At 65.6% G+C, this 57,671-nt stretch carries 47 protein-coding genes and 1 tRNA gene (2 of these 48 only partly in view); 29 read left to right on the forward strand and 19 right to left on the reverse strand.

Annotated features, from left to right (window positions below):
- The 6 genes from ccmC to O6X71_RS01935 all read left to right on the forward strand — a co-directional run.
- A protein-coding gene (gene ccmC, locus O6X71_RS01910) for a heme ABC transporter permease CcmC (RefSeq protein WP_133031903.1) crosses the window boundary here: on the forward strand, positions 1 to 681 show its 3' portion. 45 nt of this gene lie to the left of the window's left edge; only the last 681 of its 726 coding nucleotides appear in the window; its start codon lies off the left edge, out of view; its stop codon occupies positions 679 to 681.
- 97 nt (positions 682 to 778) lie between these two features.
- A complete protein-coding gene (gene ccmE / locus O6X71_RS01915; protein WP_353464208.1) occupies positions 779 to 1,225 on the forward strand; it encodes a cytochrome c maturation protein CcmE in 447 nt (148 codons plus the stop codon).
- Positions 1,222 to 3,135 carry a heme lyase CcmF/NrfE family subunit gene (locus tag O6X71_RS01920; RefSeq protein WP_353464209.1) on the forward strand — a complete coding sequence of 638 codons (1,914 nt, stop codon included), beginning with the start codon at positions 1,222 to 1,224 and terminating at the stop codon, positions 3,133 to 3,135. Before ccmE ends, O6X71_RS01920 begins: the two co-directional genes overlap by 4 nt.
- Entirely contained in the window at positions 3,132 to 3,659 is a 528-nt protein-coding gene (locus O6X71_RS01925) for a DsbE family thiol:disulfide interchange protein (protein WP_353464210.1), read from the forward strand. Before O6X71_RS01920 ends, O6X71_RS01925 begins: the two co-directional genes overlap by 4 nt.
- A 137-nt stretch (positions 3,660 to 3,796) precedes the next feature.
- Entirely contained in the window at positions 3,797 to 4,177 is a 381-nt protein-coding gene (locus O6X71_RS01930; RefSeq protein ID WP_435368433.1) for a cytochrome c-type biogenesis protein, read from the forward strand.
- Complete coding sequence (locus tag O6X71_RS01935) at positions 4,093 to 4,815, forward strand: tetratricopeptide repeat protein (protein ID WP_353464211.1); 723 nt, start codon at positions 4,093 to 4,095, stop codon at positions 4,813 to 4,815. Before O6X71_RS01930 ends, O6X71_RS01935 begins: the two co-directional genes overlap by 85 nt.
- Before the next feature lie 48 nt (positions 4,816 to 4,863).
- Here the strand turns inward: O6X71_RS01935 and O6X71_RS01940 are convergent, their stop codons facing one another.
- Together O6X71_RS01940 and ald are read right to left on the reverse strand one after the other, a co-directional pair.
- Positions 4,864 to 5,082: a DUF3072 domain-containing protein gene (locus O6X71_RS01940; protein ID WP_056058060.1), complete on the reverse strand. Its 219-nt coding sequence runs from the start codon at positions 5,080 to 5,082 to the stop codon at positions 4,864 to 4,866.
- 51 nt (positions 5,083 to 5,133) lie between these two features.
- Entirely contained in the window at positions 5,134 to 6,240 is a 1,107-nt protein-coding gene (gene ald / locus O6X71_RS01945; RefSeq protein ID WP_056048250.1) for an alanine dehydrogenase, read from the reverse strand.
- A 127-nt stretch (positions 6,241 to 6,367) separates the two neighbouring features.
- Here ald and O6X71_RS01950 point away from each other — a divergent pair, with 127 nt between their 5' ends.
- The 6 genes from O6X71_RS01950 (at position 6,368) to O6X71_RS01975 (ending at position 13,142) form a co-directional block, all read left to right on the forward strand.
- A complete protein-coding gene (locus tag O6X71_RS01950; RefSeq protein WP_056048254.1) occupies positions 6,368 to 6,808 on the forward strand; it encodes an Lrp/AsnC family transcriptional regulator in 441 nt (146 codons plus the stop codon).
- 281 nt (positions 6,809 to 7,089) lie between these two features.
- The gene (locus tag O6X71_RS01955) at positions 7,090 to 8,988 is read left to right on the forward strand and encodes a potassium transporter Kup (protein WP_435368449.1); all 1,899 of its coding nucleotides are present in this window, start codon (positions 7,090 to 7,092) and stop codon (positions 8,986 to 8,988) included.
- Positions 8,989 to 9,151: 163 nt separating this feature from the next.
- Entirely contained in the window at positions 9,152 to 9,661 is a 510-nt protein-coding gene (locus O6X71_RS01960) for a 2'-5' RNA ligase family protein (protein WP_353464212.1), read from the forward strand.
- Positions 9,662 to 9,727: 66 nt separating this feature from the next.
- A tRNA-Met gene (locus O6X71_RS01965) sits at positions 9,728 to 9,804 on the forward strand.
- A 180-nt stretch (positions 9,805 to 9,984) separates the two neighbouring features.
- Positions 9,985 to 12,357, forward strand: coding sequence for an FdhF/YdeP family oxidoreductase (locus O6X71_RS01970; protein WP_353464213.1), 2,373 nt, complete (start codon positions 9,985 to 9,987; stop codon positions 12,355 to 12,357).
- The gene (locus tag O6X71_RS01975) at positions 12,354 to 13,142 is read left to right on the forward strand and encodes a formate/nitrite transporter family protein (RefSeq protein ID WP_353464214.1); all 789 of its coding nucleotides are present in this window, start codon (positions 12,354 to 12,356) and stop codon (positions 13,140 to 13,142) included. The genes O6X71_RS01970 and O6X71_RS01975 overlap by 4 nt, the downstream gene beginning before the upstream one ends.
- Positions 13,143 to 13,175: 33 nt before the next feature.
- On the opposite strand, the gene fdhD is transcribed toward O6X71_RS01975, so the two are convergent.
- The 3 genes from fdhD to O6X71_RS01990 are packed head-to-tail and all read right to left on the reverse strand — an operon-like array spanning position 13,176 to position 16,764.
- The gene (gene fdhD, locus O6X71_RS01980) at positions 13,176 to 13,967 is read right to left on the reverse strand and encodes a formate dehydrogenase accessory sulfurtransferase FdhD (protein ID WP_353464215.1); all 792 of its coding nucleotides are present in this window, start codon (positions 13,965 to 13,967) and stop codon (positions 13,176 to 13,178) included.
- Complete coding sequence (mobA, locus tag O6X71_RS01985) at positions 13,964 to 14,509, reverse strand: molybdenum cofactor guanylyltransferase (RefSeq protein ID WP_353465039.1); 546 nt, start codon at positions 14,507 to 14,509, stop codon at positions 13,964 to 13,966. Before mobA ends, fdhD begins: the two co-directional genes overlap by 4 nt.
- The gene (locus O6X71_RS01990; protein ID WP_353464216.1) at positions 14,476 to 16,764 is read right to left on the reverse strand and encodes an FdhF/YdeP family oxidoreductase; all 2,289 of its coding nucleotides are present in this window, start codon (positions 16,762 to 16,764) and stop codon (positions 14,476 to 14,478) included. Before O6X71_RS01990 ends, mobA begins: the two co-directional genes overlap by 34 nt.
- 126 nt (positions 16,765 to 16,890) lie before the next feature.
- Between O6X71_RS01990 and trxB the strand changes: the two genes are divergently transcribed.
- On the forward strand, positions 16,891 to 17,859 hold the full coding sequence (gene trxB / locus O6X71_RS01995) for a thioredoxin-disulfide reductase (protein WP_056058078.1): 969 nt from the start codon (positions 16,891 to 16,893) through the stop codon (positions 17,857 to 17,859).
- Between the two features lie 109 nt (positions 17,860 to 17,968).
- Here trxB and O6X71_RS02000 read toward each other — a convergent pair whose 3' ends face one another.
- Genes O6X71_RS02000 through O6X71_RS02010 form a run of 3 tightly spaced genes read right to left on the reverse strand, consistent with a single transcriptional unit; the run spans position 17,969 to position 19,718 of the window.
- Entirely contained in the window at positions 17,969 to 18,745 is a 777-nt protein-coding gene (locus O6X71_RS02000) for a hydrolase 1, exosortase A system-associated (protein ID WP_353464217.1), read from the reverse strand.
- The gene (locus O6X71_RS02005; protein ID WP_353464218.1) at positions 18,733 to 19,410 is read right to left on the reverse strand and encodes a hypothetical protein; all 678 of its coding nucleotides are present in this window, start codon (positions 19,408 to 19,410) and stop codon (positions 18,733 to 18,735) included. The genes O6X71_RS02000 and O6X71_RS02005 overlap by 13 nt, the downstream gene beginning before the upstream one ends.
- A 29-nt stretch (positions 19,411 to 19,439) precedes the next feature.
- Complete coding sequence (locus tag O6X71_RS02010; RefSeq protein WP_183128688.1) at positions 19,440 to 19,718, reverse strand: acyl carrier protein; 279 nt, start codon at positions 19,716 to 19,718, stop codon at positions 19,440 to 19,442.
- A 93-nt stretch (positions 19,719 to 19,811) separates the two neighbouring features.
- Here O6X71_RS02010 and O6X71_RS02015 point away from each other — a divergent pair, with 93 nt between their 5' ends.
- From O6X71_RS02015 to O6X71_RS02070, 12 genes are all read left to right on the forward strand, one after another.
- Positions 19,812 to 21,449 carry an acyl-CoA ligase (AMP-forming), exosortase A system-associated gene (locus O6X71_RS02015; protein WP_353464219.1) on the forward strand — a complete coding sequence of 546 codons (1,638 nt, stop codon included), beginning with the start codon at positions 19,812 to 19,814 and terminating at the stop codon, positions 21,447 to 21,449.
- A complete protein-coding gene (locus O6X71_RS02020) occupies positions 21,446 to 22,720 on the forward strand; it encodes a pyridoxal-dependent decarboxylase, exosortase A system-associated (protein ID WP_353464220.1) in 1,275 nt (424 codons plus the stop codon). Before O6X71_RS02015 ends, O6X71_RS02020 begins: the two co-directional genes overlap by 4 nt.
- A 140-nt stretch (positions 22,721 to 22,860) precedes the next feature.
- Positions 22,861 to 23,505 (forward strand): XrtA/PEP-CTERM system exopolysaccharide export protein, encoded by a 645-nt coding sequence (locus tag O6X71_RS02025; protein ID WP_056058093.1) that lies wholly within the window; start codon positions 22,861 to 22,863, stop codon positions 23,503 to 23,505.
- 10 nt (positions 23,506 to 23,515) lie between these two features.
- Positions 23,516 to 25,039 (forward strand): XrtA system polysaccharide chain length determinant, encoded by a 1,524-nt coding sequence (locus O6X71_RS02030; RefSeq protein ID WP_353464221.1) that lies wholly within the window; start codon positions 23,516 to 23,518, stop codon positions 25,037 to 25,039.
- Between the two features lie 4 nt (positions 25,040 to 25,043).
- Positions 25,044 to 26,138: an AAA family ATPase gene (locus tag O6X71_RS02035; RefSeq protein WP_353464222.1), complete on the forward strand. Its 1,095-nt coding sequence runs from the start codon at positions 25,044 to 25,046 to the stop codon at positions 26,136 to 26,138.
- Positions 26,138 to 27,808 (forward strand): hypothetical protein, encoded by a 1,671-nt coding sequence (locus tag O6X71_RS02040; RefSeq protein ID WP_353464223.1) that lies wholly within the window; start codon positions 26,138 to 26,140, stop codon positions 27,806 to 27,808. The genes O6X71_RS02035 and O6X71_RS02040 overlap by 1 nt, the downstream gene beginning before the upstream one ends.
- Positions 27,809 to 27,821: 13 nt before the next feature.
- Positions 27,822 to 28,895, forward strand: a complete 1,074-nt coding sequence (locus O6X71_RS02045; protein ID WP_353464224.1) for an ExeA family protein — start codon at positions 27,822 to 27,824, stop codon at positions 28,893 to 28,895.
- Positions 28,896 to 28,914: 19 nt separating this feature from the next.
- The gene (locus tag O6X71_RS02050) at positions 28,915 to 29,742 is read left to right on the forward strand and encodes an XrtA system polysaccharide deacetylase (protein ID WP_353464225.1); all 828 of its coding nucleotides are present in this window, start codon (positions 28,915 to 28,917) and stop codon (positions 29,740 to 29,742) included.
- Positions 29,739 to 30,776 (forward strand): FemAB family XrtA/PEP-CTERM system-associated protein, encoded by a 1,038-nt coding sequence (locus O6X71_RS02055; RefSeq protein WP_353464226.1) that lies wholly within the window; start codon positions 29,739 to 29,741, stop codon positions 30,774 to 30,776. Before O6X71_RS02050 ends, O6X71_RS02055 begins: the two co-directional genes overlap by 4 nt.
- A complete protein-coding gene (locus tag O6X71_RS02060) occupies positions 30,773 to 32,059 on the forward strand; it encodes a glycosyltransferase (RefSeq protein WP_353464227.1) in 1,287 nt (428 codons plus the stop codon). The genes O6X71_RS02055 and O6X71_RS02060 overlap by 4 nt, the downstream gene beginning before the upstream one ends.
- On the forward strand, positions 32,056 to 33,531 hold the full coding sequence (gene xrtA / locus O6X71_RS02065) for an exosortase A (protein WP_353464228.1): 1,476 nt from the start codon (positions 32,056 to 32,058) through the stop codon (positions 33,529 to 33,531). The genes O6X71_RS02060 and xrtA overlap by 4 nt, the downstream gene beginning before the upstream one ends.
- Positions 33,532 to 35,418 (forward strand): XrtA/PEP-CTERM system amidotransferase, encoded by a 1,887-nt coding sequence (locus O6X71_RS02070; RefSeq protein ID WP_353464229.1) that lies wholly within the window; start codon positions 33,532 to 33,534, stop codon positions 35,416 to 35,418.
- A 140-nt stretch (positions 35,419 to 35,558) separates the two neighbouring features.
- Here O6X71_RS02070 and O6X71_RS02075 read toward each other — a convergent pair whose 3' ends face one another.
- The 5 genes from O6X71_RS02075 to O6X71_RS02095 all read right to left on the reverse strand — a co-directional run bounded on the left by O6X71_RS02075 (position 35,559) and on the right by O6X71_RS02095 (position 40,456).
- Positions 35,559 to 37,229 carry a formate--tetrahydrofolate ligase gene (locus tag O6X71_RS02075; RefSeq protein WP_353464230.1) on the reverse strand — a complete coding sequence of 557 codons (1,671 nt, stop codon included), beginning with the start codon at positions 37,227 to 37,229 and terminating at the stop codon, positions 35,559 to 35,561.
- A 122-nt stretch (positions 37,230 to 37,351) separates the two neighbouring features.
- A complete protein-coding gene (locus tag O6X71_RS02080; protein WP_353464231.1) occupies positions 37,352 to 37,837 on the reverse strand; it encodes a DUF4142 domain-containing protein in 486 nt (161 codons plus the stop codon).
- A gap of 29 nt (positions 37,838 to 37,866) precedes the next feature.
- On the reverse strand, positions 37,867 to 38,652 hold the full coding sequence (locus O6X71_RS02085) for an SDR family NAD(P)-dependent oxidoreductase (RefSeq protein WP_353464232.1): 786 nt from the start codon (positions 38,650 to 38,652) through the stop codon (positions 37,867 to 37,869).
- Between the two features lie 12 nt (positions 38,653 to 38,664).
- Complete coding sequence (locus O6X71_RS02090) at positions 38,665 to 39,843, reverse strand: zinc-dependent alcohol dehydrogenase (protein ID WP_353464233.1); 1,179 nt, start codon at positions 39,841 to 39,843, stop codon at positions 38,665 to 38,667.
- A gap of 31 nt (positions 39,844 to 39,874) precedes the next feature.
- The gene (locus tag O6X71_RS02095) at positions 39,875 to 40,456 is read right to left on the reverse strand and encodes an SRPBCC family protein (RefSeq protein WP_353464234.1); all 582 of its coding nucleotides are present in this window, start codon (positions 40,454 to 40,456) and stop codon (positions 39,875 to 39,877) included.
- A gap of 257 nt (positions 40,457 to 40,713) precedes the next feature.
- Between O6X71_RS02095 and O6X71_RS02100 the strand changes: the two genes are divergently transcribed.
- Positions 40,714 to 42,309, forward strand: a complete 1,596-nt coding sequence (locus O6X71_RS02100) for an isocitrate lyase (RefSeq protein WP_353464235.1) — start codon at positions 40,714 to 40,716, stop codon at positions 42,307 to 42,309.
- A gap of 304 nt (positions 42,310 to 42,613) precedes the next feature.
- Here O6X71_RS02100 and O6X71_RS02105 read toward each other — a convergent pair whose 3' ends face one another.
- Both O6X71_RS02105 and O6X71_RS02110 read right to left on the reverse strand, forming a co-directional pair.
- Entirely contained in the window at positions 42,614 to 45,733 is a 3,120-nt protein-coding gene (locus tag O6X71_RS02105) for a PAS domain-containing protein (protein ID WP_353464236.1), read from the reverse strand.
- Between the two features lie 355 nt (positions 45,734 to 46,088).
- Entirely contained in the window at positions 46,089 to 47,642 is a 1,554-nt protein-coding gene (locus O6X71_RS02110; protein WP_353464237.1) for an aldehyde dehydrogenase (NADP(+)), read from the reverse strand.
- A 415-nt stretch (positions 47,643 to 48,057) separates the two neighbouring features.
- On the opposite strand from O6X71_RS02110, the gene O6X71_RS02115 reads away from it, so the two are divergent.
- Both O6X71_RS02115 and O6X71_RS02120 read left to right on the forward strand, forming a co-directional pair.
- Positions 48,058 to 49,149, forward strand: coding sequence for a LacI family DNA-binding transcriptional regulator (locus O6X71_RS02115; RefSeq protein ID WP_056058141.1), 1,092 nt, complete (start codon positions 48,058 to 48,060; stop codon positions 49,147 to 49,149).
- Positions 49,150 to 49,230: 81 nt separating this feature from the next.
- The gene (locus O6X71_RS02120; RefSeq protein ID WP_353464238.1) at positions 49,231 to 51,009 is read left to right on the forward strand and encodes an IlvD/Edd family dehydratase; all 1,779 of its coding nucleotides are present in this window, start codon (positions 49,231 to 49,233) and stop codon (positions 51,007 to 51,009) included.
- Positions 51,010 to 51,430: 421 nt separating this feature from the next.
- Here the strand turns inward: O6X71_RS02120 and O6X71_RS02125 are convergent, their stop codons facing one another.
- From O6X71_RS02125 to O6X71_RS02140, 4 genes are read right to left on the reverse strand one after another with little or no spacing between them, the layout of a single operon-like run.
- On the reverse strand, positions 51,431 to 52,846 hold the full coding sequence (locus O6X71_RS02125; protein WP_056058146.1) for a sugar porter family MFS transporter: 1,416 nt from the start codon (positions 52,844 to 52,846) through the stop codon (positions 51,431 to 51,433).
- Positions 52,847 to 52,905: 59 nt separating this feature from the next.
- The gene (locus O6X71_RS02130) at positions 52,906 to 53,814 is read right to left on the reverse strand and encodes an SMP-30/gluconolactonase/LRE family protein (RefSeq protein WP_353464239.1); all 909 of its coding nucleotides are present in this window, start codon (positions 53,812 to 53,814) and stop codon (positions 52,906 to 52,908) included.
- Positions 53,798 to 54,565, reverse strand: a complete 768-nt coding sequence (locus O6X71_RS02135) for an SDR family NAD(P)-dependent oxidoreductase (protein WP_353465040.1) — start codon at positions 54,563 to 54,565, stop codon at positions 53,798 to 53,800. The genes O6X71_RS02130 and O6X71_RS02135 overlap by 17 nt, the downstream gene beginning before the upstream one ends.
- A gap of 22 nt (positions 54,566 to 54,587) precedes the next feature.
- Entirely contained in the window at positions 54,588 to 55,757 is a 1,170-nt protein-coding gene (locus O6X71_RS02140) for a fumarylacetoacetate hydrolase family protein (protein WP_435368450.1), read from the reverse strand.
- Positions 55,758 to 56,571: 814 nt separating this feature from the next.
- Here O6X71_RS02140 and O6X71_RS02145 point away from each other — a divergent pair.
- A protein-coding gene (locus tag O6X71_RS02145; protein WP_353464241.1) for an outer membrane beta-barrel protein crosses the window boundary here: on the forward strand, positions 56,572 to 57,671 show its 5' portion. The gene runs 994 nt beyond the window's last position; only the first 1,100 of its 2,094 coding nucleotides appear in the window; its start codon is at positions 56,572 to 56,574; its stop codon lies beyond the right edge, outside the window.

The following is a 57,671-nucleotide window of genomic DNA, read 5'->3' on the forward strand; positions in this document are numbered from 1 at the left end:
ATCGCCAAGCCGTTGACGCCTGCGCTTTTTTGGCTTGGCGTTGCATTCATCGTGCTCGGCTGCTGGGCCGGCCTGACCCAAACCCCGCCGGATTATCTCCAGGGCGAGACCGTCCGTATCCTCTACATCCACGTCCCCGCCGCCTGGCTCGGCATGGGCGGATGGAGCGGGATCGCGATCTCCAGCATTATGTTCCTGGTCTGGCGCCACCCGCTCGCCAGCGTCGCGGCGCGCGCGATCGCGTTGCCCGGCGCCGTGTTCGCCGCATTGTGCCTGATGACCGGCTCGATCTGGGGACGGCCGACCTGGGGGACGTGGTGGCAATGGGACGGCCGGCTGACCTCGATGCTGCTGCTGTTCTTCGTCTATCTCGGCTACATGGCGCTTGCGAAAGCGGATGCGGATCGTGGCGGCGACGGCCGCGTGCCGGCGCTCTACGGGATCGCCGGATCGGTGCTGCTGCCGATCATCCGCTATTCGGTGGTATGGTGGAACACGCTGCACCAAGGGCCAAGCATCGGCCTCACGCAATCGACGATCGACGGTTCGATCCTCTGGCCGCTGCCGATCATGCTGGCCGGGTTCACGTTCGTGTTCGCCGGGATCGTGTTGATGCGAATGCGGACGATGCTGGCTGTTGCGAAATCCGAAGCTCGGATGCGCAGAATGGCGAGAGCATGAACCCCTGGCCGTTCGTGACTGCCGCGTATGTCGTCACGCTGGGTGGCGGCGCGATCATCGCGTTGCTGAGCTATCTAGCGATGCGCAGGGCCGAGAAATGAAGGCCAAGCATCAACGCCTGACGCTCGCGTTGCTGGCGCTCGGCGCGGTTGTCATCGCGGGACTGCTCGCGCTGTCCGCGCTCAAGGACCAGGCCGCGTTCTTCTACGCACCCTCCGACGTGCGTCGCGACGGCTTGCCTCTCGGCCGCGCGGTCCGGCTCGGCGGGATGGTCGAGGGCGGCTCGGTCAAGCGCGCCGCCGACGGCATCACCGTGCATTTCACCGTCACCGACGGCCAGGCAACCACCCCCGTCGTCTTCGCCGGCATCGTCCCCAACCTGTTCCGCGAGAAATCGGGCGTCGTCGCCGAGGGTCAGTTCCAGCCCAACGGCAGCTTCGTCGCGTCGAACCTGCTCGCCAAGCATGACGAGAAATACATGCCGCCGCAGATGGCCGGCAAGATGCACGAGACCAAGACGCTCGAACCGGACGCCAAGCAGTGATCGCCGAAGCAGGCCTAGCCGCGCTCTGGTTCGCAGGCGCGCTCGCGGCGTTGCAGCTCGTGATGGCAGCGATCGGCATCGCACGCGGTCGTGAAGACGTCGCAGCGGCGGTCCGGCCGGTGGCGATTGTCCAGGGGCTGCTCGCATTACTGGCGATGGCGCTGCTGATCGAGTTGTTCCTCGACTCCGACATGTCCGTGAAGCTGGTCATGGAGAACAGCCATTCTGCCAAGCCGTGGCTCTACAAGTTCGCCGGCGCGTGGGGAAATCACGAAGGCTCGATGCTGCTCTGGGTAACGATCCTCGGGCTGGCCGGCGGCGCGGTGGCGATCTTCGAACGCTCGCTGCCCGAACGCACGCTCACCGCGACGCTCGGCGCACAGGCCACGATCGCACTTGGTTTCTATGCGTTCCTGCTATTCTCCTCGAACCCGTTTGCGCGGCTTAATCCCGCAGCCGCCGACGGTCTCGGGCTCAACCCGCTGTTGCAGGATCCCGGCTTGGCATTCCATCCGCCGACGCTTTACACCGGCTATGTCGGCCTCTCGGTCGCGTTCTCGTTCGCGGTCGGTGCGCTCGTCACGCGCGACGTCGGCCCGTCGTTCGCGAAAGCGATGCGCCCCTGGGTGCTGATCGCCTGGATTTTCCTGACGCTCGGCATCACCGCGGGCTCGTATTGGGCGTATTACGAGCTCGGCTGGGGCGGCTGGTGGTTCTGGGACCCGGTGGAGAACGCCTCGCTGATGCCGTGGCTCGCCGCCACCGCATTGCTCCATTCGGTGACCGTGCTCGCGACGCGCGACGGCCTGCGAGCCTGGACGATCATGCTCGCGGTGGTCGCGTTCTCGATGTCGATGATCGGTACGTTCTTGGTGCGCTCGGGCATCCTGACGAGCGTGCACGCGTTCGCGGTCGATCCGGAGCGCGGCGCGTTCATCCTCGCGTTGCTCGCGATCTACATCGGCGGGGCGCTCGCGTTGTTCGCCGCGCGCATCGGCACCGTCCGCGCGGGCACGACGTTCGATCCGGTCAGCCGCGAGGGCGGGCTGGTCGCGAACAACCTGCTGTTGTCGGTGATCCTCGGCATCGTCCTGATCGGCACGCTCTATCCGATCGTCGCGGCGAGCTTCGGCGTGCAGCTGTCGGTCGGTCCGCCGTTCTTCAACAAGGCGGCGGGGCCAATTGCGTTGCTTCTCGTCGCAGTGATGGCGGTCGGGCCGCTGCTGCGCTGGCGACGGGACGATGCGAAAGCGGTGCTGCGCCGCGTGATGCTGCCGATCGGCGCGACGCTGGGGGCGGCAATCGCGTTGCTGTTCGTCTGGCCGGGCTTGCTCCCCTGGGCCGGGCTGTCGCTGGCCGCTGGTCTTGCCGTCGCCAGCGTCGCGCCTCTGTGGAAGCGCAACCTGAAGCGTACGCCGCTGTTCACCTACGGCATGGTCATCGCGCATTTCGGTATCGCCGTCAGCCTCGCCGGGATGGCGTCGGACAGCGCGTTCACGAAGGAAACATTGGTCGCGGTGCGCGCAGGCGAGCCGGCACGGGTTGGGCCGTACACCGTGACGCTTGATGGCATCTCACCGGTGATCGGCGAAAACTGGTCGGCCCTCGAAGCGCGCCTTACCGCGACGCGCGGCGGCAGCGAGAGCATCCTGCGCCCGCAACTCCGCTTCTTCGCCAACCCGCCGACAAGCACGAACGAATCCGCGATCCTGACGGTGCTCGACGGCCAGCTCTATACCGTGCTCGGCCAGCCGGACGGGCAGGGGCGGTGGCAGCTCCGCCTCTGGTGGAAGCCGTTCGTGACGCTGATCTGGTTCGGCGGCGTGCTGATCGCGCTGGGCGGCATGCTGTCGCTGCTCGGTCGGGTGCTCCGCGAGCGACGGGCGGCAACACGGGCTGAATGGACATGAAGCGGTTCGCACTCTGGGCGCCGCTGGCGATCTTCGCGCTGCTGTTCGCGGTGGTGGCGAGCGGGCTGTTCCGGCCGGCGGAGAAGGTGGTGCGATCGGCGATGGTCGGCAAGCCGCTCCCCGATTTCGCGCTGCCGGCGATGGTCCCAGGCAAGCCGGGTCTGACCAGCGCGTCGTTCCGGCAGGGCAGGCCGCGGTTGCTCAACGTGTTCGCGAGCTGGTGCATCCCGTGCATCGCCGAGGCGCCGCAACTGATGCGGCTGAAAGCGATGGGCGTGCCGATCGACGCGATCGCAATCCGCGACACTACACCCGCAATCGTCGGCTTCCTGCGACGCAATGGCGACCCGTACGAGCGGATCGGCAGCGATCGGGCCAGCCAGGTGCAACTGGCGCTTGGCTCGTCAGGCGTGCCGGAGACGTTCGTGATCGACGGCCGCGGGATCGTCGTGAAGCAGATCATCGGCGATATCCGGCCGGAGAATGTCGCCGAGATCGTCCAAGCTGTGAAGGATGCGCGGTGAGGGGCTCGCACTTCATTCCCCTTCCGCTTGCGGCAGGGGCTAGGGGAGGGGCTTCTCGTGTTTCACCAACTGCTCGCGCGCGTTATGCCCTCCCTCGACCCCTCCCGCGAGCGGGAGGGGAGATTCTTGCCGCGCTGTTGCTCTGCATCTCGCCGGCCTTCGCCCAGCCGGTCACCCCGCCAGCACATTACGCCAACGTACAACTCGCCGACCCCGCCAAAGAAGCCTCCGCCCGAGCGCTCATGGAAACGCTGCGCTGCCTCGTCTGCCAAGGCCAGTCGATCGCCGACAGCGATGCGGACATGGCGGCTGACATGCGCGCGCTCGTCCGCGAGCGGATCGAGCGTGGCGAAAAGCCTGCCTCGATCCGCGACTGGCTGGTCGCGCGCTACGGCGACTACGTGACCTATGATCCACCCCTATCCGGCCTGACATGGCCGTTGTGGCTAGCGCCGATCCTGCTGCTCGGCATCGGCGGCTTGATCGCGCGGTCGAGCTTCCGGCGGAGGACACGCTGATGGGTTACGTCTGGCTGGCGGCGATCGGAGCCGGTGCGTTTGCGCTGCTCGCGGTATTGAAGGTGAACCGCGTCCTGTGGACGATGGTCGCGGCGGCGCTGATGCTCGGTGCGGCGGGATACGCGTGGCAGGGGCAGCCAGGGCTTGCCGGCCACGAAGTGTCGCCCGGGCTTGCTGCAACGGCGGACGACAGCGCGATGCTCGAACTGCGCGACCAGATGCTCGAGCGGTATACGGGCGCGGCGGCGTATTTGGTTGCGGCGGACGCGATGACGCGGATCGGCGACCGGCGCGCGGCTGTGCAGGTGTTGCTCGGAGGGCTCAGGATCGCCCCGAAGAGCGTGGTGATGTGGACCGGGCTCGCCAACGCGCTGGCGGCGCATGATGCGAATCAGGTTTCGCCGCCCGCGCTGTTCGCCTTCCAGCAAGCGATGCGGTTGGCGCCGAAGCATCCTGCTCCGCCGTTCTTTTTGGGGCTGGCGTATGTACGTGCGGGAGAGTTCGCGACGGCCCGGCCATATTGGGCAAAGGCGCTGTCGTTGACGCCGGCCAACATCTCATATCGGGGTGAAATCGCTACTCGGCTGGCATTGCTGGATCGGTTTCTAGCTATGCAGGATACGCCGAACGCGGGCTAAAACTAATCCCGCCATCCTGGGGCAACCCAGAATGACGGGATGAAGGATTTACTGCCCGCGACCGGTCTTCGACTGCAATTCGTCGATCTTCTTCGACGCATCCGCCTTGGTCAGCGTCTCGTCGAATTCCTCATGCGCTTCCTCGGACAGCGTCTTGAGGTAGCTCGCCTGCGCACCGGTCATCTTCTCGTCGCCGGTAGTCCAGTCGTCCGGGTCCTTCTCGGCGTTCGAGAACGGTTCGGACTTGGGGTTCGGGGTGTCGGACATTGGAAATTCCTTTCCCCTGTCCAACACCCATGTTCCGTATCCGTTCCCGCGTCAGCCAGCCCAAGCTTCGTAAGGTAAACCTAGATCATCCGCGACCGCCTTGTAGGCGATCTTGCCTTTGTAGACGTTCAGCCCGTTGGCGAGGTGCGGGTCGGCCTTCATTGCCGCCTCGGCGCCGAGGTTTGCCAGCTTAAGCGCGAACGGCAACGTCGCATTGTTGAGTGCGAACGCCGAGGTGCGTGCGACCGCGCCCGGCATGTTGGCGACGCAGTAATGGATCACGCCGTCGACCTCGAACACCGGATCCTCGTGCGTCGTGGCGTGCGACGTCTCGAAGCACCCGCCCTGGTCGATCGCGATATCGACCAGCACCGAACCGCGCTTCATCGTCTTCAGCATTTCGCGCGTGACGAGCTTGGGTGCAGCCGCCCCAGGCACCAGCACCGCGCCAATGACCAGATGCGCGTTCTTCACCGCAGCCGCGATCGCGGCCTTCGAAGCATACGCCGTCTTGATCTGGCTCGAGAAGAACATGTCGAGTTCGGCAAGGCGATCGTTCGAGATGTCGTAGATCGTCACGTCGGCGCGCATGCCGACCGCCATCTGCGCCGCGTTGACGCCCGAGACGCCGCCACCAAGGATCGCGACCTTGGCCGGCGCAACACCGGGCACGCCGCCGAGCAGAACGCCACGTCCGCCCTGCTCCTTCTCCAGATAATGCGCACCGACCTGCACCGACATGCGGCCCGCGACTTCCGACATCGGCTTGAGCAACGGCAGCCCGCGGCGGTTGTCGGTGACGGTCTCGTACGCGATACAGGTCGCGCCGGACTTCATCAGCCCCTCGGCCTGCGGCTTGTCGGCGGCGAGGTGGAGATAGGTGAACAGCAGGTGGCGCGGCTCGAGCATCGCGATCTCGCTCGGCTGCGGCTCCTTGACCTTCACGATCATGTCGGCGCCCGCGAATACTGCGGCGGCGGTCGGCAGGATCGTCGCGCCCGCGTCGACATAGTCCTGGTCCTCGAAATCGATGCCCGATCCGGCCTGCGTCTCGACGACGACCTCGTGGCCCGCGGCGACCAGTTCGGCGACCGACGGCGGGGTCAGGCCGACGCGATATTCGTGGTTCTTGATTTCCTTGGGGACACCGACGCGCATTGATTCCACTCCATTATCGTTTGCGCCATACTAGCGCGCCTTGGACGGGAAGGGTTCGCAAACTGGTCGCGGTGCGATACCGTATCTGCAAGATGATTGCATCCATCGCCCTTGAAACGGGATAATCTTGAGCATCACGATCGAACGCAGGATACTGGACCTGCTCGCCGCCAATTCCGACCTCACCAGCGCGGAGCTCGGCGACGCCGTCGGCCTGTCGGCAAGCGCTGCGCATCGCCGGGTAGCCCAATTGCGCGAAAGCGGTGCGATCGTCGGTTACCGTGCGGTGCTGTCGCAAGCCGCGCGCGGCGATCCCAGTATCGTGCTCGTCAACGTCACGCTCCGCGATCAGCGCAAGGAGACGATGGCCGCGTTCGAGGCCGAGATCGTCGAGTGCCCGCAGGTCGTGCAATGCTTCCTGATGAGCGGAGAGGCAGACTACATGCTCCACGTCGAGATCCGCCACGGCGAGACGTTCGAACGCATTCACCGCGAGACCTTGTCGCAACTGCCCGGGGTAACGCGGCTGGCGTCGCACTTCGTCATCCGTGAAGTGATCCGGCGCTAGTGTTTTCCTGCGAACGCAGGAACCCAGGATCAAGAACACCAGCGCCTGTTACCCTGGGCTCCTGCATCCGCAGGAGAACCGGAGTGTTCTCACCTCAAGCGCCGGTCCGATCAGCCCCAGTTAATCCACGCTAACCGCCTCGCCGTTGCCGCCCTCTACCCCGCATGCTAAATGCGCGCGCTTGGGGCACAGGGTGAAATCGGAAATTCGATGAAGATTGCTGCACTTCCGGGCCGATTCACCGTCCAGTGAGCGTCGACCAGACCGCCGCGGCCTCGACCGTGCCACCCGCCAATCTCGATCTCGAGACGGGGCATCACAACTCCGACGGCATGCTGAAGCTCGCCTTCGGTGCGATCGGCATCGTCTTCGGCGATATCGGCACCAGCCCGCTCTACGCCTTCCGCGAGACCTTCGCCGGCCACCACAAGCTCGCGCTCGACGCGGCGCACATCATGGGCGTCATCAGCCTGATGTTCTGGTCGATGATGATCGTCGTGACGGTCAAGTACGTCATCATCATCATGCGCGCCGACAACAAGGGCGAAGGCGGCAGTCTCGCGCTGCTCGCATTGGTCTCGGGCAAGACCAAGACGAAGCGCTGGAGCAAGGGCATCATCCTGCTCGGCGTGTTCGCGACGGCGCTGTTCTACGGCGACAGCATGATCACGCCTGCGGTATCGGTGCTGTCCGCGGTCGAGGGTCTCGCCGTTGCCGCGCCGGCGTTCGCTGGCCTTGTGCTGCCGATCGTGATCGTCATCCTGATCGCGCTGTTCTGGGTGCAGAAGAGCGGCACCGCACGGATCGGCCTCGTGTTCGGGCCGATCATGCTGGTATATTTCAGCGTCATCGCGGTGCTCGGCATCCTCAGCATCGTCCAGACGCCCGAGGTGCTCTGGGCGCTGTCGCCGCACTACGCGGTCGAGTTCTTCATCATCGATCCCGAGCGGGCGTTCCTGGCACTGGGCTCGGTCGTCCTCGCGGTCACCGGCGCGGAAGCGCTGTACGCAGACATGGGGCATTTCGGTCGCAAGCCGATCGGGCTGTCGTGGCTGTTCTTCGTGCTCCCCGCGCTGATCCTCAACTATATGGGGCAGGGCGCACTGCTGTTTCGCGATGGTCGCGAGGCGCTGGTCAGCCCCTTCTACAACCTTGCCCCCGAAAGCCTGCAGCTCCCGCTCGTCATCCTCGCGACGATGGCCGCAGTGATCGCGTCGCAGGCGGTGATCTCCGGCGCGTTCTCGGTAACGCAGCAGGCGATCCAGCTCGGCTTCATCCCGCGTTTGCGGATCGAGCACACCAGCGCCTCGACCGCCGGCCAGATCTACATCCCGCTCGTCAATGGCGCGCTGATGGTGATGGTGATCCTGCTCGTGCTGTTCTTCCGCACCTCGTCGAACCTGACGAGCGCGTACGGGATCGCGGTGACCGGCGCGATGTTCATCGACACGTGTCTGCTCGGCGTGGTGCTGTTCCGCCTCTGGAACTGGCCGAAGATCGCGGCGATCCCGCTGCTGGCGATCTTCTTCACCGTCGACGGCGCCTATTTCGCGGCCAACCTGACCAAGGTGCCCGCAGGCGGCTGGTTCCCGCTGCTGGTCGGCTTCATCATCTTCACCTTCCTGACCACCTGGTCGAAGGGGCGGCAGCTGATGATCGACCGGATGCACGAGGCGGCGATGCCGATTAAAGTGTTCATCGGCTCGGCGGCGAGTTCGGCATCGCGCGTGCCGGGCACCGCGGTGTTCATGACCTCGACCGCGGACGGCGTGCCGCACGCGCTGCTGCACAATCTCAAGCACAACAAGGTTCTGCACGAGCGCGTCATCCTGCTCACCGTGAAGATCGTCGGCCAGCCCTATTGGCCTGCGCATGACCGTGCGGTGCGCGAGGAGCTCGGCGACGGCTTCCACCGCCTCGTTCTGCGCTACGGCTTCATGGAGGACGCCGACGTGCCCGCGGCGCTGCGCCAAGTCCATAATTGCGGCGCGGACTTCAAGATGATGGACACCAGCTTCTTCCTGTCGCGCCAGACGCTGCTCGCGTCGGACAAGCCCGGCATGATGATCTGGCGCGAAAAACTGTTCGCGTGGATGCTCCGCAATGCGGAAAGCGCAATGGAGTTCTTCCGCCTGCCGACGAATCGCGTCGTCGAGCTGGGCAGCCAGGTCGAGATTTGATGGCTCCTTCGGTCCATCCTTTCACCCGTGATTTGTCTCGGTCACGCGTTCGTCATTCCCGCGCAGGCGGAAACCCATACTGGCAAGCCTCGCTGCGTGATCGCCATCGTTCGAGGATATGGGTCCCCGCCTCCGCGGGGATGACGAAGAAGATGCGGGCAGCATGACCGAAGTAGCCCCGATCATCGTCACGGCCCTGTTCGGTCGCCAGGACACCGCGTTCTTCGATGCCATGCGCCGCGAGCATTTTCCGCCGGAGCGGAACCAGCTCGACGCGCACCTGACACTGTTCCACCACCTGCCGCCCTCGGGGCTCGACGAACTCAAGCACCGCCTCAACCAGGAAACGCGCGGCATACGTGCCCCGCAGGCGCGCGTGGGCGGCCTGATGTCGCTGGGACGGGGTGTGGCCTACCGGATCGAGTCCCCCGAGCTCGTCGGCATCCGCGCGCGCCTCGCCGATGCGTTCACTGGCATGCTGACGCCACAGGACGCCGGCGGCTGGCGGCCTCACGTCACGATCCAGAACAAGGTCAGCCCGCAGGTCGCCAAGCTTCTGCTCGGCAATCTGCAGCGCGATTTCGCGCCGAAGGACGTCGAAATCGCCGGTCTGGGCGCGTGGTGGTATCGCGGCGGACCATGGGAAGCGATTTCCCGGCACATGTTTGCTTGACCGCCTCGAAACCGCTTCCTATAGGCCGCGCCTCGCAGGGAAGAACGCTTCCCTGACGGACGGTACGGCGAAGTAGCTCAGTTGGTTAGAGCACGGGAATCATAATCCTGGGGTCGGGGGTTCAAGTCCCTCCTTCGCTACCATTTCGGACCTGGCGCGCGGCGCTCACGGTCCAGCTCCTGCGACATACGCAAGCGATCACCAAGTGCGGGAAACTCGTCTTCGCAATCGCAAAATGCCGTTCTATTGCCTTGAGTTAATGGTCGGGCGTCGCGCTGCGTATTCGGTGTTCGCGTCGGTCCGGCCTTACGGGAGAGACGAGCATGCGCGACAAACGCCCTGATGGGATCGCCGATTATACGGGTCCGGCTGGTGGTTGGGGCGCGCTGAAGGCGGTTGCCGTGTCGCTCAAGGCGCAGCAGATCGTCGTGCGCGGCGGCCAGACGCTGCTCAAGTCGAACCAGCCCGACGGCTTCGATTGCCCGAGCTGCGCATGGCCCGACCCGAAGCACACGTCCTCGTTCGAATTCTGCGAGAACGGCGCGAAGGCGGTCGCGTGGGAATCCACCGCCAAGACGATCGGCGCCGACTTCTTCGCCACGCACAGCGTGTCCGACATCTGGAAGCAGAGCGATCACTGGATCGAGGACCAGGGCCGCGTCACCGAGCCGCTCCGCTACAACGCCGCCACCGATCACTATGAGGTCGTGAGCTGGGCGGACGCCATGCGCGAGATCGGCGCGGGCCTCGCCGCCGTCCCCGATCCCAACCAGGCCGAGTTCTACACCTCGGGGCGCTGCTCGAACGAGGCGGCGTTCCTGTTCCAGCTGTTCGTGCGGCTGTACGGCACCAACAACTTTCCCGACTGCTCGAACATGTGCCACGAGGCGACCTCGGTCGGGCTCCCGAAGTCGATCGGCATCGGCAAGGGCACCGTCAGCCTCGAGGATTTCGACCACGCCGACCTGATCCTGTCGATCGGGCACAACCCCGGCACCAACCATCCGCGGATGATGGCGACGTTGCGCGAAGTGTCGAAGCGCGGCGGCAAGATCATCGTCTTCAACCCGCTCAAGGAGCGCTCGCTCGAACGCTTCGAATCGCCGCAGTCGGTGGTCGAGATGGCGACGATGTCGGCCACCCCGATCGCGAGCAGCTATTACCAGGTGAAGGTCGGCGGCGACGCGGCGGCGCTGAAGGGTATCGCCAAGGCGCTGGTCGCGCTCGACGAGGCGGCCAAGGTTTCGGGCGGCGAGCCCGCGCTCGATCACGCGTTCATCGCCGAGCATACCGCGGGACTCGACGACTATATCGCCGATCTCGCCACCACCGAATGGGCGGATATCGAGCGCTCCAGCGGCCTCTCCCGCAGTGATCTCGAGGAAGTCGCGCTCGCCTATTCGAAGTCGAAGTCGACGATCTGCTGCTACGGCATGGGCGTCACGCAGCACCGCACCGGCACGACCAACGTCCAGCAGATCGCCAATCTGCTTCTCCTGCGTGGAAACATGGGCCGACCAGGGGCGGGCATCTGTCCGCTGCGGGGCCACAGCAACGTGCAGGGCGATCGTACCGTCGGCATCACCGAGCGACCGATGCCGGTGCTGCTCGACGCGATGCGCGACGTGTTCGGGTTCGAGCCGCCGCGCGATCACGGTCATTCGGTGGTCGAGAGCATCGCGTCGATGCGCGACGGCCATGCCAAAGCGATCGTCTGCCTCGGCGGCAACCTCGCCATCGCCTCGTCCGATCCGCAGGCGTGTGCGGAGGGCTTCCGCAACCTCGACCTCGCGGTCCACATCACCACCAAGCTCAATCGTACGCAGTTGCTGATGGCGAAGGCGACGTATGTGTTGCCGTGCCTGGGTCGGACCGAACTCGACATGCAGGCGACCGGCCAGCAATCGGTGACGGTCGAGGATTCGATGTCGATGGTCCACGCCTCGCGCGGCTTCCTGATGCCGCCGGGCGACAACGTGAAGTCGGAGATCTGGATCGTCGGCGAGATCGCAAAGGCGACCTTCGCCGCCAAGGGCCGCGCGCCGGTCGAGATCGACTGGGATGCGTATGTCGGCGACTACAGCCTGATCCGCGACAAGATCGAGGCGGTGTTCCCCGCGTTCGCCGACTACAACGCACGTATCCGCAAGCCAGGCGGCTTCCACCTGCCGAACTCGGCAGCGATGCGCGAGTGGAAGACGGACAGCGGCAAGGCAAACTTCATCGTCGCAAAGGGCGTCGAGGAGGACGAAAGCGCGGGCGATCCAACCGTGCTTCGGCTCACCACGCTGCGCGCGCACGACCAGTACAACACCACCGTCTACAGCCTCGACGATCGGTATCGCGGCGTATTCGGGCGCCGCGATATCCTGTTCATGAACGAGCGCGATATGGCGCGGCTTGGGCATAAGGAAGGCGACGTCGTCGATATCGCCACCGCGCTCCAGTTCGCGCGCCCCGACCGCGTCGTGCAGAAGCTGATGCTGGTCCGCTATGCGCTGCCCGACGGCTGCGTCGCCTCCTATTACCCCGAGACGCAGCCGTTGATCGCGCTCGAGGATCACGATCCGCAGAGCTTCACCCCTTCCTACAAATCCATCCCGGTGACCGTCCGTCCCGCCGCTGCCGACATGGGTTCGGATCGCGGCGTGGCGCGCGCGGGGATCGTCGGGCACGAGAGTAAAGTACACGCATGAGCGCCGGCTATTCGTCGACGATTGACACCTACGCGACCCTCGCGGCGACCAAGGCGGAGGCACTGCGGCGCTCTCCCGTCGGGTTCTTCGCTGGGGCGATCCTTGCGGGCACGTACATTGGCATCGCGATGATCCTGGCGCTCAGCACGGGGGCGGGCCTCGAACCCGGCGTGCGACCCTTGGTGATGGGCGCGACCTTCGGGCTTGGGCTCATTTTGACCGTCTTTGCCGGCGCCGAGCTGTTTACAGGCTACGTGATGTATCTCGGCTTCGGCCTTGCACGCCGGACGATCACGATCGGAGATGCGCTCAAGCTCGCCGTCGTCGTGTGGATCGGCAACCTTGTGGGCGGCGTCGTGCTGTCGGTGGTGTTCGCGGCAGGCGGCGGCGGCGCGATCTTCGCCAACGCCGATACGATGTTCCACGGCTACGTCCTGCACAAGGTGTCGGTCGACGCGACCGCGCTGATGGCCCGCGCGATCCTGTGCAACTGGCTCGTCTGCCTCGCGATCTGGACCGCGGCGCGGATGACCGGCGACACCGCCAAGTGCATCGCGATGGCCTGGATCCTGCTCGCCTTCGTCGCCGCCGGGTTCGAGCATTCGGTCGCCAACATGACCGCGCTGACGCTCGGCCTGCTAGTGCCCAACTCGTCGATCGACCTCGCCGGCATGATCCGCAATCTTGCGATCGTCACCGTCGGCAACACGATCGGTGCCTTGGTCTTCGTCGTCGGCGGCTATCTTGTCGCGTCGAAGACGGACGCGGTACAGGCCGCCAAGTAATCGCGGTCTCGTGTAGCAGCGGCGGGCCTGCTGCTACGCGAACACGTCCCAAGGATCGTTGACGACCAGGATCGCGTCGCTGCGGGCGAGCGCTAGCAGCGTCAGGCCGTGCTCGCGCGCATGATCGATCGCCAGGCTGGTCGGCGCGGAGATCCCCACCAGCATCGGCGCCCCGGCGATCAGCGCCTTGTCGACCATCTCGAAACTGATCCGCGACGTGACGAGGATGAAGCCGTCGATCGGCTGCCCCGTGATCGCGATGCCGCCGACGAGCTTGTCCAGCGCATTGTGACGGCCGACGTCCTCATACGCCCCAACGATCCGACCCTCGCGGTCGCAGGCGGCGGCGGCATGGATCGCGCCCGTAGCCGCGTTAAGAGGCTGGTGAGCGCGCAGGCCACCAAGAGCGGCAAACAGCGCGTCGACAGGCGTGTCGGGCTTTGGCGGCGTCCTCGGGACCGGTTTGCGGAGCTGTTCGAGCCCGGAGATCCCGCACAGCCCACAACTCGTGTCGCTGGTCCGGTGGCGGACGCGGTCGTGGATACGGCCCTTGCACTGATCCGACAGTCCGACGCGAACGATCCAGCCTGCCTCCGCCTCGAAGATATCGATGTCGCGCACGTCGTCCGCGCTGTCCGCGAGCCGCTCGGTCAGCAGAAAGCCGGTCGTGAATTCGGCTAGGTCGGCGGGCGTCATCATCATCACCGCATAGCCGAGCCCGTCGATCTCGATCGCGACGGGCACTTCGATCGCGATGGCGCGCTCGCCCGCGGTAAGCGAATCAGGCCGCAGGATCTTGATCGCTTCGTTGCGCGACGTGCTCATAAGGTATCGAGGTCCTGCGGCGTGTTGACGTTCGGGATAGGCGCACCCGCCCGGATCGGGATAGCCCCGATCGCCTCCGCCCAACCGCGCACCGATCGGCGAGGCACGGTTTCGATATGGGAAAGCAGTTTGCCGAGCAAACCTGTCTCCCAATGCCCGAGCACCGGGGCGTCGGGGCAATAGGCGGAGAAATGACGGGACAGCGCTCTGAGTAACCCGTCCGGCAACCACGGCATGTCGCACGCGATCGTCAGCACGGACGTGAACCCGTTCGAAGCCGCATAACCGAGCGCGCCAGCGATGCCCCCCAATGGACCGATATCGGCCCTCGGCAGGTCGGGGATCGCCCCATCGCGCCCTGCAATCACCGCGGTCTCGACATGAGGCAATAGCAGCGCTCGCGCATGCTCAGCCAACCCACGCCCGTCCAACACCGCCATCGCCTTGTCGGACCCGAAGCGAGACGACCGCCCGCCCGCCAGTACGACGCCGAGAATACGCTGCTCGGTCAGCGCGTCTTCTCGATCCGCACCGGCACGGATTTCGCCGCCGGAACATGGCTTTCGCGGGCATGGTGAGCAACCGGTATGAGCAAATTACACTCGGGGTAATACGCGCCGAGGCAGCCCTCGGGGATCGCATATTCGACCACGCGGAGCTTGTTCAGGCGGCGAGCCGAATTGCCACCCGCATCGCCGACCAGATCGACGTCGTCGCCATCGGTGATCCCCATCCGGATCATGTCGCTGCGGTTCATGAACACGATGTCGCGCGTGCCCTTCACGCCGCGGAAGCGGTCGTGATAGCCATAGACGGTCGTGTTGAACTGGTCGTTCGACCGCAGCGTCATCAGCCGGAAACGGCCCTCCGCCTCCTCGAACCCGGTGACGTTCAGTGCCTGTGGAACGTTGATCTCCGCCTTGCCGCTCTTCGTCTTCCACTCGCGGTGCGCTGCCGGCACGCCCTTCCAGAAACCGCCAGGCGTAAACATCTGGGCGTTGAAATCCTTGAACAGGTCCGGATACGTCACCTCGATCGCATCGCGAACGCGGGCATAATCGCGCACCCACGCATCCCAATCGAGCTTCGGATTGGGCGCGAGCGTCGCTTTGGCGATCCCCGCGACGATCGCAGGCTCGGACAGCAACGTCTCGGACGCCGGCGTCGCCTTGCCCTTCGACCCGTAGATCTGGCTGAACGAATCCTCGATCGACACGCTCTGCGGCCCCGTGCCCTGCATGTCGGTCTCGATCCGGCCGAGGCAGGGGAGCAGGTACGACGTTTCACCGGGCAGCAGGTGCGAGCGGTTGAGTTTGGTCGCGATATGCACCGTCAGGTCGAGCGCGCGCCACTTCGGCTCCATCCGCGCATGATCCGGGATCGCGCGCACGAAATTGCCGCCAAGCCCGACGAACGCCTGTGCGCTGCCGTCGAGCACCGCTTCGCACGCCTCGACCGTATCCCAACCCTTCTCGCGCGGCGGCTCGAAGCCATATTGCTCGGCAAGCTTGTCGAGCGGGGCGAGTTCGGGCTTCTCGGTGATGCCGACGGTGCGCTGGCCCTGCACGTTCGAGTGACCACGAACCGGACCCATGCCCGCACCTGGCTTGCCGATATTCCCACGCAGCAGCATCAAATTGACGACCATGTGGACGTTGTCGATCCCGCCGACATGCTGCGTCAGCCCCATGCCGTACACCGCGATAACCGCCTTCGACTTGGCATAGACCTTCGCCGCCGCCTCGATCTCGGTGCGGGGCAGGCCGCTCTCATGCTCGATCGTCGCCCACTCGGTCGCGCGCGCGACATCGGCGAACGCCTCGAACCCGGTCGTGTGCTCGGCAAGGAACGCGTGGTCGAGCACCGGCAGGCCGTTGATCCGCTTGGCGTTGTCGTCGGCCTCGATCAGGTATTTGCACATCCCCATGATCGCACCGACGTCTCCGCCGGTCTTGAGTTGATGATATTGTGAGGCGATCGGCGTCGACTTGCCCGTCACCATCTCGATCGGGTTCTGCGGATCCTGGAATTTCTCCAGCCCGCGTTCCTTGAGCGGATTGAACACGACGATCTCGACGCCACGCTTCGCACAATCGCGCAGCGGATGCAGGAACCGCGGGCTGTTCACGCCGGGGTTCTGCCCGAAGTAGAAGATCGCGTCGCACTTCTCATAGTCCGACAGGTGGATCGTGCCGACCGCCGAACCGATCGCCGACTTCAGCCCGACCGAGGTCGTCTCGTGGCACATGTTCGAGCTGTCGGGCAGGTTCTGGCTGCCATACATCCGCGCGAGCAGGCTATACATGTACGACGTCTCGAGGCTGGCGCGGCCCGACGCGTAGAAGATGACCTTTGTCGGATCATAGGTCTTCAGCTTGGCGCCGATGCCGGCAAACGCCTCGTCCCAGCTGCACGCGGCATACTTGTCGGTCGCGGCATCGTACTTCAGCGGATGCGTCAAGCGCCCGGCCTGTTCGAGGTCGAAATCCTTCCAGCCGATCAGCTCGCTGACCGTATGCTGCTCGAAGAACGCAGGCGTGACGCGGAACGAGGTCAGCTCCCAGGCCGTCGCCTTCGCCCCGTTCTCGCAGAACTCCGCGACGTGCGGATGCGCCGGCTTGCCCCACGCGCAGCTCACGCACGCAAAGCCATCCGGCTTGTTCTGGCGTGCGAGTTCGCGGAGCACTTCCGGACCGACCTTCTCGCGCGCGGAGATTTCGACGAGCGACTTCATCGAGCCCCAGCCGCCTGCTGGTGCGGTGTAATCCTCGATCTCTACGGTCCGGTCGTCGCTCATGCTCATCTCCGCTTTTATCGTCCAACGCAGTGGCAAAGCTTTCGATGCAGGCACCGCAGATTTACCGGCGGTTCAAATCCGGCCGCGCATCCCCTAGATGCAATCCCGAATCTCCAAGGAACTCTGATGACGACGCACACGACCCGCATGCTTATCCTCGGCTCGGGCCCAGCCGGGCTCTCCGCCGCGATCTATGGCGCGCGTGCCGGAATGGCGCCGATCGTCGTGCAGGGCATCCAGCCCGGTGGCCAGCTGACCACGACAACCGATGTCGAGAATTATCCCGGCTTCAAGGACGTGATCCAGGGCCCGTGGCTGATGGAGCAGATGCAAGCGCAGGCCGAGCACGTCGGCACGCGGATGATGTGGGACACCGTCACGCAGGTCGACCTCACCAGCCGCCCGTTCCGCCTGATCGGCGACAGCGGCGACGTGTATGAGGGCGACACGCTGGTTATCGCGACCGGCGCGCAGGCGAAATGGCTCGGGATCGACAGCGAGGAGCCGATGAAGGGCAAGGGCGTCAGCGCCTGCGCGACGTGCGACGGGTTCTTCTACCGCGGCAAGAAGGTGGCGGTGATCGGCGGTGGCAACACCGCGGTCGAGGAGGCGCTGTACCTCACCAACCACTCGCCCGACGTGACTCTGATCCACCGCCGCGATTCGCTGCGGTCGGAGAAGATCCTCCAGGAACGCCTGTTCGCGCACAAGGGCGTGACGGTGCTCTGGAACAAGGAGGTTCGCGAGTTCGTCGACGGCGGCGGCAACGCAGGGCTGGTCGCGCTTGAGCTCGAGGACACGGTGACGGGCGAGCGCTCACGACTCGCGGTCGATGGCGGCTTCGTGGCGATCGGGCATCATCCGGCGACCGAGCTGTTCCGCGGCCATATCGATCTGGATTCGGACGGGTATATCTCGGTCGAGACCGGGTCGACCCGGACTAGTGTCGAGGGTGTGTTCGCGTGCGGCGATGTCGCCGACAAGGTGTACCGGCAGGCGGTGACGGCGGCGGGGACGGGCTGCATGGCGGCGCTGGACGCCGAGCGCTTCCTCGCGGCGGCCGAGTTTGCCGAGCTGGCCGAAGCCGCGGAATAACGCCCGCGTCCTTCGTCATCGTCATCGTCATCCTGACGAAAGTCAGGATCCAGGTTTCCAAACGATAGCGGTTATCGCTCTGGTCCTGCGTTCATCAGGACCAGAGCAGCTACTCCTGCGCCATCCCGTCAACGATCGCGGCGTGGAGCGCTGCGGCGTTCTCCGCCCCGGCAAAGCTGTGGGATGCCGTGGCGAACCGCTTCACTTTCACGCCACCGCGATACCGTCCGGCAAAGGCGATCGCGGTCGCGTCGCCCGTCGCAAGGACGATGGTGGCGTCGTCCTGCCAGCCGTCAAGTGCGGCCAAGACGTTGGTCGTTAGTGAAGCACGCTCTTCAGTCTTGGCGGTCATAACCCTTTTCAAGCCTCTGATAACCTTGATAAAGCTTACCTTTCCTTTCAGCGCGCGTCCCCAGGTTGCGGGGTCGCGTAGTGCGCTGTGATAGCGGGCCCGTATCGCGGCGGCGGGGGGCAGGTCGTCGATCGGTTGCACGACCCAGGGATTGGCGACGATGATGCGGTCGATCCCCGCCGATCGTCCGAACAGCGCAAGCGTGCTGGCCGCGTCGCAATTGCCGAAGCCGACCAACCGGCTGACCCCCGGTGCCGCGCGGCGGAACGCGTCGGCGGCTGCGATCAGGTCAGGTTCGGCGCTAAGGAAGCCCTTATTGTCGCCCGTCGAGTCTCCCACGCCGCGGCGGTCGTAACGGAACACGGGTATGCCAGCGGCGGCCAGTCGATGCGCCAGCATCGCCATCCCGCGATGTGCACCGTTGCGGATTTCATTGCCGCCGGACACGATGAGCAGTCCTGTAGACCCGTCTGCCTCGTCCAGCGTCGCAGCAAGGCTTTCGCGTTCGCAAGCGAACGCGATCAGCGTTCGCATGATGCGATCCAGTTCGAGATGTCGCCGGCAAGTATCTGAGTCAATACGATATCATTGTCCGGCTCTGACCGGCGCCACAGGGGCGATGCCGCATATTTCACGTCTGCGTCGCGCGGATCGGATTCGAGCCTGACAACGCGCAGGCGGCCATCTCCAGCATAGGGTGTGGCGTCGCGGAGGTCGGCCAACATTTCGCGGGACAGCGTGTTGCCTGCATAGTCGGTTTCGCTAGCGCGAGCGGAGCGGGAGGTCGCGCGCGTGCGGTCCAGTTCACGCAACAGGTCTTCGCCGGTTTGCGCGGATAGCTGCCATCGTCCGGCGAGGGCCGCGTCGGTATCGAAGAGCGCGCCGCTTCTTATCGAAATGCCGTAAGTGCTCCGGCCAAGTCGCTGAGCAAGATCGGTATAGGCTGTCCGCTGGTCGCGGAGTCGTGCTTCGCCGGTGACGACGATGCTCTCGCCGGTACCGGGGAGATCGGGGAGCACGCTGCCGATCCCAAGAACGGCGAGTGCGCGTAAAATTGTGACGAGGAACTGGCGCGTCCGGTTTGCTTCCTCGAACAGCGGAAGGGTGGCGATGACGATCGGGCCGGCATCGGGGCCCAACCGCAGCATTGCTTCGCGGCCGCCGCTCCAGTCATAGGTATCGAAGCGCAGGGCGGTCATCCCGGGTGAGGCTAGACCCCCCGTTAAAGCTAGACCAGTGCCTTGCTCGCGGCAAACTGGACGAGTGCGCCGAACGTCTCGAGCATCTCGCCGTCGATCTCGTCGTCCTCGATGAGGATGCCGAGCCGGTCCTCGAGTTCGGTCAGTACGCTCGCCACCGCCATCGAATCGAGTTCGGGCAACGCGCCGAACAGCGGTGTGTCGGGCGTGAACGCGGCGACGCGGTCGGCGCTGAGGCCGAGGATATCGGCGAGGACGGCGCGTACCGTCGTTTCGACTTGGGAAGTGCCTTCGAAGATCACGAGCATCGCCTGAACGGTTAGGAACCCGGCCCCGCTAGCGTGTGGGGGTGAATTCGGCAACGGGTTCGCGCTAACGGGGCTTGGCGCTATTAGGGGCGCATGATCCCGCTAGACCCCAAGCCGTACCCTATCGACCACATCGCGCTGCGTGGTGCGCCGGATGCCGTTGCTCTGGTCGACAAGGCGGGCGCGATGACGTTTGCCGAGCTTGAGGCAGGGGTCAGTGCATTGGCGGGGTGGCTCGCAGCCCGAGGGCTATCGGCGGGTGACCGCGTCGCGACGTGGCTGCCGAAGACGCGCGTCGCCTGCATGATGCCGCTCGCGACGGCGCGGGCAGGGCTGGTGCATGTCCCGGTCAACCCACTGCTCCGGCGAGCGCAGGTCGCGCATATCCTCGCAGATAGCGACGCTCGCCTACTGGTAACCCAGAGCGCGCGGGCCGGGACGCTAGACGATGGCGACGTGCCGGATGGCTGCGCGACCGTGGACGAGACGGAGCTACTCTCGTTCCCTCGCGAACGCGGGGGGCCAGGAATCCCAAACGTTGCACTTTGTAACTCTGGCCCCCCGCCTCCGCAGGGGAGCGGAATGATGGCTCCATCCGACGCCGACCCCGATACTCTGGCCGCGATCCTCTACACGTCCGGCTCCACCGGTCGCCCGAAAGGCGTGATGCTAAGCCACGCCAACCTGTGGCTCGGAGCGATCTCCGTCGCGCACTATCTGAAGCTGAAGCCTGAAGACCGCGTACTCGGCGTACTCCCCTTATCGTTCGACTACGGCCAGAACCAGCTATTCTCCACATGGGCAGCCGGCGCGTCGGTAGCGCCGCTCGACTATCTAGTAGCACGCGACGTGGTGAAGGCAGTCGAACGGGTCGGGGCTACGACGCTAGCAGGTGTGCCGCCCTTGTGGGTTCAGCTACTGGAAGCAGAGTGGTCAGTGGAAACCGCCGCTCGGTTGAAACGCCTGACCAACTCGGGCGGCGCACTGACGCCGCGACTCGTGCGGGGCCTGCGTGAGCGGTTCCCGGCGGCGGATGTGTACGCGATGTACGGGCTGACCGAGGCGTTCCGGTCGACCTATCTCGACCCGGCGCTGATCGATACGCACCCCGACGCGATGGGGCGGGCGATCCCGTTTGCCGAGGTTTCGGTGGTGAAACCCGACGGCACGCGTGCTGCGCCGGGGGAGGCGGGGGAACTAGTGCATTCGGGGCCGCTCGTCGCCCAAGGCTATTGGCAGGATGCGAAGCGGACGGCGCAGCGGTTCCGGCCGGCGCCCGATGGTAATGGCATGACGGTCTGGTCGGGGGATACCGTCGTCGAGGGCGAGGACGGCTTGCTGCGATTCGTCGGCCGCGACGATGAGATGATCAAGAGCGCAGGCAACCGGATCAGCCCGCTGGAAGTCGAGGAGGCGGTGCTGGCAGGCGGCGAAGCGCGCGAGGCGGTCGCGGTCGGTGTGCCGGACGAGCGCCTGGGGCAGGCGATCGTCGTGATGCTGGCCGGGGATGCGGGTGAGGAGCCGGCGTTGCGGGGGCGATTGCGGACCGCTCTACCGAGCTTCATGCAGCCGGGTGCGTATCTCTGGCGGGATGAATTACCGCGTAATGCCAATGGCAAGCTGGACAGGTCTGCTATCGCGTTGGAGGTAAAAGCTTGTTCTCCCGCAAAGGCGGCAGTCCAGTCTGGGCCCCCGCCTTCGCGGGGGAACATGGAAGGGAGCGCGTCATGAAACCGATGGGTGCTCTTCCTCCTGAGTTTGTTGCGCAGTCGGGCGCGCTAACGATCGGCGGTCGGACTGCCGATGGTTGGGCTGTAGAGGCCGGCGACACGCCGCTGTTCGTCTACGACATGGCGATCGTCGCTGCCCGCATCGCACGCTTCAGAGCAGCGATGCCGGCGATCGACCTCCATTACGCCATCAAGGCCAATCCGTACGCCGAGATGCTGACCGCCATCGCGCCGCTGGTAGACGGGCTCGACGTCGCTTCCTCGGGCGAACTCGCGAAAGCCATGATCGTCAAACCGGCCGCCTCGATCAGTTTCGCCGGGCCAGGCAAGCGCGACGACGAACTCGCGGCGGCGATTACCGCCGGCGCCACGCTCAACGTCGAATCGGAAGGCGAGGCGGCACGGGCGTTCGCGATCGGTGAGCGGCTCGGACAAACACCGCACATGGCGGTCCGCGTAAACCCCGACATCGAACTCCGCGGCTCGGGCATGCGGATGGGCGGTCGCGCGTCGCCGTTCGGGGTCGATGCGGTGCGCGCCGCCGCGCTCGTAAAGGCGATCGTCGCAGCGGGCGCGGACTGGCGCGGGTTCCATATCTACGCAGGCAGCCAGGCGCTCGATGCCGGTGCGATCATCGAGACGCAGGCCGCGACGATCGCACTCGCGGCACGGTTGGCAGAGGAGGCGAGCGTCGCCCCCCCGCTCGTCAATCTCGGCGGCGGTTTCGGCGTGCCCTATTTCAACGGCGACATGCCGCTCGACGTCGAACGGGTCGGCGACGCGCTAGCCGAAGCACTCGCATCCCGCCCCGCGATCCTCGCCAAAACCCGATTCGCGATTGAACTCGGCCGCTGGCTCGTGGCCGAAGCGGGCGTCTACCTTACCCGCGTCATCGACATAAAGCGAAGCCAGGGCGAGACCTTCGTCGTCGTCGACGGCGGCCTCAACCACCAGTTCGCCGCCAGCGGCAATTTCGGCACCGTCGTCCGCCGCAACTACCCGATTGCAGTCGCCGCGCGGATGGGCCACCCCGCGACCGCGACCGCGACCGCGACCGCGACCGCGACCGCGACCGCGACCGCGACCGCAACCGTCTCCGTCGTCGGTCCGCTCTGTACCCCGCTCGACCGCCTAGGTGACAAGATTGCGCTCCCGCCCGTCCATGTCGGCGACCTGATCGCGATCTTCATGGCCGGCGCCTACGGGGCGAGCGCCAGCCCGAGCGCGTTTCTCGGGCATCCACCAGCGTCCGAGATCGTTACTGGTATATAAGGCGCAGTTGCAGTGCCTTGGCGGGGCATGGTTACGGGGCGCTCCTAACGCTATCTTCACCTGTTACTTGCATAGCGAAGGCTGAGTTAGCCGCCCGTCGGGCAACCGATGGACGGTGCGGCGCCAGGAGAAAGTTACCCATGCGTTCCGGATCTGTATCGAAATCCCTGCTGACCCTAGGCCTCGCCGCGACCACGCTCGGCGCGTGCACGACCGGCAGCACGCCGCCCGCACTGCCGCCCGCCTCGTTCGTCGCGAAGCAGGAATTGCCGGGCGAGGAATATGTGATCGGCCCGCTCGATCAGCTCAACATCTTCGTCTGGCGCAATCCAGAGCTGTCGTCGAAGGTCCAGGTGCGTCCCGACGGCCGGATCACGACGCCGTTGATCAACGACCTGCCCGCGGTCGGCAAGACGCCCGCGATGCTCAGCGACGACATCAAGAAGGCGCTGGGGGCCTATATCAAGGACCCGATCGTTTCGGTGATCGTCGAGAATTTCAGCGGCACGTACAGTCAGCAGGTTCGCATCGTCGGCGCGACCGAGAAGCCCGCGTCGATCCCGTACCGCGCCAACATGACGTTGCTCGATGCGATGATCGCGGTCGGCGGGCTCAGCCAATATGCGGCGGGCAACAAGGCACGGCTGGTGCGCTACGATCGCGCGACCGGCAAGCAGACCGAGTTCGGGTTGCAGATCAACAACCTGCTCAAGAAGGGCGATTCGTCGGCCAACGTCCGGCTCGCGCCGGGCGACGTGATCATCATCCCCGAATCGATGTTCTGAGGCGATCGGGATGAACGGCATCTACGACGAAGTGCGGATCGCGCTCCATGCGATCTGGACGCGGCGCTGGCTGGCGCTGGCGGTGGCATGGGGCGTGTGCGTGCTCGGCTGGCTGGTCGTGTCGCAGATCCCGAGCCGCTACGATTCGACCGCGCGCGTGTTCGTGCAGATGCAGACGATCCTGCCCTCGGGCATGGACGGCGTGCCACAGGTCGCGCCGATGACGGTCGACACGATCCGCACGACGCTGATCTCCGCGGTGAATCTCGAAAAGGTCGTGCGCGGCACCGATCTCGCGAACACTGTGTCGAGCGACCGCGACGTCGCCGACCGCGTCGCGGCGCTGGCCCCGAACATCAAGATCGTGTCGCAGCAGGATAATTTGTTCCAGATCACGACGAGCGCGGCGACCCCGAAGCTCGCGCGCCAGATCACGCAGAAGCTGATCGACCTGTTCGTCGAGCAGAACCTCGCCGGCGATCGCTCGAAGACGACGCAGAGCCTGACCTTCCTCGACCAGCAGCTCGCCTCGCGCCAGAAGCAGCTCGCCGATGCGGAGGCCAAGCGCGCCGACTTCCAGAACCGCTATCTCGGCGCTCTGCCCGGCACGGGTTCGGTCAGCGACCGGATCAGCGCGGCGCGGTCGCAGATGTCGCAGGTCGACGGCGATCTCGCCGCCGCGCAATCGAGCCTTGCCGCGGTCCAGGGCCAGATGGCCGGGACGCCGGCGACGGTCGCAGGGACGGGGGGCGTCGCTGGCGCGGCCGGGCCCGCGCGCGCACGGCTCCAGGCGATCCAGGGTCAGCTCGCCGATGCCCGTGCGCGCGGCTATACCGAGAACCACCCCGACGTGATCGCGCTGAAGAGCCAGCTCGCATCGGCTACCGCGGCCGCGCGCAGCGAGCCGCTGGCAGGCGGCAGTGCAGGGGGCAGCGCGCAGAATCCGCTCTACGCGTCGCTCCAGTCGATGGTCGCGGATCGCACCGCCACGGTCGCCTCGCTGCGGATGCGGCGGAGCCAGTTGCAAGGCGACCTCGACCTGCTCAATTCGAAGCTGTCGGGCGATCCGGAAGTCGCCGCGGAGCAGGGCTCGATCGATCGCGACTATCAGGTGCTGAAGGACCAGTACGACGCACTGCTCAAACAGCGCGAGCAGACCGCGATCGTCGGCCAGGCGCAGTCGCAGAGCGATCACGTGAAGTTCAGCGTGATCGATCCCCCGACGATGCCGAGCAAGCCGAGCGCGCCGAACAGATTGCTGCTACTCACGGGGGTTCTGATCGCGGGACTCGCGGCGGGAATCGGCGCGGCCTTCGCGATGGGGCAGCTGCGATCCACGTTCGCGACAACCGCGCGGCTCGAAAAGGCGGCAGGCATGCCGGTGATCGGGTCGATCGGCGAAGTGGTGACGCGCGTGCAATCCGGCCAGCGTCGGCACAAGCTGAAGATGTTCCTGGGCGGTACGGCCGCACTGGGCGTCGCCTATCTCCTGTTGCTGGGGGTAGAGATCCTCCAGCGCGGACTGGCGGCATAGGGGGATGACCGTGACGAAGCCTGATCGCCAACCCTCGCTGCTCGAACGAGCGGCCAAGGTGTATGATTTCAACGCGCACGCCCGGCTGCGCGGTACCGTCGTGCCGACTCCGCCGCAGTTCGACGCGCCGCCGGTTGCGCCCGCGGTCGCGCGCGAGGTCCCGCCCGTCGTCAAGGTGCCGGAGACCGGGTCGCCGAAGTTCGAAACGCCGCTCGAAGAAACGCCTGCTGCGACGCCCGCGCCGGTATCCGAGGCCGAGCCGTCGCACGAATTCGTCGACCCCACCTTCCTCGCGATCCCGGAAGAGCTGCGCGCACCGGTCGGTGATGAGCTTCCCGACGAATTCTACCTGCCCGACGAAGCATCCGACACCGTGCGGATCGATCGCGGGATGCTGGCCGCGAACGGCATGATCGTCCCCGGTGCGCCCGTCGGCCCGCTTGCCGAGGAATTCCGGCTGATCAAGCGGCAGTTGCTGATCACCGGCGCGCGGATCGCGGAAAGCGGGAGCGCCGACAAGGCGCGCATGATCCTGGTCTGCTCGGCGCGCCCCGGCGACGGCAAGACGTTCTGCGCGATCAACCTCGCGCTCTCGATCGCCGCCGAGCGTGATACCGAAGTGCTGCTGGTCGATGCCGACGTCGCCAAGCCCGATGTCGTCGCGCAACTCGGTCTCACCGATGGCCCCGGACTGCTCGATGCGCTGGGCGATACCCGGATCGACGTCGAGGATCTCGTCATCCAGACCGACGTCCCGCATCTCTCGATCCTGCCTGCCGGGTCCAAGACCAGCATGGATACCGAACTCCTCGCCAGCGCGCGGACCAAGTCGGTGATCGCGCGCCTGCTCGAGGCCAATCCGCGCCGCGTCGTGATCTTCGATTCGCCGCCTGCGCTGGCGGCGTCGCCGGCATCGGTGCTGGCGATGCGGGTAGGGCAGGTGATGCTCGTCGTCCGCGCCGACCACACCCCCGAGAATGAACTGCGAGCCGCGGTGAACCTGCTCGACGGGTGCGAGCATATCCAGCTCGTGCTGAATGCCGTGTCGTTCGTCCAGGGCGGTGCGCGGTTCGGCAGCTATTACGGGCATGCGTCGTGATGCGGACACTGCACACTAGGCGGATGAAGCTGGCGTTGATCGCCGGCGGTTGCGTGCTCGCGGCACTGCCCGTCACGCCGGTCGTCGCGCAGGCCGATCTGCCGGCGCAACCCGCGCAATCGTCGCGCCGCGTCACGATCAATCCGTATGTCGAGGCAAACCAGACGCTGTCCGCCGATCTCAACGGTGGCGACGTGCTGACCTATACCAGCCTCGCCGCCGGCGTCGACGCGGCGGTCCAGACCCAGCGTATCTCGGGCCAAGTCAGCTATCGGTACGAGCATCGATTTGGCTGGGGCGATCGTCTCGGCGACGATGATATCCATTCGGGCCTCGCGCGCGTCGATGCCCGCGTCACGCCGAACCTCACGCTGGAGGCTGCCGGTATCGCCACGCGGTCGCGCTCCGATATCCGCGGCGCGGCACCTGGCGTCCTCGTCGGCAATGTCAGCAACGTCAGCCAGATCTATTCGGTCTATGCCGGCCCCAGCTTTACCAGCAACGCCGGCCCGGTGACGCTGAACGCGAACTACCGGCTCGGCTATACCAAGGTCGATACGCCGACGTTCGGCGATGCGGGCCTGGGTGGGCAGCGGCTCGATTATTACGACGATTCGATCGGCAACACCGTGACCGCCAGCGCCTCGGTGCGCCCCGGTGCGATCGCGCCGTTCGGGCTCACGGTCAGCGGCGCTTACGACCGCGAGACCGCCAGCCAGTTGAAGCAGCGGTACGAGGGCTATTACGGCCGCGGCGACATACTCCAGCCGATCTCGCCCTATGTCGCGCTCACCGCCGGCGTCGGTTACGAGAAGATCGAGACGAGCCAGAAGGATCCGGTCGTTGACGCGACCGGCACGCCCGTGCTCGATCGCGACGGTCGCTTCGTCACCAACGAGGCATCGCCGCGCCGCGTCGCCTATCGCACCGACGGCATCTATTACGACGCCGGCGTCGTCTGGCGGCCCAATCGCCGGACCTCGGTGGAGGGGCATGTCGGCCGCCGCTACGGATCGCTCAGCTACACCGGCACCGCGACCTATCAGGCATCGGACTCCGTCGGCCTCGCGGTCAACGTGTATGACGGCGTGCAGACCTTCGGCCGTCAGCTCCGGACCGGCATCGGCAATTTGCCGACCAGCTTCCTTAGCGGCAACCAGCAGGGTTTCGGCCAGCAGTTCAATGGCTGCGTGTTCGGCTCCACCGGTGCGCAACCGGGCGGCTGCCTCAACGACGTGTTCCAGTCGATCTCGACCGCCAGCTACCGCGCACGCGGGATCGACGGCGTGATCTCGGCGACGCGCGGGCGCTCCACCTGGGGCGCGGGCATCGGCTATGCCAACCGCAAGCTCTACGCGCCGCGGCTCGCGCCCGGCCTGGTCGTCGCGGGTCTCGACGACGAAAGCTATTACGGCCAGCTATTCTACACGCGCAGGCTGACCCCGGTTTCCGGCGTCAACGCCGACCTGTTCGTCAATTATTATGACAGCGGCGTCGACGATATCACCGGCGATACCGGCGTGTGGTCTTACGGCGGGACGGGGACATATTTTCACAATTTCGGGCGTCTCGGCACCACCGCGTCGCTCGGGCTTTACAGCTTCAAGGTCGGCGACCTCGACAGCGACTGGTCGGCGCAGGCGCTGATCGGTGCGCGGTACCAGTTCTGAAGGCGAGCAGCTTATGTACGATGAACATTATGGACTGACGGGTCGGCCTTTCCAGCTCACCCCCGATCCCAAATTCTGGTTCGAGACCGCCACCCACCGCAAGGCGATGGCGTATCTCGGCTATGGTCTGGCGCAGGGCGAGGGCTTCATCGTCATCACCGGCGATATCGGCGCGGGCAAGACGACGCTCGTCGGTCACCTGATGGACACGATCGACCTTCAGCGCCTGAACGCGATCAAGCTCGTCTCGACCGCGATCGAGGCGGACGACCTGCTGCGGATCGTCGCTACCGACCTCCACGTCGATCCGGCCGGGCTGAGCAAGGCCGAGCTTCTCACCACGATCGAGCGCGGGCTGCACGCGGTCGCACGCACCGGCAAGCGGACGCTGTTGATCGTCGACGAGGCGCAGGCCTTGCCCGTCGATGCGCTCGAAGAACTGCGGATGCTGTCGAACTTCCAGGCGGGCGGCCACGCGCTGCTGCAGATCGTCCTGCTCGGCCAGCCTGAGTTCCGCGACCGCCTCCACGGCTCGGAGCGTCTCGAACAGCTCCGCCAGCGCGTGATCGCGATCCACCATCTCGATCCGATGGAGGAGCATGAGGTCTCCGAGTATCTCGCGCACCGCCTGACGGTGGTCGGCTGGACGGGGAACCCCGATTTTACCGAGGACGCGTTCGCGGCGTTCTTCACCGGCTCGGCGGGTGTGCCGCGTCGTTTGAACCAGCTTGCGGGGCGCGTGATGCTCCACGCGGCGATCGACGACCTCACGGTAATCGACGGCGATACGGTGCGAGCAGTGCAACGTGACCTTGAGGGCGACCTGCCAATGATTGCGCAGGACCGGGGAAAAGGTGCGCATAACACGTACGAACCGCGCGAACCCGTGTCCACGCCGCGTGCTGACACGCCGATCACCGATCCTGCGGTCGAGAAGCGGCTCGCTGAACTTGAGGCGCGGGTGGACATGCAGGACAAGGCGCTACGTCGCGTGCTGACGCTGCTGGTCGACTGGGTCGAGGGCGACGATACCAAGCCGGAATACGCGCCGATCCGCGGTGTGGCCGCCTGGCATGACGCTGCCTGAAATGCCTGTTCTCAATGGCATGTCCGTCGATGTTGAGGACTGGTTCCAGGTCGGCGCGTTCGAAAAGGTGATCGACAAGGCCGACTGGGACTCGCTCCAGCCGCGCGTCGAGGCCAACACCGACGCGGTCCTGGCCCTGTTTGCCGAGCGCGACACGAAGGCAACGTTCTTCACTTTAGGCTGGGTAGCCCACCGCTACCCCGCCCTGATCCGTCGCATCGTCAACGCGGGACATGAGGTTGCCAGTCACGGCTGGGACCACCAGCGCGTCTTCACGATGACACCGGACGTGTTTCGCGCCGACCTCACACGTGCTCGGACGGCGATCGAGGATGCGGCGGGGACGAAGGTTACCGGGTATCGCGCGCCGAGCTTCTCGATCGACCAGCGTACGCCTTGGGCGCATGTCGAACTGGCCGAGGCGGGCTATGCCTATTCCTCCAGCGTTGCGCCGGTGAAGCACGACCATTACGGCTGGCTCGATGCGCCGCGTTACGGGTTCAAGCCGCTCGCCGACAGCGCGTTGATCGAAGTCCCGGTGACTGTGGCCAGGTTCGGCGAGCGCAAGCTGGCGACCGGTGGCGGGTTCTTCCGGCTGCTCCCGGCGGCGATCACCGATCTTGCGGTGCGTCAGGTCAATCGCGAAGACCGCCCTGCGATGTTCTATTTCCATCCGTGGGAGATCGACCCGTCGCAGCCGCGTGTCGACGCGGCACCGATGCGCTCGAAGATCCGCCATTACTCGCGGCTCGGGGCGATGGCGGGCAAGTTGCGCGGACTGCTTGGCCGGCACGATTGGGGCCGTGTGGACGCTGTCGTAGCACGCGAAGCGGCGCGACTGGCGTGACCGCGCCGATGCCTGTCGGCGTGCGCGAAGTCGATCTTCGCGATCCGGCCGAATGTGAGCGGGTCACGGCGTTCGTCGAGGCTAGCGACGGTGCTACCCCGTTCCACCTGCCAGCGTGGAGCCTCGCGGTGCAGGATGGATGCGGCCAGCGCGCGCATTATGTGGTGTCGGAGAGCGGCGGCGCGATCGACGGTGTGCTGCCGTTGACCGAGATGCGCTCGCCCCTGTTCGGGCGTGCGCTGGTGTCGACCGGGTTCGGCGTCGATGGCGGCATTTTGGGTGATGCGGTCGAACCGCTGTCGGCGGGCGCTTGGAACCTCGCGCTGCGGATTGGATGCCCATCAGTCGAGTTACGCGGCGGTCCTGCGCCAAGCGGGTGGGATAGCGATGATACGAGCTATCTCGGCTTCGTTCGCGATCTGGCCGCAGATGACGATGCAGAACTGCTCGCGATTCCCCGGAAGCAGCGTGCCGAAGTCCGTCGGGCACTTGGCTTCGACCTTGAAATCGTCATCGGCAACGACCGGAAACTGCTAGCCGAGCACTATCGCGTTTATGCGGAATCGGTCCGCAATCTCGGCACACCGGTTTTTCCCGCCAAGCTTTTCCGCAGCGTCGCGAGCATGATGGATGCCGATGTTCTCACCGTTCGACATAAGGGCCGTGCAGTAGCCAGCGTCCTGAGCCTGTATTTCAACGGCACCGTCTATCCCTATTGGGGCGGCGGGACTGGAGCCGCACGGGGGTTGCGTGCCAACGACCGGATGTATTTCGCGCTCATGGAACACGCCCGCGCGCGAGGTTGCACCCGGTTCGATTTCGGGCGTTCGAAGACGGGCACGGGGGCGGCGGCGTTCAAGAAGAACTGGGGCTTCACGCCCGAACCGCGGCTCTATGCCAAGCGCAGCAACGGGCCAGCGCGCGAGGTGAACCCGCTGAACCCGAAATACGCGCTGATGGTGCGGACGTGGAAGAAGCTCCCGCTATGGGCGGCCAACGCAGCAGGACCGTGGATTTCCCGAGGCCTGGGGTGAGGCTCCTCTTCCTCGCGCACCGCGTCCCGTTTCCGCCCGACCGCGGCGACAAGATCCGTAGTTTTCATATCCTCCAGTATCTGGCGACGCGGACGCAGGTTCATCTGGTAGCGTTCGTCGACGACGAAGCCGACTTCGACCTTCCTGCGGTGTTCACCGATATGCTGGCAAGCTATACGATCCTGCTGCGGGAGAAGTCGCAGAAGCGTGCGGCGGTCGAGGCGCTCGCGACAGGTAAGCCGGTTTCGTTGACCGCCTTTGCGAGCGCGGCGATGCAGGATGCCGTCGATCGCGTTTTGCCCGACGTAAGCGCGGTTTACTGCTTCTCCGGCCAGATGGCACAGTATCTGCCGGTTGGCGGTTCGCCGGTCGTGATGGATTTCGTCGACGTCGACTCCGCCAAGTTCGCTGGTTTTGCTGACGATGCGCGATGCCCGATGCGTTGGATAATGCGCCGCGAGGCTCGGCTGCTCGGCGCGTTCGAGTGCGAGGTGGCGGGCAAGGTGTCGGCGAGCTTGTTCGTCAGTGACGCGGAAGCCGCGCTGTTCCGGGAGGGGGGGGCGACCGGGCGGATCATCGCGGTCGAGAACGGCATCGATTCCGTAAAGTTCGATCCGGCGGCTGAGTTTACGAAACTTACCGATAGCCACCACCCCGGCGAAGGTCGGGGCCCAGTTGGAGAGGTCGCTGTGACGGAGCGCGGTCCTGGATCATCGACGTCCCCCAATTGGGCCCCGGCCTCCGCCGGGGGGGAGCCGTTGGAGGGTTTGTCTCTGATAGTCTTCACCGGCCAGATGGACTACCGCCCCAACATCGACGCGGTGACATGGTTCGCATGCGACATCCTCCCGCTCGTCCGCCAGCGCCACCCCGCCCACTTCGCGATTGTCGGCCGCGCGCCTACCGCCGCCGTCCAGGCGCTCGCGACCGACATCGTCACCGTCACCGGCGCGGTCGACGATGTCCGAGGCTGGCTTGCCGCAGCGGACGTCTGCGTCGCGCCGCTGAAACTCGCGCGCGGGATCCAGAACAAGGTGCTTGAGGCGATGGCGATGGCCCGCCCCGTCGTTGCCTCCGCCGACGCGGCCGAGGGCATCGATCATGCCGGCACGATCCGGGTCGCCACGACCGCGCAGGAGTTCGCCGACCGCATCTGCGACCTGCTCGAAGCCCCGGACACCGCAGCAACGCTCGGCCAGTCCGCCCGCGCGCAGGTTATTTGCCGCTACGGCTGGGACGCCCGCCTAGCGCCGCTGGACGCACTGCTCGGCCTTCCGGCATGACCGCTTGGCGTCGCCACGGCATTGCGCTCGCGGTCGTCGCGGCGCTGATACTCCTTACGTTCCGAAGCGACGTCGCCGATCTCGCGCATATCTGGTGGACCAGCACCACCTTCGGCCACTGCCTCTTTATCGGCCCGGTGATCGCGTGGCTGGTCTGGCAACGCCGTGTCGAGCTGGCGCAACTGACCCCGACCGGTTGGTGGCCCGGCCTCGCGCTCGTCGCGATCGGCGGGTTCGGCTGGCTGATGGGAGACGCCGCCTCGGTCGGGTTCGCGCGCCAGCTGGGGCTCGTGATGATGCTGCAAGGCGCGGTCGTGACGATCCTCGGCCCCAACGTTGCGCGCGGGCTGCTCTTCCCGCTCGCCTACGCGTACTTCCTCGTACCGTTCGGCGAGGGTCTCGAACCACCCTTGCAGACCGTCACGGTCGCGATCGTCATGCCGCTGCTCCACCTCGTCGGCGTTCCCGCGGTGGTCGACGGCGTGCTGATCCACGCCGGCCGCTATTATTTCGAGGTCGCCGAGGCCTGTTCCGGCGCCAAGTTCGTCATCGCGATGGTCGCGTTCGGGGTGCTCGTCGCCAACCTCTGCTTCGTGTCGTGGAGGCGGCGCGCGGTCTTCCTTGTCGTGTCGGTCGTCGTGCCGGTGATCGCCAACGGCTTCCGCGCGTTCGGCACGATCTGGGCGGCGGACCTCACCTCGGTCCAGGCGGCGACCGGGATCGATCATATCGTCTATGGCTGGTTGTTCTTCGCGCTGGTCATGGCAGGCGTGATGGCGATCGGCTGGCGCTGGTTCGACCGCGCACCCGATGATCCCGCGTTCGATCCGACGAAGCTCCAAGTCACACCCCGTCACCGGACCGATCTCGCCATTGCGACCGCACTCGCTCTCACCACGTTCGCGGTGTTCCCGGCGTGGAGCGCGGCGATCGCCGGTCGCGCCCAGCGACTTCCCGCGCATATCGACCTGCCCGACATTGCCGGCTGGCACCGCGTTCCCGTCAGCGCGCGCGCGCCGTGGACCCCCTATTACCCCGGCGCGGACCATTATCTGTTCGGCCGTTACGCCGACGCGGCCGGTGCGCAGGTCGACATGAGCGTCGCGGTGTTCGGCAGTCAGCACGAGGGCAAGGAACTGATCGCTTACGGGACCGGCGTGCTGCGCGAGGAGGATCGCTGGGTCCGCGTCGCCGACCTGCCCGATATCGCAGGGGGAAGCGTTATGCGGATCACGGCGCCCGGACCCGTAGAGCGGATCGTCGCGACGTGGTACCGGGTCGGCGACACGACCACGCAGGACGACACGCTGGTGAAGATCGAGACGATGAAGGCGCGGTTGCTCGGGGGGCCGCAACGTGCGGTGGCGATCCATCTGTCGGTCGAGGGCGCCGATCCGCGCCCGATCGCGCGCTTCCTCGCCGCGCTCGGGCCGATTGCGCCGGTTGCCGATCACGCCGCGGGGATGCGCTAGATGTGCGGCATCGCCGGGATCTTCCACCCCGGTACGCCCAAGCCGGTCGACCCGAACCGCGTCCACGCGATGATCGCGGCGCTGTCGCATCGCGGCCCCGACGGCGACGGCATCTGGACTGCGCCGGGCGTCGGTCTCGGCCATCGCCGGCTGTCGATCATCGACCTCGAAGGCTCGCCGCAGCCGATGTCCGACGGCAGCCTGACGATTACCTATAATGGCGAGGTCTATAACTTCGCCGAACTGCGCGACGAATTGACCGCCAAGGGCGCGATCTTCCGAACGTCTGGCGACACCGAAGTCCTGCTGCATGCTTGGCGAGCCTGGGGGCCGTCGATGCTCGACCGGCTGAACGGCATGTTCGCCTTCGCGATCCACGACACCGCCGCGCACACGCTGTTCCTCGCCCGCGACCGGATGGGCGTGAAGCCGCTCCACTATGTCGAACTGGCCGACGGGTCGCTGGCGTTCGCGTCGGAGCTGAAGGGCCTGCTCGCGCATCCACAACTCCGCCGCGTACCCGACCTGGGTGCGGTCGAGGATTACCTGACATTCGGGTACGTCCCCGATGATTCCTGCATGGTCGCGGGCGTCAAGAAGCTCGCGGCCGGGCATTTCCTCCTGGTCGAACGCGGCAAGTCGGTGCCGCAGCCGCGCAAATGGTGGGACGTCGACTTCTCCAACCGCGCGACCGGTTCCGCCAAGGCGCTAGGGGAGGAACTGGTCGACCGGATGCGTGCGGGGGTGCGGTCGCGGATGGTCGCCGACGTGCCGCTGGGTGCGTTCCTGTCGGGCGGGGTGGACAGCTCCGCGGTCGTCGCCCTCATGGCGGAGGCGAGCCCCAAGGCGGTCCGCACCTGCACGATCGGGTTCGACGAAGCGGGACATGACGAGCGAAGCTATGCCGACACCGTCGCGCGCCGCTTTGCCACCAATCACCGCGAGCGCGTCGTCCAGTCGGGCGATTTCGGGCTGATCGATACGCTGGTCGCGAGCTTCGACGAGCCCTTTGCGGACGCCTCCGCGCTCGCCACCTATCAGGTCTGCGCGCTGGCTCGGGAGAGCGTCACCGTCGCGCTGTCCGGAGACGGGGCGGACGAAGCGCTGGCCGGATACCGCCGCTACAAGTTCCAGTCGGTCGAGGAGCGCGTCCGCGGCTTGCTGCCGTCTCATCTCCGCGCTGACGTCTTCGGGACGCTCGGTCGCTGGTATCCTAAAGCCGATTGGGCACCGCGGCCGCTCCGCGCGAAGTCGACGCTGCTTGCGCTCGCGCAGGGCGGCGGCGAGGCCTATGCGCGGTCGGTTGGCGTCACCACGCCCGAACTCCGCTCGAAACTGTTCAATACCGGCGCCCGCGCGAAGCTTGGCGGTTACCGGGCCGAGGACCGCTATGTCGCGACGATGGCCAACGCGCCCGCGCGAGACGCGATCGACCGCGCGCAATATGCCGACATCAAGCATTGGCTGCCCGGCGACATCCTCACCAAAGTCGATCGGACCAGCATGGCGGTCGGCCTCGAAGCGCGCGAACCGTTGCTCGACCACCGCCTGATCGAGTTCTGCGCGACGCTGCCGGCGACCATGCGGTTGCGGCACGGCGAGGGCAAATGGCTGATGAAGAAAGCGATGGAGCCGTATCTGCCGCGCGACATCCTCTATCGCCAGAAGATGGGGTTCGTGACGCCGATCAGTGCCTGGTTTCGTGGCGCGCTGGCGGGCGAGGCGACCGCGCTCGCCAAGTCGCGCATGCTGGGCGAGACGGGCTGGTTCGACATGGCGACTATCGCGCGGATCGCTGACGAGCACAGGATGGGGCGTGCTGAGCATGGTCGGACGTTGTGGCAGTTCGTGATGCTCGAACGCTCCATGAAGCGGATGTTCGGGTAGCAATCATGCAATCCTCCCCCGCCAGGGGGAGGTGGCTGGCACTTGCCAGACGGAGGGGGAGGTGAGGGTAACAGCCGTTCCGTGTCCTCCCCCTCCGTCACCTTCGGTGCCACCTCCCCCTGACGGGGGAGGATTGAGACTTAAAACAGGCCTTCGATTAGCCCCTCGTCGTTCAACCGGATCGCTTCCGCCGCAGGCACGCGGGGCAGGCCCGGCATCGTCATGATCTCTCCGCAGATCGCGACCACGAATCCGGCACCCGCCGCGAGCCGGACTTCACGCACCGGCACGATGTGCCCGGTCGGCGCGCCGAGCAGGGAAGGGTCGGTCGAAAAGCTGTACTGCGTCTTCGCGAGGCAGACGGGCAGGTGACCGTATCCCGCATCCTCCCAGCGCTTCAACTGCGCGAGGACGCTCGGCTCGGCGACGGCGTGCTCGGCGCGATAGATGCGGCGTGCCACGGTATCGATCTTGTCGAACAGTGACAGTTCGTCGCCATAGATCGGCGCGAACCCGCCTCCGTGCGTGTCGCAAAGTTCGGCGACCGCATCGGCCAGTTCGACCGCGCCGGCACTACCCTCGGCCCAATGCCGGCAGAGGATTGCGCGCGAGCCGTGGTGCGCGGCGGCCTCGACGATCGCGGCGATCTCCGCATCGCTGTCGGTGTAGAAATGATTGATCGCGACGACCGCGGGCACGCCGAACTGGCGGATGTTCTCGATATGGCGGACTAGGTTCACCGCGCCGCGGCGGACGGCGTCGACGTCCTCGCGTCCCAAATCGGCCTTGGCCACGCCACCGTTCATCTTCAGCGCGCGCGCCGTCGCGACGATCACGACCGCGTCGGGGGCAAGGCCAGCCTGGCGGCACTTGATGTCGAAGAACTTCTCCGCGCCCAAATCCGCGCCGAAGCCCGCCTCGGTCACCACGTAATCGCCGTGCGACAGCGCTGCCCGCGTCGCGATCACCGAGTTGCAGCCATGCGCGATGTTGGCGAACGGCCCGCCGTGGAGGAACGCCGGCGTCCCCTCCAGCGACTGGACGAGGTTCGGCTTGATCGCCTCGGCAAGCAACACAGCCATCGCACCATCCGCCTTCAGATCGCGTGCGGTGATCGGCGTGCGGTCCCGCGTGTAGGCGACGACGATATCGCCGAGCCGCCGCTCCATGTCCGCAAGCCCGTCGGCGAGGCACAGGATCGCCATCACCTCCGACGCGACCGTGATGTCGAACCCCGACTCGCGCGGATAACCGTTCGCGACGCCACCGATTGACTGGACGATATCGCGCAACGCCCGATCGTTCATGTCGAGCACGCGCCGCCAGACGACACGCCGCACGTCGATCTGGAGCGCGTTGCCCCAGTGGATATGGTTGTCGATCATGGCCGCGAGCAAATTGTGCGCCGCTGTGATCGCGTGGAAATCGCCGGTGAAGTGGAGGTTGATATCCTCCATCGGTGCGACCTGCGCACGACCACCACCGGTTGCGCCGCCCTTGGTCCCGAAACAGGGCCCGAGCGAGGGTTCGCGAAGAGCGAGGACGGCCTTGCGGCCGGTATGGCGGAGCGCGTCGGCGAGGCCGATCGAGGTGGTGGTCTTGCCTTCGCCTGCCGGGGTCGGATTGATCGCGGTGACGAGGATGAGCTTGCCGTTCGCTGAAGACTTGCGCGCGTTCAGCCATTCGAGCGAGATCTTCGCCTTGTACCGGCCGTAAGGCTCGATCGCGTCGTCGGGAATCAGCAGGCTCTCGGCGATGGCGGCGATAGGGCGCAGGGCGACGCTGCGAGCGATGGCGATATCGGTTTCCATGGCGCTGACCTAGCGGGGCCGGGGATGGCTTTCCAGACGATTAGGAGTCCCGAATGCAGAACGGCGCCCGCTTTGTGAAGCGAGCGCCGTTTGTAATCCGCCGTCGATAGGACGCCGTATGATTACATCGTTTGCAGTTCGGTGATGTGCGTCTGGACGACCGGTACGATCCCGGCCGCGACCGTCTTCAGGCCCGCCACAGTGCCCTTGTCGGCATAGCCCTGCTGCAACGTCAACGCCTTGGCATGCGCCGCCTTCTGCTGCGTCACGTACAGCCGGTCGCGCGCCGTGCCCTTCGCCGCGCGAAGTGCCGCGACGTTCTTGGCACCCATCGGATCGAGCTTGGGCGGTGCAACCTTCACATGCGCCGCCATCGCCGCGGCCTTCACGTCCTCGGTGCTCTTGGTGTGATCGGTGATCATCATCTGCGCGAAGCTCTTGAGCTTCGGATTGGTGGTCGTCTCGAGCAGGATCTGGCTCGACGTCTTCTCGTACAGGTCGCCGGCACCGGCCTTCATCACGTAGGTCGATGCGGGCATCGGCGCCTGTGCCGAGACAGCGGCGATCGGCAGCGCGATCAGCGCGGCGGCAGTCAGAAATCGTGTCATGGTCTTCTCTCTCCTGTTAAAATTGTCGTTCAATCGTTCGCGGTGCCGGGCTCGGCCATCTTGCGGTGCATCTCGGCGAGCACGGCGTTGGGCGTGACGTTGGCGATCGCTGACTGGATCTTGTTCTTCCAGCCCGACACGACCGCGGCCTTGCCGGACATGAGCGCGTCCCAGCCGTCCTTGGCGACGTCCGCCGGATCGCTCTTCTTGGGATCGGTACCGACGTCGGTGTCGAGCATGTGCGCGCGATCGAAGAACTCGGTGTCGACCGGGCCGGGCATCAGGTTGGTCAGCGTGACGCCGTCCGTATCCTTGATCTCGTTCTGGATCGCCGCGACGAAGATGTCGACGAAGCTCTTCGTGCCGTTATACACCGCCTGGAACGCACCGGGGATGTAGCCTGCGATCGATCCGGTCACGAGCACCTTTCCTGCGTTGCGTGCGACCATCGGTGGCAGCACCTTCTGCAGCAGATACGCCGTGCCGATGACGTTGGTGTCGACGACCTTGCGCCATTCGGCCAGATCCTGGTCGAGGAACGCCTTGCCGAGCCCGCGCCCGGCATTCGCGCAGACCAGATCGATCGTCCGGCCGTTCGTGGCCGCAAGCAACTGGTCGACGCCTTCGATCGTCGAGAGGTCGGCCTGGAGCGACTGAACATCGGTGCCGAACTGCTTGAAGTCCTGCGCGGCGGCGTCGATCAACGCCTCGTCGGCTACGACCAGTATGTCGTAGCCGTCCTTCGCCGCCAGGGTCGCCAGCTCGAAACCGATACCGGTCGACGCGCCGGTGATGATTGCGAATTTATCAGCCATTGTCAGATATCCTTAGTTGAAGCCGGGCTTGAGCACGACCTTCGTCACTTCGTTCTGGTTGTTTTTGAACATGTCGTAGCCCTTGGGGGCGTCCTCCAGGTCCATGCGGTGCGAGATCAGGAAGGTGGTGTCGATCTTGCCCTCCATGATCGCGTTGAGCAGCGCAGGCATGTAGTGCTGGACGTGCGTCTGGCCGGTCTTGAGCGTCAGCCCCTTCTCCATGAAGGCGCCGAGCGGGAACTTGTCGACGAATCCGCCGTACACCGCGGGCATCGACACCCGCCCGCCCTTACGACATGCGATGATCGCCTGGCGGATTGAATGCGTCCGATCGGTGCCAAGGAAGGTAGACGCCTTGATCTGGTCGACGACGTTGTCGACGAAGAAGCCGTGTGCCTCCAAGCCGACGCTATCGATCACCGCATCGGGGCCGATTCCGCCGGTCATGATCATCAACGCCTCGTAGACTGCGCTTTCCTTGTAGTTGATGGTTTCCGCGCCGAACTTCTTTGCGAGGTCCAGGCGGTGAGGAAAATGATCGATCGCGATCACGCGTTCGGCGCCCATCAGGAACGCCGACTGGACGGCGAACAAGCCGACTGGACCGCAACCCCAGACCGCGACCGTGTCACCAGGTTCGATCTGCGCATTTTCCGCCGCCATCCAGCCGGTCGGCAGGATATCGGAGAGGAACAACACCTTCTCGTCGTCGACGCCGTCGGGAATGACGATCGGCCCGACGTCGCTGAATGGTACGCGAACATATTCAGCCTGGCCGCCGGCATACCCGCCGGTCATGTGACTATAGCCGAACAACCCGGACATGGGTTGACCGTAGATTTCCTGCGCGATGTCCTGGTTGTCGGCGGGAAGGCCGTTGTCGCACGCCGAATACTGGTGCTTGCCGCAATGGTAGCAGCTGCCGCAGGCGATCGTGAACGGGACGACGACCTTCTGGCCCTTCTTCAGCGTCGACTTCGCGCCGACCTCGACGACTTCGCCCATGAACTCGTGGCCGAGAATGTCGCCGGCCTGCATCGTCGGGATATAGCCGTCGTACAGATGCAGGTCGGAGCCGCAGATCGCGGTCGCGGTGACCTTGATGATGCAATCGCGCTGGTTGACGATTTCGGGATCGTCGACCGTGTCGACGCGGACGTCGTGCTTACCGTGCCATGCCAGTGCGCGCATCAGCGTCGCTCCTCAATAAGAATCGCGCGCATCAGGCGAGTTCCTCTTCATGCTGCTTGCGGTTCATCGCGGCAGTCGCGATCTCGCCGGTTTCCATCAACTGCTTGAAACGGCGCAGGTCCCGGCGCGCCTGGATCGCAGGCTCGCGCTGGAACATCTTGGCGATCAGCTTGCCGATCACGCCACCCGGCGGATCGTACAGGATGGTCGCAACGACCACCGTGCCGCGCGCGCCCGCATCCCGAAACTCGACGCGGCCGCTGTTAGGCACATCGGCGCCATCCTCCGACGACCATGCGATGAAGCCGTCCTGCGCTTCGTCGGTAATCGCCGACGTCCATTCATAGGATTTCCCCGCCGGACCCTTGACAACCCAATGCGAGCGGCGCTGGTCGAGGACGTCGATACGTTCGACATTCTCCATGAAGGTCGGAAGGTTCGCGAAATCGCGGAAATAGGCAAACAGTTCGCCGACCGGGCGATTGATCGTAACCGCACGGGCAACGATGCTGCTGCCCTTGCCGTCCGCAAGGTCCTGCGTCGCATCCGCTACGGCGTCGCTTCGCTTGGACTTGCTTAGTGGAGCGTCATCTCTTGGATCGCTTTCAGTCATCACCGTCTCCTGGCTGCGAAGTCCTTCCAACAGTGTCCGAAGACCTATGTTCCGCCGCCTTGGTCTTGAATTTGCAAGACTTGATATCGATCAGGACATTCGGCCCCGCGCAGAATCCGCTCAGTGTCACGAAGTTTACATCGTCACATCCTGGAAGCGGCGTTCGTTACACGCGCACGCCAATATCGTGGCATTTTAGCCGATCAGCGATGTAAACATACCTACATGTCGATCATCGCAGCAGACGAGGATCGCCCGTGACCTACCAGACGCACATCGCCCAGTTGACCAACCTCATCGCCGAACAGAACGGCACGTGGGACGCGATCTCGCCCGAGTCCGTCGCGCGGATGCGGTTGCAGAACCGGTTCGCCACGGGTCTCGACATCGCCCGCTACACCGCGGCGATCATGCGCAAGGACATGGCCGCCTATGATGCGGACCCGGCGAACTACACCCAGTCGCTGGGCTGCTGGCACGGGTTCATCGCGCAGCAGAAGATGATCAGCATCAAGAAGCATTTCGGCACGACCGACCGCCGGTATTTGTACCTGTCGGGCTGGATGGTCGCGGCGATGCGCAGCGAGTTCGGCCCGTTACCCGACCAGTCGATGCACGAGAAGACCAGTGTCCCCGCGTTGATCGAGGAACTCTACACCTTCCTCCGCCAGGCCGACGCGCGCGAGCTCGGCATGATGTTCCGCGACGTCGACGCCGCACGCGCGTCCGGCAACGCGATCGAGGAACAGCGCCTGCTCAACGCGATCGAAAACCATCAGACGCACGTCGTGCCGATCATCGCCGACATCGATGCGGGCTTCGGCAATGCGGAGGCGACCTATCTGCTCGCGCGAAAGATGATCGAGGCCGGAGCTTGCGCGCTCCAGATCGAGAATCAGGTCAGCGACGAGAAGCAGTGCGGGCACCAGGACGGCAAGGTTACTGTGCCGCACGAGGACTTCCTGGCGAAGGTCCGCGCCTGCCGCTACGCGTTCCTCGAACTCGGCGTGGAGGATGGCATCATCGTCACGCGCACCGACTCGCTCGGTGCCGGCCTCACCAAGCAGATCGCGGTCAGCAAGGAAGCGGGCGACCTCGGCGACCAGTATAACTCGTACCTCGATTGCGAGGAGATCGACCCGGCGACGGCGCAGAACGGCGACGTTATCCTCAACCGCGACGGCAAGCTGCTCCGTCCCAAGCGCCTGCCGTCGAACCTGTTCCAGTTCCGCGCGGGGACCGGCGAGGATCGCTGCGTAATGGACTGCATCGCGTCGCTACAGAACGGCGCGGACCTGCTGTGGATCGAGACCGAGAAGCCGCATATCGAGCAGATCGCCGGCATGGTCGACCGCATCCGCGAGGTCGTTCCGAACGCGAAACTCGTCTACAACAACTCGCCGAGCTTCAACTGGACGCTGAACTTCCGCCAGCAGGTGTTCGATGCCTGGTCGGCTGCGGGCGAGGACGTTTCGGCCTATGACCGCGCCCGCCTGATGAGCGTCGATTACGATGGCACTTTGCTGGCGGACGAGGCGGACGAACGTATCCGGACCTTCCAGGCGGATTCGGCCAAGCGCGCGGGGATCTTTCATCATCTGATCACGCTGCCAACGTATCACACGGCCGCGCTCTCGACCGACAACCTCGCCAAGGAGTATTTCGGCGACGCGGGGATGCTCGGCTATGTGAAGGGCGTCCAGCGCAAGGAAATCCGTGAGGGCATTGCCTGCGTGAAGCACCAGAACATGTCGGGCTCCGATCTTGGCGATGACCATAAGGAGTATTTCGCGGGTGAAGCGGCTCTGAAGGCTGGGGGCGCGCATAATACGATGAATCAATTTGCGGCGTGATGCCCAAGCCGGAGCGAAAGCTCCGGCGCGGATCCGGCATCACGCCCGGCCGGCGGGGCCAAAAGCCCCGTCCGACGACGCGGCTTTGCCGCGGCGCTAAGGCTCGTCTCGACGACGCTAGCCTTGACGGACAGTTGCGCCTGCCAATCCTCCCCCGGCAGGGGGAGGTGTCGCCGAAGGTGACGGAGGGGGAGGACACGGAACAGAGGTTACCTTATCCTCCCCCTCCGTCAGGCAAGTACCTGCCACCTCCCCCTTGCGGGGGAGGATCGTTAGACTGCCGCGTACGTGACGCGGCCCAGCTTTACTCCGCCGAGTCCACCCGGTCCGCCGCAAGCGGCTCCGCCAGCGCCGTCTCACCCAACGATGCCAGCACCGCCGCCGTCAGCGCATCGAGCCCATACGGCTTCTCCAGCATAATCGCATCCGTATCGCCCTCGACCGACGCAGTGTCTCCGCTCGCGAAGACGATCCCGACACCCGGCCGCAGCGCGCGCGCGGTGCGGGCGAAGTCCGGTCCCGACACACCAGGCAGGTTGATGTCGGTCACCAGCGCGTCGATCGGCACGGTCTGGAGCGCGGTCATCGCGTCCTCGGCACTCGCCGCGTCGACCACCACGAAGCCGCTGCCTTGCAGCATCTCGGCAGTGTTCGCACGGATCATCTCGTCGTCCTCGACCAGCAGGACGGTGCGCCGTGCCGACGCGTCCAGCCGTCGCTCCGCCTCGATCCGGGCATCGCGAGCGACCTTGGCGGCAGGCGAATCGCCACGTTGCCGATTGGCGAGCACTTCGCGGAATTTCCGTGCCAGCGCCTCGCGCGAATACGGCTTCGACAACAGGTCGACGCCGGCATCGAGCTTGCCGCCATGCACGATCGAGTTCTCGGTATAGCCCGACGTGAACAGCACCACGAGATTAGGCAGCCGCTCCTTCGCCTTGCGCGCGAGTTCCGGGCTTTTCAGCGTTCCGGGCATCACCACGTCGGTAAACAGAATGTCGATCGGCACGCCGCTCTCGACCACGTTGAGCGCGCTGGCCGCGTCGACCGACTTCAGGACGCTGTAGCCGAGATCGGTCAGCAGCTCGACCACGGTGGTGCGGACCTCGTCGTCGTCCTCGACCACCAGCACCGTCTCCGTGCCGCCGCAGATCGGCCCCGCATCCGCGACGACCTCGAAATCCTCGCTCTCCATCGCGCGGGGGAGGTAGAGCTTGATCGTGGTGCCTTCGCCGACCTCCGAATAGATCTTCACATGGCCGCCGGACTGTTTGACGAAGCCGTAGACCATCGACAGGCCGAGGCCCGAGCCCTTGCCCTCGCTCTTGGTCGAGAAGAACGGTTCGAACACCTTCTCGATGATTTCGGGGCTCATGCCGCTGCCGGTATCGGACACCGCTAGCAGGACGTATTGCCCGGCTTCGACCTCCTCGTGGCTGCGCGCATAGGCGTCGTCAAGGTGAGCGTTGCCGAGTTCGATGGTGAGCTTGCCCTGGCCCTCCATCGCATCGCGCGCGTTGATCGCGAGATTGAGCAGCGCGTTCTCGATCTGCGCGGGGTCGATGAAGGTGTTCCAGAGGCCGCCGCCGACCACGGTCTCGATCTCGACGCCTTCGCCGATCGCGCGGCGCAGCATGTCGTCCATCCCGCGTACGAACCGCGTGACGTTGACGACCTTGGGCTCGAGCGCCTGGCGACGCCCGAATGCGAGCAGCTGCGAGGCGAGCTTCGACCCGCGCGTGACGCCGGCCATCGCGTTCGCGACCCAGCGCTCCGCACGCTCGTTGCCGGCGAGGTTCTTGCCGAGCAGCTGGAGATTGCCCGAAACGACCTGGAGCAGATTGTTGAAGTCGTGCGCGACGCCGCCGGTGAGCTTGCCGACGGTCTCCATCTTCTGCGATTGCGCGAGCTTGGCTTCGGCCTCGCGGCGTTCGCCGATCTCTGCGATGACGCGCGCCTCCAGCGTCTCGTTGAGCTGGCGGAGCTGATCCTCGGCGCGCTCGCGGTGGCGGACCTGGCGGGCGAGCGCTTCGGCCTGTTCGCGCAGGGCGGCTTCGGCGGCGCGCTGATGCGTGATGTCGGTGTGGACGCCGACCCATTCGATGACTTCGCCGCCTGAATCGAGGATCGGCAGGCTGCGGACCGCGAACGTGCGCCATGCCCCGCAATGGCGGCGGACGCGGTGTTCGAACACGAACATCGACTTGTTCAGGACGGCGGCGGTCCACGCCTTAATCGTCGATGCGACGTCGTCGGGGTGGATCGCGTCGGCCCAGCCGAAATTCTGGTATTCGTCGATCGACTGGCCGGTGAGCGTCGCCCAGCCGGGTTGCTCGCCGATCATCCGGCCGTCGGGGCTGTTGGTCCAGAGCACGCCGTGGACCGCATCCATCGCGGTGCGGAAGCGGCCGTTGCTGATGCCGAGTGCGGCTTCGCGTTCGGCGCGGTCCTCGACGTCGATGCCGAGCACGTAGATGCCGGCGACCGAGCCGTCCGCCTGGACATGCGGAACGTAGCGGAATTCGGAGCGGCGCGGACGGCCGTCGCGGTGCGGGAAGACGGTCTGCGCGATGAAGCTCTCGCCGGCAAGCGCACGCTCGAACGAAGGGCGACGATCCTGGTAGACCGCATCGCCGAGCACTTCGCGGACAGGCTTCCCGATCATCGTCTCGGGCGCGACGCCGAGCCACTCGTCATATTGCGCGTTGGCGAGACGGTAGACGTGGTCGCGGTCGATGTACGAGATCAGCATCGGCACGGCGTCGGTGACACGGCGCAGTTCGGCTTCGCTGGCGGCGAGGCGGTGCTCGGCTTCGACGCGGCCGCTATTGTCGACCATCGTGCACAGGACGCCGCCGACAGTCCCGCCGGCGCAGTAGACGGGCGTGTAGAACAGGTCAAGCGTCAGCGTCTCCGGGCCGTCGGGGCGCTGGAACAGGATCGGCTGGTCGCGGTAGGCGACGGTCTCGCCGCGAAAGCCTGCTTCGAGGACCGCGCGGTTCCAGTCCCACACCTCGGGGAAGGCGGTCGCGACCGGGCTGCCGAGCGCGGCGGGGTGGCGGTCTCCTGCGACGGCGCGATAGCTGTCGTTGTAAAGCATGATGTGCTCGGGTCCCCACATCACGACCTTCGCGACGGGCGAGTTGAGGATGTTGGCGAGCGTGACGCGGAGCTCGGCGGGCCACGAGTCGATCGGGCCGAGCGACGTTGCGCTCCAGTCGCGCTGGCGGACGAGCATCCCGCATTCGCCGCCGCCGATCAGGATTTCGGCGGGCTTTTGCAGGGCGTCGCGGTCGCGCATCTGCTGGAGCGCGGTTCTGACGATGGCGGCAGCGTCGCCATGTCCTCCGTCGGTCAATTCGTCGACGTAGCTGCCGAGGTCTGCGGGCAGGGAAATGGTGCGCGACGAGTCAGGCGTTGTCATGCCGGACTAGTGGGTATCGCGCGCACGCCTGTCAATGATTAGGGGTGTTTGGGGGAGGGGCGGATCGCGCATCCATCCCGTCATACCCTCCTAGCACCACCCCGGCGAAGGCCGGGGCTCAGTTGGGGGACGTCGCTAACGGAGCGTTGCCCTTCGTTACGACCACCTTTCCAACTAGGCCCCGGCCTTCGCCGGGGTGGTGGCCGGTAAGCCGGGATGGTGGCCAGTAAAAAGCGTTCGAACCTAAACATGTTTCCCCGCGAAGGCGGGGACCCAGACTGGGCTCCCGCCTTCGCGGGAGAACACGGAAGGGCGGGCTGTCGTTCGGCAGCGCGCCCTTCCTTCTGTCATCCGATCAGCCCTCGGTGCGCGGCAGGCCCAGCGGGTTGTCGTGCTTGACTGCCTTCGGCAGCAGCGCATCCGGCAGGTCCTGGTAGCAGACCGGGCGCAGGAAGCGCTCGATCGCAGCCGTACCGACCGAGGTCGTGCGCGGGTCCGACGTCGCGGGGAACGGACCGCCATGGACCATCGCAGGGGCAACCTCGACGCCGGTCGGCCAGCCGTTCGCGAGGATGCGACCGGCCTTGCGCTCTAGTACCGGCACCAGCGCGGCCGCGTCGGCATAATCGCCTTCGTCGATCTGCAACGTGATCGTCAGCTGACCCTCAACCTGTTCGAGAACCTGACGGACCTCGGCGAGGTCGGCGCAGCGGACGATGATCGAGGCAGCCCCGAACACTTCGTGCGACAGCGCGGGGTCGGCGACGAACGCCTTGCCGGTGGTCGAGAACAACGCCGCACGACCGCGGTTTGCACCCTCGGCCTCGGTGCCGCGGGCGAGCGTCTCGACCGCGTCGTGACCGGCGAGCGCGGCGACGCCCTTGTCATAGCTGGCATGAATGCCGGGGGTCAGCATGACCTGCGGCGCCGCTTCGCCAAGCGCAGCCGCGGCGGCTTCGACGAAGGTGTCGAGGTCAGGACCATCGACCGCGACGACGATGCCGGGGTTGGTGCAGAACTGGCCCGAACCCATCGTCAGCGAACCGACATACGCCTTGCCGAGCGCTTCGCCGCGCGCCGCGAGGGCCGCGGGGAACAGGATTACCGGGTTGACGCTGCTCATCTCGGCATAGACCGGGATCGGCTCGGGGCGGGCTGCGGCGAGTGCGACCAGCGCAAGACCACCGCCGCGCGAGCCGGTGAAGCCGACCGCCTTGATGCGCGCGTCCTTGACGAGTGCGGCGCCGAGTTCGTTCGCGGGACCCTGGACCAGCGAGAACACGCCCTCGGGCAGGCCGCACTTGGCGACTGCGGCCTGGATCGCCTTGCCGACCATCACCGACGTGCCGGGATGCGCGGGGTGGCCCTTGACCACGACCGGGCAACCAGCGGCGAGTGCGGACGCGGTGTCGCCGCCTGCGACCGAGAAGGCCAGCGGGAAGTTCGAGGCGCCGAACACCGCGACCGGGCCGACCGAGATGCGGCGCTGGCGCAGGTCGGAACGGGGGGCGGGCTTACGATCGGGCTGTGCTTCGTCGATGATGACCGAGGCCCAGGCGCCGGCGCGGAGATGCTTGGCGAACAGGCGGAGCTGGCCGGTGGTACGGCCGCGCTCGCCTTCGAGGCGTGGGCGGGGCAGGCCGCTTTCCTGGATCGCACGGGCGACGAGCGGCTCGTGGATCGCCTCGATCTCGTCGGCGATCGTCTCGAGGAATTTCGCACGCGTTTCGGGGTCGGTTTCGCGGAAGGTGTCGAAGGCGGCCTCGGCGAGCTTGCACGCCTCGGCGACATCGGCCTCGCTCGATACGGCGAAGGCGGGCTCGATCTTCGCGTCGGTCGACGGATCGATCGCGAGGAAGGTGACGTCGCTGTCTACGGCGCGCGCGCCGATCGGGAAGGTACCGTCCATGTCAGTTCTCCAAATCAAATCGAGGGACGCGCCGACCGGAACGGCGGTGCGTCGGGAAATCGTTGGCCAAGATACGCGCCGACCGTGAAGGTGGCGCTATCACTCCCGGACTCGTCATCCAATGTGGTGCGAAGGCGAACCATGTTCCAGTGCGTAGCAGCAGTCGCGGACGACAATGTGACATTGACGCCAAGGCGCGGGTAGCAAGTTCGGATCAGGTCGTGTCGCACGCGGTCCTCCCGTCCGTTCCCTATGTGCATGCCGCACAAGATGGTGCCGATTATTTGTCCGACTAATGTTGGGAGCGATAACACGCAAGCATGAACCGGCGCGACGCGATCTTCTCCGAGTATACGACTACGTTGATCGAGATTACATGCTGATAATATTGCAATCACCTGCTAAAAAGCGCGGCATGAGCCTCGCCACGCGCAAGCCGCGCAACACTTCGGGCCGCAGAAGCGGCGCACCCACCATTTCCGACGTCGCGGTTCTCGCAGGCGTCTCACCGATGACCGTCTCGCGCGTCATCAACGGGGAAGCGAAGGTCCGGGAAGCAACGCGCGAGGCGGTCAACGTCGCGATCGATACGCTGCGATACGCACCCAACCGCGCCGCGCGCAGCCTGGCCGGCGGCGGGCAGATGCGGATCGGCCTGCTCTACAGCAATCCGAGCGCAGCATATCTAAGCGAGTTCCTGGTCGGCAGCCTGGAACAGGCGAGCCGCAGCGACGTCCAGTTGATCGTCGAGAAATGTGACATCGGCGACCATGAGATCGAGGTCGCGCGGCACATGATCGAGAGCGGCATCGACGGCGTCATCTTGCCGCCGCCGCTGTGCGATTCGCGCGCGGTGCTCGACGTGCTGACGGAGGCCGGCGTGCCGACCGTGGTCGTCGCGACCGGTTCCCCACCGGAAGGATCGGCAGCGGTCACGATCGACGATTTCGAAGCGGCACGTGCGATGACCGAACACCTCGTCAAACTTGGGCATTCGCGGATCGGGTTCATCATCGGCAACCCGAACCAGACCGCAAGCCGGCTTCGTCACGAGGGGTATCTCGCGGCGATCGCCGATGCCGGTCTGGCGCCGGACGAGTCGCTGGTGGTCGGCGGCCTGTTTACCTATCGCTCCGGTCTCGACGGTGCCGAGCAATTGCTCGACGCGAAGGACGCGCCCACCGCGATCTTCGCCAGCAACGACGACATGGCGGCGGCGACCGTCGCGGTCGCGCATCGTCGGGGTCTCGACGTGCCGGGCGACCTGACGGTGTGCGGGTTCGACGATAGCGCGCTCGCGACGACGATCTGGCCCGAACTGACGACGATCCACCAGCCGATCGCCGACATGTCGCGCGCGGCGGTCGAACTGCTCGTATCGGCGATCTTCAATCGGCGCAGCGGCGGCAAGGATGCGAACGGCCACGTCGTCCTCGATTACACGCTGGTCCGCCGTCAGTCGGACGCTGCGCCCCGTCGCCGACCACCATCACGCGTTCACCTATAGTGTTTGCAGGCGCTTGACCGACCGACGACCGTCGCGGTAGCGCTCCCATTCGATAACAAGCGGCGTTCAGGAGAGTTTGCAGTGGACCGTGTACCGGTGAAGCCGTTCCGATCGCGCGACTGGTTCGCCGATCCCGCCCGCTCGGACATGACCGCGCTCTATCTCGAACGCTTCATGAATTACGGGCTTACCCCGGCGGAACTGCGCTCGGGTCGGCCGATCATCGGCATCGCGCAGTCCGGCAGCGATCTGAGCCCGTGCAACCGCATCCATCTCGAACTCGCCAAGCGAACGCGTGACGGCATCCGCGACGCAGGCGGCATCGCGATGGAGTTTCCGGTCCATCCGATCTTCGAGAATTGCCGGCGGCCGACTGCGGCGCTAGATCGTAACCTGGCGTATCTGGGGCTGGTCGAGACGCTCTACGGCTATCCGATCGACGCGGTCGTGCTGACCACCGGCTGCGACAAGACCACGCCGTCGGGAATCATGGCGGCGTCGACCGTCGATATCCCCGCGATCGTGCTGTCGGGCGGGCCGATGCTCGACGGCTGGCATGACGGCGAGCTGGTCGGTTCTGGCACGGTGATCTGGCGCAGCAGGCGCAAGCTGGCCGCGGGTGAGATCGACGAGGAGGAGTTCCTCAACCGCGCCACCGACAGCGCACCCTCGGCCGGGCATTGCAACACGATGGGCACGGCCTCGACCATGAACGCGGTCGCCGAGGCGCTTGGGCTGTCGTTGACCGGGTGTGCGGCGATCCCGGCGCCGTACCGCGAGCGCGGCCAAATGGCGTACGAGACCGGCCGCCGGATCGTCGAGATGGCGTATGAGGATCTGCGCCCGTCGAAGATTCTCACGCGCGACAGCTTCCTCAACGCGATCCGCGTGGTCAGTGCGATCGGTGGGTCGAGCAACGCGCAGCCGCACATCATGGCGATGGCGCAGCATGCCGGCGTCACGCTGTACCCGGAGGACTGGTCGGATCATGGCTATGACCTGCCGTTGCTGGTCAACATGCAGCCGGCGGGCAAGTATCTCGGCGAGCGCTTCCACCGGGCGGGCGGCGTGCCTGCGGTGTTGCATGAGCTGATCGCGGGCGGGAAACTCGATACGAGCTGCCTGACCGTCACGGGGCGGTCGATCGGTGAGAACATCGCTGGCCGTGAGACGCGCGATCGCGAGATGATCAAGCCGTTCGACGCACCAATGATGGAACGCGCGGGCTTCCTGGTGCTCAAGGGCAATCTGTTCGATTTCGGGATCATGAAGACGTCGGTGATCTCGCCGGCGTTCCGCGCGCGCTATCTCTCGACGCCCGGTGCGGAAGATCGGTTCGAGGCGCGGGCGATCGTGTTCGAGGGTTCGGACGATTATCACCACCGGATCAACGATCCTGCGCTGGAGATCGACGAAGGCTGTATCCTGGTGATCCGCGGCGCGGGGCCGATCGGCTGGCCGGGCTCGGCGGAAGTCGTCAACATGCAGCCACCCGACGCGCTGATCCAGCGCGGCGTGCTGGCGCTGCCGACGCTCGGCGACGGGCGGCAGTCGGGGACGTCGGACAGTCCGTCGATCCTGAACGTATCGCCCGAGAGCGCGGTCGGCGGCGGGCTATCGTGGATCCGGACGGGCGACGTGGTGCGGATCGATCTGGTTGCGGGGACTTGCGACGCGCTGGTCGAGCCGAACGAGATCGCGCGACGCAAGGGCGAGGGGCTGCCACCGGTGCCCGAGAGCAATACCCCGTGGGAGGAATTGTACCGTGAGAAGACCGGGCAGCTTGCCGAGGGCGGCGTGCTGGACTTCGCGGTGAAGTATCGCGGGATTTCGACGAAGACGCCTCGGCATAATCACTGAGGCCTGAAGTATGAGGGCGGGGCTCGGTGTCTCGCCCCATCCTTAAGTCACTGATCATCTTCAGCGTCGAGAATGCATACTGGCTGACCTTTGCGATAAAAGCGCAAGGGTCAGCCAGTATGGTTTCGCGCCTCCGCCGGAGTGACCGAGGGAGGCGGCCAGGCGCCTCGAGACGCGGTATCATTAACCGAAGTCGCCCCCCAAAAAGTGCCTCCCCGGCGAAGGCCGGGGCCCATTTGGGGGACGTTGCTGACGGAGGAAGGTCCGCCGTTACTTTCGCCTTGCCAACTGGGCCCCGGCCTCCGCCGGGGTGGTTGGGGGTGGGGTCGTTGGCTGTCTGACACAACACAGGCCAAGTCCAACTTCGGCATGAGCCATCGGACCTAACCGGACCGCGACCCAAGCCGCGGTCCGGTCGGCATCAGCCCACCATGTCTTCCAGCTCGCGGCCACGCGTTTCCGAAACCATCTTCCAGACGAAGAAGAACGAGACGAACGCCGACAGTGCGTAGAAGCCGTAGGTGAGCGACAGGCCGAGCGAGATCGCCATCGTCGGGAAGCTCACCGAGATCGCGAAGTTGGCGAACCACTGCGCGAAGCCCGCGACCGCCAGACCCGAGCCACGGATCTGCGTCGGGAACATCTCGCCGAGCATCACCCACATGATCGGGCCCCAGCTCAGGTTGAAGAATACGACATACGCATTGGCCGCGATCAGCGCGATCAGGCCGTTGCGATCCGACAGGTGCAGCGAACCCTCGACGATCGCGCCGCTGGCGAAGCAGATCGCGACGATCGCCAGCGCGACGGTCATGCCGGCCGACCCGATCAGCAGCAGCGGCTTGCGACCGACCTTGTCGACCAGCGCGACGGTCAGCAGGCAGGCGATGATCGACAGCGACCCCGACAGGATGTTGATCAGCAGCGCATCGCTCTCGCTGAAGCCGACCGACTGCCACAGCACCGAGCCGTAGTAGAACACGATGTTGATGCCGACGAACTGCTGGAAGATCGCCAGACCGATGCCGGTCCAGACGATCGGGCGAATCTTGCCGCTCGCCTTGTCGATCAGGTCCGAAAGCTTCGGACGGTGCGCGTCGACCGACAGCGAGCCGCGGATCTCGGCGACCTTGCGCGTGGCCTCGGCGGCACCGAACAGGCGCGTTAGGACGACCTGTGCTTCGTCGTAGCGGCCCTTGAGAACCAGGAAGCGCGGGCTTTCGGGGATCAGGAACAGCGTCGCGAGATAGATCGCGGCGGGGATGACCTGCATCCAGAACATCCAGCGCCATGCCGGGTAATCGAGCCAGAACAACGCGGTCGACGATCCCGCGATGCGCGCAAGATACCAGTTGGCGACGAACGCACCGGTCAGGCCGGTGATGATCATGATCTGCTGCACGCTCGAAAGCCGGCCGCGGACGTTCGCGGGGACGACTTCGGAGATGTAGACCGGGGCGAGCACGCTGGCGGCACCGATGCCGAGACCGCCGACGATGCGGGCGAGCACGAACATCGTCGCCGACGTTGCCGCACCCGCAGCGAGCGCGCTGACGATGAAGAGGACGGCGGCGATCATCATGACGTTGCGGCGGCCGAGGTTGTCGGCAAGCCGCCCGGCCATGAACGCGCCGACCGACGAGCCGATCAGGATCGCACCGACGGTGAAGCCTGTGCCGAGCGACGACAGCGCGAACGTGCTCTCGAGCCCCGCCTGCGTGCCGTTGATGACGCCCGAGTCATAGCCGAACATGAACCCGCCAATGGTCGCGACGATGACGATCATCGCAATCAAGGCTCGGTTCACTTGGGGCGCGGATTCTGCCGCTAAAGTCATTGGTTTTCCTCTCCGTGACGACGCTCTGACGGCGGCGTTTTGTCGTTAGATGGGTTGCGCTACAGGGTAACGGGTTCGACCGGGACGCCGGGTACGGCGACGCGGAAGGTGAACAGGTTTCCGGCCAGCGGTTGTGCCGCAAGCGCTTCGGCGTCGAGGCCCTTCGCGGCGGTCGTCGCATAGGCGGTGCGACCATCGGGCCCGCCGAGCGCGATCTTGGTGATGTTCGCGACCGGGAAGCGGACGATGTCGGTGCAGGTGCCGTCCGGCGCGAACCGGCGTGCCGCCCAGCCGCCGAAGAATCCGACCCAGACTCCGCCCTCGGAATCGCAGATCGCACCATCGGGATGGCCGTCGTCCGGCCCGATCGTCAGGAACACGCGCGGTGTGCCGAGCTTACCGTCCGCGTCGATCGGATACGCGTCGATCTGCTTGCCAAGCGTATCGACTGCGTACAGCGTACCACCGTCGGGCGAGATCGCGGGGCCGTTGGTGATCGCGACGGGCGGGATGTCCGTCTTGGTCAGTTCGCCATCGTGCCAGTGATAGACGTGGCCGGTGATATCGGCCTCCGCATTGTCCATCGTGCCGAACCAGACGCGGCCCGTGGGATCGCGCGCGACGTCGTTGAGGCGGTTGCCCGGCGTTTCGGCGTGGACCGTCGCGATCTTGTCGAACGCGCCGGTCGTCGGATCGAACCGGTGGAGCCCACCGCGAACCCCGGCCAGGAAGGCGCCGTCATCGGCGGGGATCACCCAGCCGGTCTGATCGGGCGCGTCCCAGGTATCGAGCGTTCCCGTCGCCGGATCGAAGCGGTGGATATGCGGCGCCTTGATGTCGACGAACCAAAGAGCCGCGTCGCGCGCGACCCAGATCGGGCCCTCGCCGAGCGTCGCACCGACGTCGCAGATGCTCTCAGCGGTGATTTCGCGGATCGTGTCGCTGCTCATCTCAACGCCACCCGGCATCGACGAAATAATCGTGGCCGGTACACATCCGCGCATCGTCCGACGCGAGGAACAGCACCAGCGCCGCAACGTCCGCGGGCTGGACGCGGGTCTTGAGGCACTGCGCGCCGATGATCTCGGCTTCGCCCTCGGGCGTGTACCATTTCAGCTGGCGTGGCGTCTCGACATTGCCGGGGACGATCGTGTTGACGCGGATGCCGTCGCCGCCGAGATCGCGCGCCATCGCGCGGGTCATGCCCTCGATGCCGGCCTTGGCGGTCTGGTAGATGAGCAGTTCGGGCAGCGCGAGATGCCACGAGATCGAGCCGAAATTGAGGATCACGCCGCCGCCCGCGCGCTTCATCGACGGCACCACGGCTTGCCCTGCGAAGAACAGGTGGCGCAGGTTCGTCGCCATCCGCTCGTCCCAATACGCAGGCGTGATCTCCTCGATCGTGTGGCGATCGTCGTTCGCAGCGTTATTGATCAGCACGTCGATGCCGCCAAGCCGATCCTCGATCGTCGCGACGGTCGTCTTCAGCGCGTCGACGTCACGCAGGTCGAGCGGCAGGAATATCGGCGCGGTCGCGACGTCGGGCGTCAGCGTCTCGATCAGCGATTGCGCGGCGTCCTCGGCCATGTCGACGAACGCGACATGCGCCCCCTGACGCGCGAACGCCTCGACCAGACCGGCGCCGATCCCCGACGCGCCGCCGGTGATCAGGACGCGCTTGCCCTTCAGGCTTGGATAGATCGCCGTCTGGTCGGCCATTTCGGTCTTCTGCAACACGCGTTTACGCCCCTTGATTCTTGGTATGGCCGAGCAGGCCCCGGCTCGCGAGATTGCGCATCAGGTCGCCGATCCCGTAATTCCACGGCGCCGCATCCTTCGACGTCGTCACCGGATTGACCAACGCGCCGAGCTTCGGGTTCGAGATCGTGACGACGTCGCCGACCGCGTGCGTGAAGCCGCGGCCGGGCTCGTCGCGGTCCTGCGTCGGCGCGAACAGCGTGCCGAGGAACAGTACGAAGCCGTCGGGATACTGATGCTCGCTCATCGCCTGGCGGACGAGCTCCTCGGGATCGCGGCTGATCTGGTCCATCGAGCTGCTGCCGTCGAGCCGGTACCCGTCTGCGCCTTCGATCGTCAGCGCGATCTGCGCCTCGCGGACGTCGTCCATGCCGAAATTCTCGTCGAACAGCCGGATGAACGGCCCGATCGAGCACGACGCGTTATTGTCCTTGGCCTTGCCGAGCAGGAGCGCCGAGCGCCCCTCGAAATCGCGCAGGTTGACGTCGTTGCCGAGCGCCGCGCCGACCGTCTTGCCGGTGCGGTCGACGACCAGCACGACTTCCGGTTCGGGGTTGTTCCAGGTGGAGTCGGAGCGGATGCCGACCTCGCCACCCCAGCCGATCGTCGACAGCGTTGGGCTTTTGGTGAAGATTTCCGCATCGGGGCCGATCGCAACCTCGAGATATTGCGACCACATGCCGTCCTCGATCAGTGCGGCCTTCAGGGCGGCGGCTTCGGGCGAACCCGGTACTACCGAGCGGATGCTGCCGCCGACGCGTTCTTCGAGGCGCGCGCGAACCGCAGTCGCTGCCGATGCGTCACCGCGCGCGCGTTCCTCGATCACGCGTTCGAGCGCGGAGACGGCGAAGGTGACGCCCGATGCCTTGACGACATGGAGATCGATCGGGCTGAGCAGGCGGATCTTGCCATCAGCCGCCGGCGTTAGGTTCAAGTCGCCAAGGGCCCCGAGATCCGCGCCGGCATCGGTATCGAAATCCCCACCCGCGATTAAATCGGCAACCGTCGGCGCGACGGCTGACATGTCATACACGCGGCCACCGCGGACGATCACGGGCGTCGGACCGTCGCCAAGGTCGATTCGACCAAGCAACGTCGCCTGTTCCCAGTCGACGGGCAAAGCCCCCGCCGACGTGAATGCGATCTCCACGATGCTATCCCCTCCGTTTTGTTAGCGGTACCGTATGCTGCGCAGCGTCAGCGTCAAGTCCCCAATCCTGACGTCGCGTCGGTGACCCGTCAAAGACGTCACGACGATTCACGTAAACGCGGCCGATTAATCGCACAATTAAAATATGGGAAGGCGGTGTCCGCAGCCGATAACTGCGTACGGAAAACCTCGCAGGAGCTACCAAAATTGTGGTATCGATATCATCGCGCCTAGCCCGGCGCTCATGCGCAGGTCCCATGGGTGCTTAAAGCACGGCGAAGTGTCGGGAAGGTTTTAGAACGCCCCTGAGCTACGAGACCGAGGGGCGCGAGACCACTATAATGGGTTCGCTCTTGAAGCGCCCTTGGGCCGTCAAATCCAACCTAATTCGCCTTTTTATCAAATCCCCCTCGTACGGCACGACTGCCGGTCAGCGTTCTTCGATCTTCGATTGTTCGCTTCGGGGTGTTTTAGCGGCGGTTTTCAAGGGACTTCGGTCGCGTCGACATCCGTCCGGCGTGCGCTAATCCCGCCGTCGGGTGGGCGAATCTGATTAGGCGGAGCCCGCCCGATCGGTGCCACTCCAGGTCGATCGGGGCAGAATGAGGTCATGGGATCGCGTCACCCGGGACGTTCATCGAGCTTGGGCTCGGCACGTTGCACTTCACAACGGTTGAAAAGCTGCAACCTGAGTACAGGCATCCCAACGGGTGAATCGGTATCAGTCGAACCGATAGTGATCCCGCGGTGCCGGAGAGACCTGCTTTACGGCATTTAGTAACAACGTGGCCATTCCATACCTGAGCGCCGGTACGTCATGGTCGACGGCTACGGCATCTATTCGTCCTTCAAGGGCGATGGTGGCAGCAACGCCGGCAACGGCAGCACGCCGCATTTAGGCGGCGGCGGCAAGATGGTGTTCGCGGACAAGTTCGGTGCGGGCGACCAGTTCGGCGTGGTCCTGTCGGCACGGTATGAAAACCGCATCCGCAACTCGCGCAAATGGTGGCAGGACACCAAATATTACTTCAGCGACGCCGGCAAGAAGCTGGCCGGCCCCGACGATCCCGCGTGGAACGGCATCGCCGTGCCCTACAACCACAGCTATGGCAGCTACACCAACCGCCTTCAGACCGCAGGCAGCTCGGCGAAGTTCGAATGGCGCCCGCTCGGCACCGATATCTATGCGTCGCTGCTGGGGTTCAATTATCGTCAGTGGGAATCCTCGACGATGAACAAGAACGATTACTACACCAAGAACAGCGTCAGCGACCTGACCGCGGAGGGCGGCGGATCGGACATCAACAGCCTCTATTCACGCTATCGCTACGATACCTGGAACAAGGTGACCGTCGGCGCGATCGGCAATGTCGAATGGCATGACGACCGCTCGTCGTTGCGCGTTCGCGGTGGCTATACGCGCGCCCGGTACGACAATACGCAGCCCTATATCGGCGTCCGCGCCTATCCGACGGGGCTTTCGCTGGACTGGGCGGCGGGCAATGACGGCACCGGCGGGCTGCCCTACGTAACCGGGATCAACAAGCCCGGCCTCGTGCTCGGATCACCCTACAAGCTCAGCACAGCGCAGACGACCTACCGCATGGCCAACGAGGGGCTGGCCAATGCGCGGGTCGACTATGGTTGGAACGCCGAGCCCGAGGATCGCGGCTTCGGGTTCGTCACGGGAATCGAGTTCCGCAACCTAGAGCTGTCGCGCAACGTCGACATGACCGAATACAAGCTCGGCCAGGCGATGAACGCCTATCTCTATGATCCCGGCTACGTCCCGGTCGGCGCGCCCCAATCGTTCCCGTGGGTCGACTGGGCGCGCGTGAAGAAGGAGTTGTGGCCCAAGTTCGTCAAGGACGTACCCAACTCGACCTATGACAGCATCACCGGGGATTATCGCTACAC

Origin of the sequence: Sphingomonas faeni, assembly GCF_040407505.1 — a bacterium.
In the GTDB taxonomy this organism is placed as follows: Bacteria; Pseudomonadota; Alphaproteobacteria; order Sphingomonadales; family Sphingomonadaceae; genus Sphingomonas; species Sphingomonas faeni_E.

What these genes read in the sequence shown, in the direction of transcription:
- O6X71_RS02070 (WP_353464229.1), top strand. Translation starts at nt 33,532, where the DNA reads ATGTGCGGCATCGCCGGGATCTTCCACCCCGGTACGCCCAAGCCGGTC.
- O6X71_RS02020 (WP_353464220.1), top strand. Translation starts at nt 21,446, where the DNA reads ATGAAACCGATGGGTGCTCTTCCTCCTGAGTTTGTTGCGCAGTCGGGC.
- xrtA (WP_353464228.1), top strand. Translation starts at nt 32,056, where the DNA reads ATGACCGCTTGGCGTCGCCACGGCATTGCGCTCGCGGTCGTCGCGGCG.
- O6X71_RS02110 (WP_353464237.1), bottom strand. Translation starts at nt 47,642, where the DNA reads ATGGACGGTACCTTCCCGATCGGCGCGCGCGCCGTAGACAGCGACGTC.
- O6X71_RS01925 (WP_353464210.1), top strand. Translation starts at nt 3,132, where the DNA reads ATGAAGCGGTTCGCACTCTGGGCGCCGCTGGCGATCTTCGCGCTGCTG.
- O6X71_RS02050 (WP_353464225.1), top strand. Translation starts at nt 28,915, where the DNA reads ATGTCCGTCGATGTTGAGGACTGGTTCCAGGTCGGCGCGTTCGAAAAG.
- O6X71_RS02025 (WP_056058093.1), top strand. Translation starts at nt 22,861, where the DNA reads ATGCGTTCCGGATCTGTATCGAAATCCCTGCTGACCCTAGGCCTCGCC.
- O6X71_RS02130 (WP_353464239.1), bottom strand. Translation starts at nt 53,814, where the DNA reads ATGCCGGGTGGCGTTGAGATGAGCAGCGACACGATCCGCGAAATCACC.
- O6X71_RS02030 (WP_353464221.1), top strand. Translation starts at nt 23,516, where the DNA reads ATGAACGGCATCTACGACGAAGTGCGGATCGCGCTCCATGCGATCTGG.
- O6X71_RS01990 (WP_353464216.1), bottom strand. Translation starts at nt 16,764, where the DNA reads ATGAGCGACGACCGGACCGTAGAGATCGAGGATTACACCGCACCAGCA.
- O6X71_RS02035 (WP_353464222.1), top strand. Translation starts at nt 25,044, where the DNA reads ATGACCGTGACGAAGCCTGATCGCCAACCCTCGCTGCTCGAACGAGCG.
- O6X71_RS01935 (WP_353464211.1), top strand. Translation starts at nt 4,093, where the DNA reads ATGGCCGTTGTGGCTAGCGCCGATCCTGCTGCTCGGCATCGGCGGCTT.
- O6X71_RS01940 (WP_056058060.1), bottom strand. Translation starts at nt 5,082, where the DNA reads ATGTCCGACACCCCGAACCCCAAGTCCGAACCGTTCTCGAACGCCGAG.
- O6X71_RS02075 (WP_353464230.1), bottom strand. Translation starts at nt 37,229, where the DNA reads ATGGAAACCGATATCGCCATCGCTCGCAGCGTCGCCCTGCGCCCTATC.
- O6X71_RS02045 (WP_353464224.1), top strand. Translation starts at nt 27,822, where the DNA reads ATGTACGATGAACATTATGGACTGACGGGTCGGCCTTTCCAGCTCACC.
- ccmE (WP_353464208.1), top strand. Translation starts at nt 779, where the DNA reads ATGAAGGCCAAGCATCAACGCCTGACGCTCGCGTTGCTGGCGCTCGGC.
- trxB (WP_056058078.1), top strand. Translation starts at nt 16,891, where the DNA reads ATGACGACGCACACGACCCGCATGCTTATCCTCGGCTCGGGCCCAGCC.
- O6X71_RS02115 (WP_056058141.1), top strand. Translation starts at nt 48,058, where the DNA reads ATGAGCCTCGCCACGCGCAAGCCGCGCAACACTTCGGGCCGCAGAAGC.
- O6X71_RS02085 (WP_353464232.1), bottom strand. Translation starts at nt 38,652, where the DNA reads ATGGCTGATAAATTCGCAATCATCACCGGCGCGTCGACCGGTATCGGT.
- O6X71_RS02095 (WP_353464234.1), bottom strand. Translation starts at nt 40,456, where the DNA reads ATGACTGAAAGCGATCCAAGAGATGACGCTCCACTAAGCAAGTCCAAG.
- O6X71_RS02125 (WP_056058146.1), bottom strand. Translation starts at nt 52,846, where the DNA reads ATGACTTTAGCGGCAGAATCCGCGCCCCAAGTGAACCGAGCCTTGATT.
- ald (WP_056048250.1), bottom strand. Translation starts at nt 6,240, where the DNA reads ATGCGCGTCGGTGTCCCCAAGGAAATCAAGAACCACGAATATCGCGTC.
- O6X71_RS02135 (WP_353465040.1), bottom strand. Translation starts at nt 54,565, where the DNA reads ATGGCCGACCAGACGGCGATCTATCCAAGCCTGAAGGGCAAGCGCGTC.
- O6X71_RS02015 (WP_353464219.1), top strand. Translation starts at nt 19,812, where the DNA reads ATGATCCCGCTAGACCCCAAGCCGTACCCTATCGACCACATCGCGCTG.
- O6X71_RS01960 (WP_353464212.1), top strand. Translation starts at nt 9,152, where the DNA reads ATGACCGAAGTAGCCCCGATCATCGTCACGGCCCTGTTCGGTCGCCAG.
- O6X71_RS02005 (WP_353464218.1), bottom strand. Translation starts at nt 19,410, where the DNA reads ATGACCGCCCTGCGCTTCGATACCTATGACTGGAGCGGCGGCCGCGAA.
- fdhD (WP_353464215.1), bottom strand. Translation starts at nt 13,967, where the DNA reads ATGAGCACGTCGCGCAACGAAGCGATCAAGATCCTGCGGCCTGATTCG.
- O6X71_RS02000 (WP_353464217.1), bottom strand. Translation starts at nt 18,745, where the DNA reads ATGCGAACGCTGATCGCGTTCGCTTGCGAACGCGAAAGCCTTGCTGCG.
- O6X71_RS02040 (WP_353464223.1), top strand. Translation starts at nt 26,138, where the DNA reads ATGCGGACACTGCACACTAGGCGGATGAAGCTGGCGTTGATCGCCGGC.
- O6X71_RS02010 (WP_183128688.1), bottom strand. Translation starts at nt 19,718, where the DNA reads ATGCTCGTGATCTTCGAAGGCACTTCCCAAGTCGAAACGACGGTACGC.
- O6X71_RS02080 (WP_353464231.1), bottom strand. Translation starts at nt 37,837, where the DNA reads ATGACACGATTTCTGACTGCCGCCGCGCTGATCGCGCTGCCGATCGCC.
- O6X71_RS01975 (WP_353464214.1), top strand. Translation starts at nt 12,354, where the DNA reads ATGAGCGCCGGCTATTCGTCGACGATTGACACCTACGCGACCCTCGCG.
- O6X71_RS02105 (WP_353464236.1), bottom strand. Translation starts at nt 45,733, where the DNA reads ATGACAACGCCTGACTCGTCGCGCACCATTTCCCTGCCCGCAGACCTC.
- O6X71_RS02090 (WP_353464233.1), bottom strand. Translation starts at nt 39,843, where the DNA reads ATGCGCGCACTGGCATGGCACGGTAAGCACGACGTCCGCGTCGACACG.
- O6X71_RS01970 (WP_353464213.1), top strand. Translation starts at nt 9,985, where the DNA reads ATGCGCGACAAACGCCCTGATGGGATCGCCGATTATACGGGTCCGGCT.